We start from the raw sequence: 57,671 nt of genomic DNA on the forward strand, positions 1-57,671 counted from the left end.
CTTTGGATTCTGGGGCGTTCTCGTAGCGCTGTAACCAGCATGGCGAAGAATAGCCAGCAGCGCTTGAGAAGTCCTTTGGAATGGCACTGCAGGCGATGATTTTGATAGTTTATTTGGCCGCTATCGGAGAAGTAACGGGTATAGTATTGATAGTCCGCATTACGCTGCAAAACCGTCCCGCGCTTCAATTCGCGACTAATTGTACTAACTGCCCGGTGTAGATGATTGGCGATCACATGAGCAGACTTTCCCTGCTCGTAGAGCACTTGAATTTCACCCCGTTCCTCGGGTTGAAGTTGTTGGTAGTGGCGTTGAGTAGTATGCTTGATCTGGGTCATAGAGAAGTCCTTTCTTGAGTTGTTTAGTCACTATCAAGCGTAGGTCTCTATGGCCTATTTGTATACCTGGCTCAGCGTTGCAGTTCAATTTTAAATCCGGGAAGACGATTTTTTGAAAAGCATGCTTAACAAAGGATGTGTTAACAACCATTTATATGTTAAAATTAATGAAATATAATAAATAAGGAGAATTTTATGGCTGACAAAATGATGGACATTGCGGCACAACTTCAAAGCGAGTTAAAAACGTCGGATCAGTTTACTGATTTAAAGGCGGCTTTTGACGCAATTAAAGCCGATCCGGAAACGTTTAAATTATTCACCGAATTCCAAAAGTTGCAATTGCAAATACAACAGCAACAAATGCAAGGCCAAGAACCTGCTGAAACAGATATTAAGCGGGCACAAAATATGGCTAACCAAGTCAAAGAGAATGATGCAATTTCACATTTGATGACTAAAGAAAAGGCACTTAATGACCTCCTGAACGACATTAACCGGGTTGTTACCCGGCCAATTATTGACTTGTATCGTAACTAATAAAATGCCGAATTTAGTGATTAAAAACTAAATTCGGCATTTTTAACGTACATATCTCTATAGAGGGAAGGAATGAGTGTAGTTGAAATTTATTCATGCAGCAGATCTGCATTTAGATAGCCCATTTTTAGGATTACAAAATCATATCATTCCGTCAAAACTCTGGTCACTGATTCGTGAGTCGACCTTTACTTCCTTTAAAAAAATGGTTGATGATGCCATTCGGCAAAATGTTGATTTCGTCCTATTAGTAGGTGATTTATTTGATCGAAATGACCATAGTGTTAGGGTAGAAACCCGTTTTTTTGAAGAATTAAATCGTTTAGCTGATCACCAGATCCCAGTTTTGATTTCATTTGGAAATCACGATTACTTTAATGGTGATCCCAGTCAATTAGGATATCCTGCTAATACGACTGTCTTCCCAAACAAAGTGACGACGACCAACGTAGTACTAAGAAGCGGCCAGCGAGTTGCTGTGACGGGCTTTAGCTTTGGGAGTCAATGGGTTAAGCGGCCAGTAATCGAGGATTACCCACAAGCAACAGGTAAGGCGGAGTGGCACATTGGCATGCTGCACGGAAGTCTTGAGTCGCTTCATTCACCGGCAGCCCATTATGCACCATTTACCTTGAAGCAATTACAGGAAAAAAATTATGATTACTGGGCATTGGGGCATATCCATAAACGGCAGTCGTTGGATGAACGCGGGACAATTAATTACTCTGGTAATATTCAGGGAAGACACATCAACGAACCTGGTGAAAAAGGTTATTTATTAGTTAAGTCAGATCAACAATCTTTAAAAACATCATTTGTTGCGACAGCCCCAATCGTTTGGGAGGAGCTTCGATTACCATTGGGAAAAGAGACAGTTGGTGCGCTCGCTAATACTTTGGTTAAAAAACTTGAAGCATCCCAATTCAACAAAATGCACTTTTTACGAATTATTTTGACAAATCGATCACAGGCGCCAATTAATGTATTAAAAGCGATTTCTGACGGGACACTTTTAGCGGCAGTCCAAGATCTTAACAGTCAGATTTGGGAGCAACTCAATTGCTGGGTAACCTCAGTTAAACTGGCTCAGGAACGACCAACGATTGTTAGCCAATTAGACCAAACTTATTTTGATCAGGCTAGAGATGACCTGTTTACAGCTGATGAATTAAGAGCTTTAGCCGGGTCATTAAAAAGAGTGGCTTTTATTAATCAAGATTTGACAGCAGATGATAGTTTTGATGATATTTTTAATCGCGCAACGACACTTCTTCAAGAAAACATTGACGATCAGGGAGGTGGAGTAGAGTGATTATTAAGCAATTGAAAATTGATGGTTATGGCAAGTGGCTTGATACCCAGATTAATTTTAAAGGCCCGCTATCAACTGTTTATGGCCCTAATGAAGCTGGGAAAAGTACGATTATTGATTTTATCGTTTCAATGTTATTTGGATTTCAGACAAAACGTCAAGCTATTCATGGACAATATATTCCCAAAAATCATCAATCTAAATATGGTGGTGAAATCATATTTGAACACCAAGGTCATCAGTATCGATTAATTCGAACCAAGGGACCAAAGGGGGGAACGGTTAAATTTTTTGATGAAGATCATCACCAGCAGCTTTCTGAAAGTGATTATCAACAGTTAATTTCACCGCTTGACCGTGACACCTATCAACAACTCTTTTATTTCAACGGTGAGGATCAAAAAACTGCCTATCAAATGAGTGAAGATGAACTTCGACTCAGAATTCAACAGGTTGGCGTTGCCAATGCCGATCAGTGGTTTGATCTTCAAAAAGAATTAAATAAACAGGCCAAAGCGCTGTACACAGTTAGGGGTCGCAAGCCTGAATTAAATGCACAGTTACATCAGTATCAAACACTAATGGAACGTCTTCAAACGGCTGAAAAGGACTATCCAAAGTATCAAGCCCTTAAGAAGTCTCGGGACGCTTTGGACAGGCAATTAACAACGGCACAGGCCAATCGTGAGCAGCTGCAAAAATGGCTCCAGGAGAATCAGAAAAGGGCAACGATTGTTCCGCTATTGACAACCTATCGTGAGCTGGCGGCAACTAATGAAGCTCAATTAAAGAAGGGATTTGCCAACGCTGATGAGTCAGCTTTTCAAATGTTGAATTCGCGAATCTTATCACTTCAAGACCAGTTAAAAACGGCTCAACGCCAATTAGAAGACCAAAAATCAAAAATCGGCCAATCACACTTTCAAACATTTTATAACCAACATCGTTCTCAAATTGACTCACTTAAGGCGCGATTACCGAAAATCAAGGACCAACTACCCCAATTCCGGTTTTTAACCAATCAGACAGCTGAAATCCAGCAACAACTAACAGCTTACCGCAATGACATCCCCAAAAACGGGAACGGCGAATTACCACTTCCTTTTGAGGAAACTGATTTGATGACTGTAACCGAAATTTTGAATCAGTCATCGGTTGCATCCCGGCAGACAAGGCGGCAACAACCATCATCGGCTAACCATTTGGGACAAGGGCGACTGTTTTATGGGCTTGCCGGTATCTTGGTGCTGTTGACACTAGTACTTCATCATTTGCCCTTAAGTTGGTTAGGCTACTTGGCAGCTGGCTGGCTTGCTTGGTATGGATTCCGTCAACAAACATCGGTGTCGGAAGTAAAAACTGAGGCATCAAACCAATCGGATCGAGAGGCCACCACTTTACTGGCCGATTTAGCTGATAAATATCATTTAATTGGGATTCCTCACGAGAAGTGGCTGTCTATACAACCGAAGTTAAAGCAACTTGTCGTGTTAGCTGATCAGGCAAGTCGCTTAACCAGCCAAAAAGATCGTATAGAAAAAGGGTTGGTCGAGTATGTAGAAAAATGGCGGTTTGCCAGTGAATGGCTGCCTTTAACAGGTGATGTGATGGCTAACATTGAGTTAATCGATCAAACGCTCACCAAATGGCTCAATCAAGCCAATGATTATCACAATCAAACGGCTGGGTTAACGTTCTACCAACAATCTGTTGACCAACTAGAAGGTCAGTTAAGGGCTGAACAAGCTAAGCTAGCCGCGTTCCTTGAAGAACGACACGTGACTTCAGGGGATGGGTTTACTGAAATGAGGCGACAGCAGCAAGTCATTCAGGCTAAATTAACCCGAAAAAAAGAAATTTTAACCCAATTGAATTCGGTAGGAGTTTCTCCTGACCAACCAGCCATTTCTGGGTTGGTGAGTGATCAAGAACATCAGATAACGGCTCAATTGGCGCAAATTCAAACGAAAATTAATCAATTAACGCGACAGAAAATGGAATTGACGGTTCAAATAACCGATCTTGTAAATAATGGTCGTTATGATGATTTGAAGCAGACATTGGCCAATCAAAAATCGGAAATTCTAGATAATGTTCATCGTTATTTAGCACTTCTGCTTAGCCTACGCTGGGTACAACGGGTCTTGGACATTGCAACTAAGGATCGACTGCCCAAAGCCATTAAAACGGCTAAAAAGTATTTTAAAATTTTGACTCGGCAACGTTATCAAGATATCCAGTTTGGTGATCAAATTTCGGTGATTCGGATGGATGGTGAACGGTTCTTGGTCAATGAATTATCTAAGGGGACCCTGGAACAACTTTATTTATCGCTGATTTTTTCAATTGCGGTTGGTTTTAGTGACGACTATCCAATGCCGATTATTATTGACGATGGCTTTATGAGCTTTGACGAGCAAAGAAGGCAGGCAGCTTTTGAGATTATGACTGAAATTAGTCAGCAGACACAGGTCCTTTATTTTTCGGCTCATCAGGATCTGCCGAAAGCCGCAAAGATAGTCGATTTGACACAGATTTAGGAGGTGGATAGGATGGTCAAACATTTAACTGATTTTTCGATGGACGAGGAATTTGAAACATACGTCTTAATTAAAAGTGCCGATAAACGGGTTGCTAAAAACGGCAAATCCTTTCTATCAATCGTTTTTCAAGATCGGTCGGGCCAGATTCCAGGGATGTTTTGGGATGTCAGTGAACAGGATGCCCAGCAGTTTATACCTGGCAGGGTAGTCTATTTGAAAGGTAAACGAGAAAGTTATAAAGAAATGCCCCAGATTAAAATCTATGAAATGCGTTTGGCAAGGACTGACGAACCTCATGATCCGTTAATGTTTGTCAAGCGGGCCCCCATGACGAGTCAAGAAATGAAGGATTATATTAACCAAACGATTTTCGAAATTACCAATGCGACTTACAATCGAATTGTTCGAGCATTGCTTAATCGACATGCAAAGTCGTTTTTTAGTTATCCGGCAGCCAAAAGTAATCATCATGATTTTGCTGGTGGCTTGGCATTTCACACAATTTCGATTTTACGGTTGGCTCATTCGGTTGTTCAGCAGTATTCAGGAATTAACGCGCCGTTGTTATATGCCGGAGCCTTATTACATGATCTTGGCAAAACGGTTGAGTTATCCGGCCCGGTCGGAACCGAGTATACGTTGGCTGGCAACTTATTGGGACATTTAAGTATTATCGACGCTGAAATTGTTGAAGCGGCGGATAAGCTGGGAATCGATGGCCAAAATGAAGATCTGCTATTATTGCGTCACATGGTATTATCACACCATGGATTGTTGGAATATGGCTCACCTGAACGACCAAAATTGTTGGAGGCTGAAATTTTGCATGAACTTGACGAAATGGACGCTTCCATTATGATGATTCAAAATGCACTGGCTAAGGTCAAGCCGGGTGAATACTCAGATCGGATTTTTGGCTTGGATAATCGCCGGTTTTATAAACCGCATTCTGTTGATCAATCACACGATGATGGTCAAGATCCAAGCAGATTATTTTAAAATCCACATAAAAAACGGCTGGAATTGGGTTTCCAACCGTTTTTAAAATTTCAAAATTGTTAAGAATTACTTCTTCTTTGATGAACTGGAGAGGTAATCAGATAGCACGTTTTGAAGGTCCTTGTCTTGAATTGTAACGTTCCCTTTTTTAAGCACTTTAGAAACAACTGAGTGAAGTGTATCGCTATCAGCCAAACGCTTATCAACAAGTTGCGTCTTCAATTCACTTTCGTGGTCTTTATAAGTGCCCTTTGCAGGATGGTTGACCATTTGAATAACTTGGTAACCATACTGAGTTTTAACAGGTGTCTTTGTATATTCACCGTTCTTCAACTTGAAAGCAGCCTTTTTAAAGTTGGAATCAAGAGAAGTATTGGTGTTGTCAAATGGTGAAATTCGGCCACCCTTATTCTTAGTAGCAGTATCAGTCGAGTACTTCTTAGCTAAGCTAGAGAAGCTCTTACCAGCCTTAAGTTCTTTAATCACTTTTTCGGCGGTTGACTTCTTGGAAACAAGAATTTGGTTAACCGTTACTTTTGGCTGATACGACTTAAACTGCTTCTTCAGTTGAGCGTCGGTAAACTTGGTGTTATCCCGAACAGCTTGTTGAAGTAAGAGGTTTGAACGAATCGAATCCTTTAGTTGCGAAGCAGTCATGCCGTTTTGCTGAAGAACAGCGTTAAATGATGAGCCGTATTGCTTTTTATATTTATTGAAAGCCTTATTAACTTGTGAGTCCTTAACTTTTTTACCATATTGTTTTTCCAAAACCTTGTTAAGGATCATTTGTTGTAATACCTGCTTACCACTTGAGGTACTCTTCAAGCTGCTATAATAGGCACTTTCAGTGATCTTGCCGCCATTGGTTGTTGCAACCGATTTACTGCCGCAAGCTGCAAGTGTAAAACTCATGAGTACTCCGGCTAAAACGATTAGCCATTTTTTCATACAAAAACACATCCATTTCTACAATTTAGTATTCGTTTGTTAAGCAAACGTTCCGTACAATAATAACATATTATGAGCAACGTACAAAAGTTGTCATTGAACTTAAACAAAAATTCATAAAATTGAGGTTATGATCACTTCATTTTTGAACTGAACTTGTTAATTTCTTCAATTCTGGGCTGAATTTGAAATTGAGCCTCTTCGATCTCACGTTGAAGCGCAGTTAAAGCCTTTTCAAGCTCTGGTACTTGCTGCTTTAATCGGTCAAGTGCGAGCTTAAAATCATGGTATGCTGTTTTAAGATCGGTGTAAGCCTGCTTTTTTTCTTCAAACGTTTCTTTGAGTCGTTTAGCAAAAGCCACCGGTGTCTCTTGTCGACTATAAAGATAAGCGCCAAAGATAAAAGTCACTGCTCCCAACCATTTGAACCCGGTCTTCATTGATCAATCTCCTATATGAGCCATGATAGTCGTTTGGATTTTCTTTAAATCATCCGGTGTATACTTGTTTGAATTATCCTTAAAAATCATGGCAAAATCGTCGTGGGTCGTGTATCGGGGAACCAAGTGGAAGTGTGAATGAAAAACGGATTGATAAGCAATCTGGCCATTATTATTCACAATGTTCATCCCCTTAATTTCAGGATTGGACGCTTTAATGGCGCGGGCGATTTTGGGAATTCTTGAAAACACAGCTGCAGCTAATTCAGGATCATACTCAAAAATGTTGGCAATGTGTTTCTTTGGAATAACCAATGTATGGCCCGGGGTCCCTTGAGAAATGTCAAGGAAGGCTTTGACGACGTCATCTTCATAAATCGTATAACTCGGGATCTCATTTCTGACAATTTTGCAAAAAATACAATCTTTCAATAGGGTTACCTTCTTTCTGCGAATACTATGAGTTATTATAACATCAATGTTGCTTTGAACTAATTCAAAGACTAATTTTCTATGTTATAATTTGTTCTGTATCGATTTTTAAATTTAACAAAGTTATCTAACTTATTAGAATTGTGGAGTGAAAAAATGACCTTACAAGTAACCAATCTTGTTGGCGGATATTCCCAAGTGCCGGTTTTAAAAGACGTCAGTTTTGATGTTAAAGACGGCGAGCTGGTTGGGCTAATCGGCCTGAATGGTGCCGGTAAATCAACGACGATTAATCACATCATTGGGCTGTTGACACCGTTCAAGGGCACCATTAAAATTAACGGAATTGCGCTTAATGAAGATGTTAAAAAATATAAGGAGCAGATTGCTTATATTCCTGAACAACCAATTGTTTATAAAGAATTAACGTTAAAAGAACATCTGGAAATGACCATGTTGGCTTATCATCTCGACCAAAAGACGGCTTGGCAGCGAGCAGATAAGCTGTTGAAAACGTTTCGACTTGATAATAAATTAAACTGGTTCCCAGATAACTTTTCTAAGGGAATGCGACAAAAGGTCATGATTGTTTGTGCCTTTTTAACCGATGCCAATTTATTCATCATTGACGAGCCTTTTTTGGGATTGGATCCGTTAGCGGTTAATGATTTATTGAATTTGATTTCTGAAAGGAAAAAACAGGGCGCCAGTATTTTGATGTCCACACACGTTTTGGATACGGCTGAACGTTATTGTGATCGTTTTGTTTTACTGCACGATGGTCAGGTCAGGACGGAGGGGACTTTGTCACAATTACGGACACTTTTCCCAGAAGCTGGCAAATCGCTTAATGATATTTACCTCACATTAGCAAGGGAAGGCGAAACCTCATGAAATCGCTTTTTAAAAAACGTTTGGGTACGCACCTGACCGAACTGATGAAGTACTTGCGTCTCGTATTTAACGATTATTTTGTACTGGCACTGGTTTTTATGATTGGCGGGTTGGGGTATTATTACTCAAACGCCTTAAAAAGGCTGACTACCGGTCTTTGGTGGGCGCCGTTGTTAATTATTGGCGTTCTCTTAGTTGGACTTCAAATGGGTCGGTTGGCAACACTAATTGAAGCGCCGGATTACGTTTTTCTTTTGCCAAAAGAGTCGGCGTTAATCAATTATCTAAGGCCGGCTTTTTGGTATAGTGCAACTTTGGCCATTTTAATCGAGATTGTTTTTTGGATTGTTTTAATGCCGTTTACCCAAGTGACCGTTTCAACGTCGGCCTCTCAATTATTTGCGTTATTGGGGACCATCATTTTCTTAAAAATTGCCTGGTTAAATGCCGATTTGGCGCGAAAGTATCATTTACCAAATGTTTGGCTTGGCAACCGGTTGCTTTTTCGACTCATTATTCCTTTAATTGTCTTGGAAATTTCAGTTTACGGAAATTACTTTGTTGGAACGGCGTTGGCAGGCATTGTCATGCTTGTTGGTCTGATGACTCGAAGACTGTGGACGGATCGGTCCGTTGATTGGCAAACATTAATTGCAGATGAAAATAGCCGGATGCATTCAATTTACCAATTCTTTAACCTCTTTACCGATGTGCCATCATTGACAGGAGCGGTTAAACGGCGACGTTATTTGGATTGGCTGTTAAAGCGAATTAAACTACTGCCAAATAATACTTATTTGTACCTGTATGCTCACGGCATTATTCGGGATAACGAAATGAGTGGGTTGTATGGCCGCTTAACAGTAATCGGAACATTATTATTGATATTTGTAAAGGGTGAAATCCTGCCGATTATCTTGTGCTTATTATTTATTTATCTAATTGGTTTTCAAATGATTCCATTTTATTTTCACTTTGATGACAATGCCTTTGTCCATATTTATCCAGTGACGACTGCCTTTCAATTAAAGAACTTTCAACGAGTACTCTTGATAATGATGGGCACGGTCGCTGTGATTTTTGCCATCACTGTGATCGTGGTGAATATGACGACACCGGTCGCAATTATCGGCACATTGGTTGGCGAAATTTTGGAAATTATCGGCTTGATTTATTTTTATGTGCCAAGTCGACTTAAAAAGAGCGAATTTAGTCGGTAATGATTTTAAAGCAATCAGTAAACAGTAAGAGGTGACAAAATTGCGCGTTAGAAATAAACCTTGGGCAGATGGTTATATTAAAGCCCATTCGGATTACATCGTAACAGACCCCAAAGCTTGGCTTGGTAAATGGCAGACCAGGTTTGAAAAAAATCAACCATTGGATGTTGAGGTTGGCACCGGAAAAGGGCAATTTATTATTCAAAATGCGAAAGCTCATCCAGACATTAATTATATCGGCGTTGAGCTTCAAAAATCAGTCATTGCAACGGCACTTAGAAAATTTATGGCAGATCCGTTGCCCAATTTACAATTTGTGTTAACGGATGGGGCTAACTTGGATGAAATTTTTCTAGCTAACGAAATCCAAAAAATATTTTTGAATTTTTCAGATCCGTGGCCTAAAAAGAGGCATGCTAAAAGACGGTTGACCTCACCCAACTTTTTAAAAACGTATCAGAAAGTACTTGACCCACAGGGAAAAATTGAATTTAAAACGGATAATCGAGGATTGTTTGAGTATACACTCGTGACAATGAATCAATTTCCAATGGTTTTTGATGATGTGTCGCTTGATTTGCATCATTCACCTGAAAATGATACTAATATTGAAACTGAGTATGAAGAAAAATTCAGTCCAAACGGGCCGATTTACAAGTTAATTGCTCATTTTAAGTCGTAGGCGAGCAAAGAACCTGACAATTTGGAAAATTGCGATATAATTTAGTCACTTACTAATTAAAAGTAAGAATGAAAGGACGATTAAACATGAAAGATTTACCTAAGACGAATTTAGCGACCTTGGAAAACCAAATTCCGAAGGGAAAGTATATGCTGTTTTTTACAGCTGGCTGGTGCCCAGATTGCCGGTTTATTAAGCCTGCTATGCCGGAAATTGAGCAAAAGTACAGTGATTACACATTTCTAAAAGTTGATCGTGATGAAAACATTGATTTGGCTGGCGAAATGGGTATCATGGGTATTCCAAGCTTTGTGGCCTACAGCGATGGGCACGAGATTGGTCGTTTCTCTAACCCCGATCGGAAAACCAAACAGGAAGTTGAAAGCTTTATTGACTCATTAAATAAATAAATTTAAAGGAATTGGGAAGGATTGAATTATGTTAATTGCAAGTTATAACCCTAAAAACACAGGTGACACGATGGTGATCATCTTGAATCAAAATGTTAAAGATCAAAAAACTGTCATTCATGATGACATTGTCCGAATCTATGATCCAAAAAACAATCAGACGTTAGGGTACAACTTTTTACATGCAAGCCAGGTCCTTCCTGAAATTACCCGTCAAAATGGCCAAGTTGATTTATCAGCAACTCAAGTGAAAAAATTAAATCAAACGCTGGCTGCTGCCGATTTTCCAACCGACTTGCAGCAGGACAAAACGGCAAGGTTTGTAGTGGGTTACGTAAAATCAATGACCGATCATCCGCATTCCAACCACTTAAAAATTACCCAAACAACGGTTGACCATCAACAAGATCTTCAAATCGTGAGTGGATCACCCAACATGCGGGCCGGTATTAAAGTGGTTGTGGCCAAAGTTGGTGCAATGATGCCAAATGGGTTGATCATTTGGCCTGGTAAGCTTCGGGGCGTTGAAAGCGATGGCATGATTTGTTCTGGTAGAGAGTTGCAGATTCCAAATGCACCACAAGTTCCCGGCGCCTTAGTTTTGCCGGATGATTATCAAAACGTTGGTGAGCCGTTTGATTTTAAAAAAGCTCAACATTTGTTTAGCTAATAATATAAAAAAACAAAGGTGAGAAAGTATGAAGTATGACGGACCCGCCTTTTTTCGTCGCCGTGACTTAATTAAAGCACGGACACCTAAAAAGGAAAAACGAGATAATGCATCAACAACTAATCGACAGCAAAGCGCTCCCAGGGACTTAATGAATCAGCAAACTCGTTTCTCAGATGCGAGAAAAAGTGACGATCAAACGCCAGCTTTTCTTAAAGAAATTCGAAATTTTGTGCCAAGCCATCCAGAAGTAAATGCCAAGCAGCGAAAACGCCAAAAGCAAATCGAAACAAACTATTTTGTTAGTCAAAAAAAGCGTCGCTCGTCGCATTACACAAAATTGATCGCGCTTTTAAAGATTCCAGATGATGACTTGATTCTTTTGGATAATGAAGCTGAGAAATCCCAAACTGTTGAAGCTTCCCATTTGGCTTCGCCAACGGCAGCGTCACCATCCCAAATATCATCTGTATCGGTTAATAAGTCGGCTCACGGTATTCAAGAAACGGCTGATGCACAGCAGTCACAACTCCAGGAGTCAAAAAAGCCGATCTTAAAATCGACTAAGTCAGAAGTTAAGCAACCATCATCGACTGACGCTGCTAACGACGAGGTAACTTCAGACAATCATTCAGCTGAAGCACGGCCAATTCATCATGGACTTGGTCAGTCACTGTCCACAATCGTTCGGCGTGAACAGCCTGGGAAAGTTGCTTTACCACTATTTCATGAAAATGATCATCAGCTATCCTCAGCGTCAGCCGAGAAGTCATCATCAAGACCGCAAAGCGCTGCCGCACATCAGTCGTCTCAAACTACCAGTTCACAAATGATTGACCAACAATCGCAGTTAAAAGTAACGCCCACCGCTGGGGATGCTTCTGTTGGTCACAATTCGGGCTATCGCTTTCCACCTTTAAGCTTATTGAAGGCGCCACAAATAACTGATGAGGAAGAGATGGATGAGTGGATTGAGCGACAAATTGAAACGCTGGACAAAACTTTCCAAGCATTCAAAGTAAATGCTCAAGTTGCTGATTGGACGGATGGACCAACGGTAACTCAATTCCAGGTTAAATTAGCTTTAGGCGTCAAAGTTAGTCGGATTACCAATTTAACGGATGATTTAAAATTGGCACTGGCTGCAAAAGATATCCGGATTGAAGCGCCGATCCCGGGTAAATCCACCGTTGGGATTGAAATTCCAAATCCTAAGCCAAGACCGGTAGTGCTATCCGAAATTATTTCAGCTAAGGGGTTCAAAAACAGTCGATCACCATTGACGACTGCGATGGGCGTTGATCTTTCGGGAGCGCCAAGAATTGCTGACATTCGAAAAATGCCACACGGCTTAATTGCCGGTGCGACTGGTTCTGGAAAGAGCGTTTTTATTAATAGTTTATTGGTATCATTGCTATACAAAGCAACGCCTGCTGATTTAAAATTATTATTAATTGACCCCAAAGCAGTTGAACTAGCACCCTATGATGGCATCCCGCATTTGTTATCCCCAGTAATTTCAGATCCTAAATCAGCGGCTGCCGCTCTTCACTGGGTGACAAAGGAAATGGATGATCGATATGAGAAATTATCGGCTGCCGGTGTTCGAAACATTGAACAATTTAATAAAAAAGCAGTTGACTCAAAAGAATATGGGTTAAAGATGCCGTACATTCTGGTCATTATCGATGAGCTGGCCGATTTAATGATAGCCGCTTCCGGCGAGGTTGAAGATTATATTGTGAGAATTACACAAAAAGCACGGGCTGCTGGGATCCACCTAATAGTGGCGACACAGCGGCCAAGTGTTGATATTGTGACTGGAACCATCAAGAATAATATTCCATCCAGAATTGCCTTTATGGTTTCAAGTCAGGTTGATTCGCGCACAATTTTAGATACCGCTGGTGCTGAACGTTTATTAGGGCGCGGTGATATGCTATATCTCGGAAACGGTGCCAGCCAGCCGATTCGACTACAAGGTGCTTTTGTCAACAATGGTGAACTGGAAAAGGTCATTGACTTTGTCCGCCAAGAAGGCCAACCCCATTATTTATTTACACCGGACTCGCTAAAAGAATCGGTTGATCATCAAGCGTCTCAGGATGAATTGATGCCAAAAGTAATGACTTTTATTGCTCAAGAAGAAACAATTTCGACTTCAAAGCTTCAACGAGTATTTTCAATCGGGTATAATAGAGCTGCGAACATAATTGATAGTTTGCAAGAGCGAAATTTGATTTCCGAACAGCGCGGATCAAAGCCACGGACAGTCTATTATCATCCAGGCGATGACGCTAGTGATGAATCAGAAGAGAAAGAGTAACTCTAATTTTGATGGGATAGGTAGGATGCAATATGAATTCAGATACGGTGTATCATTTTGTAGGTATTAAAGGAACAGGGATGAGCGCAATGGCCTTGATTCTTCATGATCGGGGAGAAAAGGTTCAGGGCTCTGATATTGAACAATATACATTTACGCAACGTGGATTGGAGAAAGCTGGTATTAAATTATTGCCGTTTGATGTTCATAATATCCACGAAGGTCTAACAGTGATTGCCGGCAATTCCTTTACCGATGATCATCCGGAAATAAAAAAGGCGCGTGAGATGGGTCTAACTGTTTATCGGTACCATGAATTTCTCGGTAAAATGATTAAGGGAAAGACCAGCATTGGTGTTTCTGGTGCTCACGGTAAAACCAGCACGACTGGATTGTTAGCCCACGTTCTTTCAGGTATTTCGCCAACCGACTACTTAATTGGTGACGGTTCCGGAAAGGGCGTCCCAAATGCCCGCTTTTTCGTTTATGAAGCGGACGAGTACCGGCGTCATTTTCTTGCTACCAAGCCTGATTATGCCATCATGACTAATATTGATTTTGATCATCCTGATTATTATAAGAGTATTGATGATGTTCAGGATGCCTTTCAAACGTTTGCTAATCAAACTCAAAAGGGCATTTTTGCCTGGGGTGATGATAAACGATTACGTGAATTAAAGGCTAAAGTGCCGATTTACTATTATGGATTAGGGGATAACGACGATTTTCAAGCTTTTGATGTCAAGCGGACTACCAAGGGTTCCAGCTTCCACGTCAGATTTAAGGGTCAAGACTTGGGAGAATTTTCGGTCCCGCTATTTGGCGAACACAATGTCTTTAACTCATTAGCAGTGATTGCGGTTGCCTATTCAGAAGATGTTGACCTGGCGGAAATTCGACGGGAATTAAAAACTTTCGATGGGGTTAAACGTCGATTCTCCGAGCGTAAAATTTCCGGCATGACCATCATTGATGATTATGCCCATCATCCAACGGAGATCAAAGCGACAATTGATGCTGCCCGCCAAGAGTACCCAAACAAAAAGATTGCAGTCGTTTTTCAGCCCCATACCTTTAGTCGGACCATTGCGTTAATGGATGATTTTGCTAAAAGTTTGAATTTAGCCGATGAAGTTTTTTTGACTAAGATTTATAGTTCTCCTCGTGAAAGTTCCGGGAAAGTTTCCAGTGAGGATCTCTCTAAAAAGATTACCAAGGGCGGTCGAATTTTGTCTGTTGATAATATGTCGCCATTACTCGATTATGATAATGATGTCATTATTTTTATGGGAGCGGGTGACATTCAAAAATACGAAAAGACTTATGAAGACCTACTAAGTCATTTAAGCAAACATAATAATTAATCGTTAAGAATTCTTAGAAAAGCTGTGAATGAAGATATTTTACTTGATTAATAGCTTTGGTTTGTTAAGATTGTTTAATAAGAGATGGGATCAATTCCGCAACCGTTTTAAATTAAAGTTGATTAATTTAAGACAGGGATTCGAAAGAAGGAGCGAAATTAATGGATAATTTTTCAAATGAACAAAATGAGCGTCGGGTGGTGAACAATGCCGCTGGTTTAAACGCTTTTTTGACAAAGATGTATGGTTGGATGAGTTTGGCTGTTTTGATATCTGCTGCAACCGCGTTTCTAACAGTTAACGCTGTTTCACCAGCAGTACTGACTGGTGGTACGATGTGGATTGCCATTGGCGTTTGGTTCGTCTTACCGTTTGTGGTGTCACTTCAAGCGTTAAAGCGACCAACACTAGCGATTGCTGCGCTGATCGGTTATTCGGCTCTTAGCGGGTTTGTTTTCGCAACCATTGCCTATCGCTACACGGGTGCGTCGATTGCTGCCGCATTTGTTTCCGCGTCGGCAATTTTCATTACGATGACGGTTTTTGGTTTGGTAACCCGCAAGAATTTAGATAAAGTTGGCCGCCAGGCAATTGCTGCTTTGATTGCGTTGATTGTGGCGATGCTTATCAATATCTTTTTGCGAAGTTCAATGATTGCTTTTGTTTTCTCGATTATTGCCGTGCTGATCTTCACAGCTTTAACGGCTTATGATACTCAGAAAATGAAGCAGATGTACAATCAAGCTGGAAGCACTGGTCAAATCTCAGTGAGTGGTTTGGCTGTATTTGGCGCTTTGCAGCTTTATATGGACTTTGTTAACTTGTTCTTACAATTACTACAGATTTTTGGGATGAGTGATGACCGTTAAACGATTTTCAGTCATCAGCCGGGGAATAATTCTCCGGTTTTTTTCTTGGATTAATTTTGTCTTCTTAAGTCTTATTAATGCCGGTGTCGAGTGGTAAAATTAACTAAGAGATTATTTTGCGAGGAGAATTTAATGACTACAAAAAAATTATTATTAATCGACGGTAATAGCATTGCGTTCAAAGCTTTTTATGCCCTCATCAATTCATTGGAGAAATTTAAAAACAATTCAGGGTTGCACACATCGGCTATCTATGGATTTAATCGGATGCTGGACAAGGTCTTGGAAGATGAAAAACCAACGGATGTTTTAGTTGCGTTTGATGCTGGTAAGACAACGTTTCGAACCAAGTTATTTCCAGAATATAAGGGGAATCGAGCTAAAACCCCTACTGAATTGTCGGAACAATTTCCCTTTATTAGAGAATTAGTAAAGGATCGTGGAATTAAGTCCTATGAGCTGCCAAATTACGAGGCCGATGATATTATTGGGACATTAGCTAAAAAGGCTGAAGCACATGGTGATTATCAAGTTGTTATTTTAACGGGTGATCGGGATCTAACCCAATTAACGTCGGATAAAACCACTGTTCAAGTTTCAAAAACCGGTACGACAGCACTAGAAAAATATACACCGCAATACGTTGAAGAAAAGTTAGGCGTTAAACCTTCTCAAATTGTTGATATTAAAGGACTAATGGGGGATAATTCGGATCATTATCCGGGTGTTGAAAAAGTTGGTAAAATCACTGCCAAGAAATTGATTCAACAATTTGGGTCAATTGAGGATGTCTATCAAAATATTGACAACATCTCGGGGAAAAAGCTCAAGGAACACTTGCTAAATGATCGTGATAAGGCTGAACGGGCCAAGGTTTTGGCTACTATTAAGCGGGATGCTCCTGTCGAGGTGGCACTTGATGATCTAGCTTATCAGGGGGATGACCTTGATCAGTTAACGAATTTTTATGAACAAATGGGCTTTAAGTCATTTTTATCAAAACTTGGTGTGAATAAAACAGCCACCGCGGAATTAACCTCAGTGAAGTATCAGAAATTAACGACTGCAAATCTAACTGAACTGGCACAATTTAAAGATGAAATTTCTTTCTACTTGGAAATGGATGACGATAATTATCATACTGCCAACCTGGTGGGATTTGCCATTGGCCATGGCGATCAGTGGTTTGTGACAAATGAAATGGCCCTTTTGACCTCAAAGCCGGTAGTGGACATTTTAAGCAGTTCAAAGATTCAAAAGAACGTTTTTGATGCAAAGCGAACCTATGTTGGCCTTCATCGAGTTGGTATTGAATTAGTTAATGTCGATTTTGACATGCTGCTGGTTTCCTACTTGCTTAATACAACTAATAACAGTAATGATGTCGGGACAGTTGCTAAATTGCACGGGTTTGATAACATTAAAACGGATGAAGAGGTTTATGGCAAAGGTGCTAAGAAATCGATAAAACCTGAAACACCTGAATTTTTAAGCCATATTGTGCATAAGGCTAAGGCAATTGACCAGTTGCATAACGAAATGTTTGAAGAACTTGATAAACATAATCAAACCAAATTATATCGTGATATCGAAATCAAGATTGCGTTTGTATTAGCCAAAATGGAAATTACCGGGATTAAAGTCAATCCCCAAACGCTCGAACAAATGGGAAGTAAGTTTAAAGAACGGTTAGCCGAAATTGAACAAACCATTTTTCAAGAGGCTGGCGAAACGTTTAATATCGGTTCTCCAAAACAATTAGGCCATATTTTGTTTGAAAAAATGCATTTACCGATTTTGAAAAAGACTAAAACCGGCTACTCAACTTCAGTTGATGTTTTGGAAAAACTGGCGCCGGATGCGCCAATTGTTCAAAATGTGCTCAACTACCGGCAGATTTCAAAGTTGCAGTCAACCTATATTGACGGTTTACTGAAAGTCATTCACCCAGATGATTCAAAGGTTCACACGCGATATCTGCAGACATTGACGCAAACTGGTCGTTTATCATCGGTAGATCCAAATCTGCAAAATATTCCGATTCGCTCTGAAGAAGGTCGGCTGATTCGGCAGGCTTTTGTACCATCACATAACGGTTGGCAAATTTGGTCGTCAGACTATTCTCAAATTGAATTGAGAGTTTTAGCTTCCATTACCGGTGATGCAAATATGCAGGAAGCCTTTCGTGAGGGCGAAGATATTCATGCCACGACGGCTCGGCGAATTTTTGGCTTAGCTTCCAATGATGAGGTGACACCTGAGTTACGACGTCAAGCAAAGGCGGTTAACTTTGGCATTGTTTACGGAATCAGTGACTATGGTCTGGCTAACAATACGGGGATCAGCCGGAAACAGGCTCATCAATTCATTAAACGTTATTTTGAAGAGTATCCAGGCGTTAAAAAATACACAGAAGATATTGTTGACTTTGCCAAAGATCATGGGTATGTTGAAACGATTGCACATCGACGGCGTTATTTGCCAGATATTCATTCCCGAAACTTTAACTTAAGGTCATTTGCTGAGCGAACAGCAATGAATACACCAATTCAGGGTAGTGCGGCCGATATTATCAAAATTGCCATGATCAACATGATGACAGCACTAAAACCATTAAAAACCCGAATGCTGCTTCAGGTTCATGATGAGTTAATTTTTGAAGTGCCTGAGGATGAGCTGGAAACTGTTAAGAAGCTGATTCCCCAAGTGATGGATTCAGCCGTTAAATTGGCGATTCCGTTAAAAGTAGAAAGTCATTGGGGAAAGACTTGGTATGACGCTAAGTAATTGGTGTTGTTTTTAGCGTACCCCCCCAATTAATTAACCAAACGATTGATATTTTAGATTCAAGGAGGCACTTCATGCCTGAATTACCAGAAGTTGAAACGGTTCGGCGCGGCTTAACAGAATTGGTAGCCGGTAGTCGGATTAAAACCGTGGACGTCCTATATCCCAAAATGATCAATTTGTCATCGTCTGATTTTGCTCATGCACTTCAGAATCAGACAATTGATGGAATTGATCGTCGGGGAAAATATTTATTTATAAGAATCGGCAATGGGCTAACAATTGTTTCTCATTTGAGAATGGAAGGCAAGTATGATGTTGAACCGGAGGGTGTGCCGCTAAGCAAGCATACCCATATTGTGTTTCATTTGGCAGATGGCCGCCAATTACGGTACAATGACACCCGAAAGTTCGGCCGGATGAATTTAGTCACTACTGGTCAAGAAATGACGGTAGCCGGTTTAAAAACAATTGGCCCGGAACCGACTGAAGAAACCTTAACACTTGATTACATGAGAAGAATTTTTGGCAAAAGTCGTAAGTTGATCAAACCTTTTTTATTGGATCAAAGTAACATTGCTGGATTAGGAAATATTTATGCTGATGAAGTTCTTTGGCTAAGTAAAATTCATCCCAAGCAGCCGGTTAATACACTGTCAGTAACCGAGCTAAAAGAGCTTCGCCAAAATATTATTGAAGAAATTAAACGAGCTATTGCCGGCCACGGGACTACTGTGCACTCTTATTCCACTGCTTACGGAGAAGCCGGTAGTTTTCAAAATAATTTGAATGTTTATGGTCGTGAAGGCCAGCCGTGCTTGCGTTGTGGCACGCCAATTGAAAAAATTAAGCTGGCACAGCGAGGGACCCATTTTTGCCCGACGTGCCAAGTGATTCACGGTGATCGCCATGGCTAAAGTTATTGGGTTGACTGGCGGAATTGCTACTGGAAAGTCAACGGTTAGTCACTATCTTCAAACGCAAGGGGTGCCAATTATTGATGCAGATATTATTGCCCATCAGGTGCAGGCTCCCGGAGAAGATGGATTAGCAGCAATTGTCAATGAATTTGGCCCGACTGTTTTAGATGCTGATCAAAAACTTGACCGAAAGTTGCTGGGAAAGCTGGTTTTTCACCAACCGTCACGTTTAAAACGCTTGGTTCAAGTAATGGATCCTTTTATAAGAAGAGAAATCGTGAGTCGGTTGTCAGAGTATCAATCAGAGAAAATAGTGATTTTAGATGCGCCAACACTTTTTGAAAATGGGTATACTTATTTGACAGATTCGATTCTTGTTGTATATTGTGAGCCAGTGGTCCAAATGAAGCGGCTGCGGCAACGAAATCATTTAACAATCAGTCAGGCATCGGCCAGAATTAAAAGTCAGTGGCCACTACAGACAAAATGCGAATTGGCTGATACAATTATTTATAATTCTGGTTCAGTCGCACAAACAAATAAACAAGTTGAAAAATGGTTACGAAATGAATTGAAATACTAGAGGTGAAAGCCATGCAATGTCCCCATTGTGGATATAACGGATCTAAGGTGATTGATAGTCGGCCAACTGATGATGGTCGGGTCATTCGACGTCGCCGAGAATGTGAACACTGTGGCTTTAGATTTACAACTTTTGAACGGGTTGAAGCAACGCCGTTATTGGTGATTAAGAAAAATGGCAACCGGGAAGAATTTAACCGGGAAAAAATTTTAAAGGGTGTCGTGAGATCGGCAGAAAAACGGCCGGTTTCAATGGATGCAATCACTGATTTGGTTGATCGGGTTGAAAATAAAGTCCGTTCATCAGGTGAAAACGAAGTAACAAGTCGTCAGATCGGCGAGTATGTTATGGAAGAATTGGTTAATCTGGACGAAATTGCTTATATCCGGTTTGCAAGTGTTTATCGGCAATTTAAAGATATGTCTGTTTTTTATAAAGAGTTAAAAGAAGTTATGGAAAAGGATAAGAAAAAGAATGCCGCTAAGGAGCATCCGGAGGAAAAATAATGTTAGATTCGGAAAATAAATTAACGCCGGACTCAAAATATATTATTCTGAATCCAAGTGCCAATCAAAATGTTAACCGAAGTGTGTTGACAAACTTGTATTTGCCAATCATCGGTCGCGGCGCGGTTGATTTGTATGATTTACTATGGTCACTAAGTATCAGTGATCATAACCAATTAAAGCTTCACAAGCACTTTGAGTTGCAGAGTATGTTGGATGTCGGGATTGATAAATTATTACAGTATCGACGCAAACTCGAAGCGGTTAATTTATTAACGACCTCGATTTCGCTGACTTCGGCGGATAGTTATGTTTATTCTTTGAAAAAACCTTCTTCGGCAACTGAATTCTTAAAGACGGATGTGTTATCCATTCTTTTATTGGGAAAAGTTGGCGAGGAAACGTACCGTCGAATTGTTGCAAGGTTGTTTATTCCGACGCCCAATGTTGGTAAGGTTAGAAATGTATCGGCTTCAATCCTGGACATTTTTCAAATCCCTAGAAAGTCATTTAAAAATATTCCAGGGCCAGTCAACACCGTAAAACGTACGATAACGGAAAATCGGGCTCAGATTGCTGCTCAAAATTTGATGCCTTCGAGTGATGAATTTGATTTTAATTTATTGTTGGATATTCTTCATAATTCTTATGTTGACTTAAATAGTGTCGAGAAAAACCGGTCCTTGATCTTGTCAGAATATGCGTTGTATGGAATGGATGAATTGAAAATGGGAGAATTGGTTGAGAAGGCAACTAATTTGAACACAAATAAACTCAATCCAAAGTCATTAAAGTTTATTATCAACCGTGAATATACCCAACCCGATATCAAGGGCCGGGCCATTCAGAATGTAACGGCTAAAAAGGAGTCGAAGCCCGATCCTCAAATAGCTGATTTGTTGAAGGATCCCGGTCTTCAGGCAGTCCTTCAAAGTGCTAAGGAGAATGCGCCGATTGCCTTTTTAAAAATGATTAAAGATCGACGTGGCGGCATAGTTTCCAGTAATGAAGCCTGGGCTGTCAGCAATCTTGTTTCCAAGGGGCTATTTTCCAAAGAAGTGATTAATACCTTAATTTATTATGTCTTGGTGGATTTGGGTAAAACAGCATTGAATCAAAATCTTTTTAATACAATTGCAGATCGGTGGGCTCAAAAAGGTGTTTCTGACGCCGAATCCGCTCTTTTAGAAATTAAGAAATATCAGGATGAAAGAGAACAAAAGTCGCAAAGTGTCCAGCAGTCGTCACCCAGAAAATACGGTAGTGGACCACGTCGACGGATGGTTGAAGAGTTACCGGATTGGGCCAAAAAGCAAAAACAGGAAGATGAACAGGCGGCCAAGGAAGCAGAAGAGGCAGCCAAGGAAACTAAGGCACCGGATGCTGCTGAGCGTAAGCGGGTTAATGAAGCACTTGCCAGGATTCGAAAGCGTAAACAGCAAGGGGGTGGCGCATAATGGAATCTGTTAGTAAATATATTCGACAATTTTTGAGAGAACGAACAATTAATGGTGAAGGTGCACGTAAAGGCTTTGAAGTCGCAAGCCAAAAAATAAAGGCTGATCCGGAAATTCGGAAATTTATTAATCAACATCAGTCTCAGCTGGCTGATGACGCTGCTGATCGATCAATTGCCAAATTAAGGGAATACGTCATGGTCCGGGATGCGGAAAAAAATAATCAAACTTCTTTTGTGCCAGGCTATACGCCTCAACTGATTGTCAGCGATCACTTAATTGATGTGACTTATAAGCCGTCTGAAGAATTATTGGCAAAACGAAAGGCTGTTAGAATGGCTCGGCGGGTGACGACACTGTCAATGCCAAAAGATATTCTCAATGCCTCACTTGATGATTTTGAACAAAGTGACGGTCGGTTTGCGGCCCTTACAATGGCCGTTAATTTTTCCGATCAATACCCGTCGCGAAAACAGTTTATGCCTGGCTGTTATTTATATGGCCCCTTTGGTGTCGGCAAAACTTACTTACTGGGTGCGGTCGCCAATGATTTGGCAAAAAGCGGTGTTTTAACAACACTTATTCATTTCCCGAGTTTTGAAAGTGAAATGAAAGCTTCCATCGGTGACAATAGTTACTTAAAGAAAATCGACTCAGTGAAAAAGTCCCAAGTTTTAATGTTGGATGATATTGGCGCCAACACATTGTCGACATGGGTGCGTGACGAAGTATTGGGCGTTATTTTGGAGTATCGAATGCAACAACAATTACCGATGTTTTTTAGTTCCAACATTTCGATGGAAAAACTGGCTGATAGTTGGCTGACGTTTACTAATCGTGGTGAAGGGGAACCACTAAAGGCACAAAGGTTAATGCAACGGATTCGGTTTCTTTCCCGTGAAGTTAAGTTAACCGGTAGTGATCGTCGTCCAAAAAAATAATCGTTATTTTTAATTGAGTGATTGACAACCACGAAAAGGCATTCTATACTTGAAAACAATGAATCAGGAAGACAAGATGATTATTTTTTGATCACAGGGAGAGTGGCACTTGACTGGAAGGCTGCTTGTTTCAAAGATGATCATTACCACTTCTTGAAAATCGGATTGCGGAAAATGCTATCCCGGATGGTTCCCGTTAGCAACCACTTGAGTGTTTTTTAAGGGTGGACTCTTGTCTACTTCTTTAAAATTCAAAAGGGTGGAACCGCGCTAAATAACGTCCCTGATGCATCAGTTAATAGACTGACGCATCAGGGACGTTTTTTGTGGTTTCAGAAAATAAAAAAGGAGCGAAAAGTTAATGTCAAAACTTTCATTTGAATTTCCAGATAGTAGTGTTAAAACTTTTGATGATGGCGTTACGGCTGAAGATATTGCTAAATCAATTTCAATTAGTTTAGGGAAAAAAGCAGTCGCCGGCAAAGTGGATGGTCAGTTTGTTAATAGTAACGAACCTTTACATAAAGGGGGCAAGGTTGAAATTGTCACTGGCGATACCAAAGATGGTTTGGCTGTTTTACGTGAAACAGCTGCTCAAGTTTTAAAAGCCGCAATTGCTGCCAGTTTTAAAGACGTGCGATTTGGTGAAAGTGCTGCGGATGACGATGGCTTCTTTGTAGATACTGATAAGCCGGAATCTCAAATCAGTGTTGATCAGCTGGATGGGTTAACCAAAACAATGCAAAAGCTCATCAGTCAAGATTTGCCGATTAAGGTGACATTTTTAAACCGTGAAGATGCTTTAAAACAAGTGCAAGGCGATCCTTATCAAACCGAATTGGTTAAGGAATCGGTTAAAAATGATCAAGTTAAATTCTTTGAAATTGGCGATTTTAAATCAGTTGCTGAAGGAGCTGTTCTTCCATCAACTGGTAAAGTCAAAATCTTCAAATTGCTTTCAGTAGCGGGTGCCTATTGGCAAGGCAAATCATCTAATCCGATGCTTCAAAGAATTTATGCAACGGCTTTTAACAAACAGTCGGAGTTAGACGAAGATCTCAAGAAACGCCAAGAAGCTCACGAACGGGATCATCGAGTAATTGGAAACCAATTGGATTTGTTCTTTGTTGATCCAAAGGTTGGTGCCGGATTGCCTTACTGGATGCCAAATGGCGCTACTATTCGGCGGACAATTGAACGTTACATTGTTGACAAAGAAGTAGATAATGGCTATGAACATGTTTACACACCGGTTTTGGCCAACCTTGATCTATATAAACAATCAGGACACTGGGATCACTATCGAGAGGATATGTTCCCACCAATGGATATGGGTGATGGTGAAGAACTTGAATTACGGCCAATGAATTGTCCAAGTCATATTCAAATTTATAATCACCATATTCGCTCATATCGTGAATTGCCATTGCGAATTGCTGAATTAGGGATGATGCATCGGTACGAAAAATCAGGTGCTTTGAGTGGTTTACAGCGGGTTCGTGAAATGACTTTAAATGATGGTCATACGTTTGTCGCACTTGATCAAATTCAAGAAGAATTCCAAAAGATCTTGAAGTTGATGGTAGAGGTTTACCATGACTTTGATATTAATGATTACACATTCCGTCTGAGTTACCGTGATCCGGAAAATACGGAAAAATATTTTGATGATGACAAAATGTGGAACCGTGCTCAAAGCATGTTAAAGGGTGCGATGGATGAACTTGGGTTGGACTACGTTGAAGCCGAAGGTGAAGCCGCATTCTATGGACCAAAATTAGATGTTCAGACTAAGACTGCTTTAGGCAATGAAGAAACTTTGTCGACGATTCAACTGGACTTTATGCTACCGGAACGCTTTGATCTACATTACATCGGTGAAGATGGCAAACAACATCGACCAGTGATGATTCACCGTGGATTAGTTTCAACGATGGAACGTTTTGTTGCTTATCTAACTGAAATTTACAAAGGCGCCTTTCCAACATGGTTGGCACCACACCAAGTTAAGATTATTCCGGTTTCTCAAGACAAACATGGTGACTATGCTAAACAGGTTAATGATCAGTTGCGCAAGTTGAAAATTCGTTCCTCAGTTGATAATCGAGCTGAAAAGATGGGCTATTTGATTCGAGATGCTCAGACTCACAAGATCCCTTATACGTTAGTGGTTGGTGACGATGAAGTAAATAGTCAGAGTGTGTCAGTCCGTCGTTATGGTGAAAAGAACACCCAGTCCGAGTCACTAGAAACTTTTGTCAATGAGATTCAAAAAGACATCGCATCATATTCGCGAAACGATTAATTGGATCAAGCTTGACAACTGGGTAGTGGTTAAGTTTGACACAAAGATTAATCGATGATATGATATTGAAGTTGACATGAAAGCAGAGGCAACCCGCTTCTCGCCTTAGTAAATAAATTTGCTGGGCATGATATCGAGTAAGAACCGTTGTTAAGTCGGTTCTATAATGATGGCGGGTGCGTTGTGTGCCCGCCATTTTTCTGCTTTTTAAAATATTTGGAGGTGAAGCACCATAGCTAGAGATATGATGGTGAATGAAGGAATCCGCGCCCGTGAGGTTCGGTTGATTGGTCCAAATGGTGATCAATTAGGAGTTAAATCAAAGTCCGAAGCGCTCAGATTAGCTGAGAATGCTGAGTTGGACTTAGTATTGGTTGCTCCGAAAGCAAAGCCACCGGTCGCTAAGATTCTTGATTATGGGAAGTACCGCTTTGAGCTTCAAAAGAAAGCGCGTGAGTCCCGTAAGAAGCAAAAAGTCATCAGTGTCAAAGAAGTTCGCTTAAGTCCAACGATTGATCTGAACGATTTCAACACTAAGTTAAAAAATGCTAAGAAGTTCTTAGCAAAGGGTGAAAAAGTTCGGGTTTCAATTCGCTTCAAGGGCCGTGCCATTACACATAAGGAAATTGGTCGAAACGTTCTTGAAAGAATGGCTAAGGAAACAGCTGAGGTTGCAACTGTTACCCAACGGCCAAAAATGGATGGTCGGAGTATGTTCTTAATGCTTTCGCCCAAGGAACCAGATCATAAATAAATAGTTAAATTTTGAGGAGGATTTTTTTCAATGCCTAAACAAAAAACTAACCGTGCTGCAGCAAAACGTTTCAAAAAAACTGCTAACGGTGGAATCAAGAGTGCCCATGCGTACACCAGTCACCGTTTTCACGGTAAGACGAAGAAACAACGTCGCCAACTTCGTGGTACACATATGATGGATCACACTAATCTTAAGACTTACAAGAAGTTACTTGCTAAGTAATTTTCGTAAGTTCATGCGACTAGATTAATTATACTGATAGTTATCATAGGAGGAAATCAAAATGCCACGAGTAAAAGGTGGAACAGTTACACATGCACGTCGTAAACGCGTATTAAAATTAGCAAAGGGTTATCGCGGCGGTAAATCACGCCTGTTTAAAACAGCCAAAGACCAAGTAATGAAGTCACAAGTTTATGCTTTTCGTGACCGTCGTGCCAACAAGGGTAATTTCCGGAAACTTTGGATTGCTCGAATCAACGCTGCAGCTCGATTAAACGATCTTAGTTACAGTAAGTTGATGCATGGACTTAAGCTTGCTAATATTGACATGAATCGTAAGATGCTTGCCGATTTGGCAGTTAATGATGCCGATGCCTTTAAAGCACTGACTGAAGAAGCCAAAAAAGCGCTTAAGTAATTTCGATATGCTAAATTAACTTTCACCGATGCGTTTGGTGGAAGTTTTTTTAAATCAAACCCATTAAAATAAAGGAGGAGCATATGTTGTCGAAATTTAGACCAACTTGGATGGTTGAGAGCATTTTTCGTGTCTCGCCCCAATTCTTGTTGGATAATAATATCAACTGTGTTCTAACCGATCTTGATAATACCTTGGTTCCTTGGAATTCTAAACGCGGATCAGAGGAACTGAGAGCTTGGCTTCACGAAACTAAAAAATATGGTATTGAAGTGATCGTTGTGTCTAACAATAGTCATCGACGGATTAAAGCAGCTGTTCAAGATTATGAATTACCATTTGTCCCGAGGGCAATGAAGCCGTTAACAATTGGAATTCGGCACGCGTTGAAGCAATTTAATTTGAATCGTAAAAAAACGGTCATGATTGGGGACCAACTGCTAACGGATGTCTTGGCTGCCAATAGTTGCCACGTGAAAAGTATTTTAGTGAAACCGTTAGTCAATAATGATGCTTGGAATACAAAGTTCAATCGATGGCTTGAAAAGATTATTTGGAATAAACTGATTAAGAAATATCCTAATTTACATTGGGAATAGGAGGAACGGATGTCAGAGAACGAAGTAATTGTTGATGGTGAAGTTGTTCACTGTATCGGATGTGGCGCTAAAGTTCAAACAAATGACAAGAATGCGTTGGGATATACTCCCCAATCTGCATTGGAAAAGGGTTTAAAAAGCGGTGAGGTCTATTGTCAGCGCTGTTTTCGCCTACGTCACTACAATGAAATTGCCCCAGTCAGCTTATCTGATGATGATTTTCTAAAGTTATTAACCAGTATTTCCGAAACGGATTCGTTGATTGTTTATGTTATTGATATTTTTGATGTCAATGGCAGTTTGATTCCAGGATTACACCGATTTGTAGGTCACAATCCAGTTTTACTTGTTGGTAACAAGATGGATGTATTGCCGGCTTCAATTAAGAAGACCAAGGTTCGCGATTGGTTGCGCCAGCGGGCTAACGCTGCCGGAATTCGACCGGTTGATGTTGAATTAATTTCAGCTAAAACCAATTTTGATGTTGATCGATTACTGGATCAAATCGAAAAATATCGTCATGGTAAAGATGTTTATGTTGTTGGTGTCACTAACGTAGGCAAATCGACTTTAATTAATTCGGTAATTCGTCGCTCAACTGGGATTAAGGAACTCATTACAACATCAAGATTTCCTGGAACCACGTTGGATCGGATTGATATTCCGTTGGATGATGGTCATTCAATCGTTGATACACCGGGAATTATTCAGCCCGAACAAATGGCGCATCACTTGGTTGGTAAAGAATTAAATTTGGTAACTCCTCAAAAAACCATCAAACCAAAAGTTTATCAGTTAAATCCTGAACAAACGCTTTTCTTTGGCGGAGTTGCTAGGTTTGACTATGAGACTGGTGATCGAAAGCACGGCTTCACGGTTTACGCGGAAAATAATTTATACATTCATCGAACTAAATTAATTAATGCGGATGCATTTTATGATAAACAACTGGGTCATTTACTGACACCGCCAAGTGATGAGTCAAGAGTTGCTGATTTTCCAGCATTGGAACGGCATGAATTTAAAACCACTCAAAAAAGTGATGTCGTCATTGAAGGCCTTGGTTGGGTAACGGTTCCAAGTGGGGTCGTTGTTTCCGGCTGGGCGCCAAAGGGTGTCTCAGTGTTAATTCGACCGGCAATGATTTAAAATTAAGAGGAATTATAAATGAAACTAACAGGAAAACAAAAGCGCTATTTACGAGCCAGCGCCAATCGCATGCGTCCTATTTTTGAAGTTGGTAAAAATGGGTTGTCAAAAGTTTGGTTGGAAGAGGTCATCAAGGCGCTTGATACACGTGAATTAATTAAAATTAATTTATTACAAAATACGACTCTGACAACATCAGATGTACAGGATTTTATTGAGAAAAACAGTGATGTGACCGTGGTCCAAAAATTAGGGAAGACGTTAGTTTTATTTAAACCATCGGCCAATGAATCACATCGTGAACTATCAAGCGAGGTATTTTCAATCTAAAAAATTGAGGGAATTGAATTATGGTTAACGTCAGTCAAACAGTCCAAGTTTTGCCGAAAACAAAAATAATCACTCAAAGCAATCGAAAGCGAATCGGCATTTTAGGTGGCACTTTTAATCCAATTCATAATGGCCATTTGATCATTGCTGAACAGGTTCGCGATCAGTTGGGATTGGATCGAGTTTACTTTATGCCAGATGCCAATCCACCCCACGTTGATCAGAAATTTGCGATTGATGCCAAGGATCGGGTAGCAATGATTAACTTGGCTATCACTGGAAATCCAGCCTTTGCAATTGAAATGACCGAAATTCTTCGGGGTGGTGTCAGCTACTCATATGAAACGATGGTGGAATTAACCCGGCGACATCCGGAAAACCAGTATTATTTCATTATTGGTGGCGACATGGTAAGTTACTTACCCAAGTGGCACCGAATTGACGACTTGGTTAAATTGGTTTCATTTGTCGGGGTTAAACGGGATGGCTACACGCCGGCTTCTAAGTACCCAATTATTTGGGTAGACGTTCCATACATTGACATTTCATCAACACTGATCAGGTCTAAAATTCGTCAACACCAATCGATTCGGTATCTTGTACCAGATGCTGTGTTGAAATATATAAAGGAGCATCAGTTATATGGAAAATAGTCAAATGACGTATCATGAGCAAATTGTGCCATATTCACGAGAAAAATTAGTTGAGAAGTTAAAAGCAGCGTTAACTGATAGTCGATTCCAGCATGTCCTAAGGGTTGAACAGACGGCCATTAAATTGGCTGAAAAAAACCAAGTTGATCCTGAACGAGCCAGCATCGCCGGTTTGGTTCACGACTATGCAAAGCAACGACCGGATCAGGATTTTATTTCAGCGATTAATCATTATCAGTTGCCGCCGATTTTACTGAATTATGGTAATGCGATTTGGCATGGTATGGTTGGCTGGCTATTTGTCAAAAATGAACTTCAAATTAATGATATTGAAGTTTTAAATGCTGTTAAATACCACACGGTTGGCCACCAGTATATGACACCACTGGAACAAATTGTTTATATGGCGGATTATATTGAACCCGGTCGTGATTTTTCGGGGGTGGATGAAGCCAGAAAAATCACATTTGATAATTTGCAGGAAGGCGTTGCTTATCAAACTAAGCAAACATTAAGTTACTTGATTGCTCATAATAAGCCGGTATTTCCGCAAACCATCAATACTTACAACAGTTGGGTGCCAAAGTTTGATTTGAATTAAGGAGAATTTTATGGATAGTAAAGAAGTTTCACAAATTGTTGTTCGAGCTGCTGATAGTAAACGAGCTCATGATATCGTTGTTTTGGATATGGAAAAAGTTAGTCTAATGGCTGATTATTTTGTGATTGCTGATGCTAATTCCAATCGACAGGTTAAAGCAATTGCGGAAGAAGTAGTGGATCAGGTAGAAGCAAACGATGTTCATGTCTACAGTGTCTCCGGCAAAGAGACAGCCAATTGGATTTTAATTGATTTAGGGGATGTGATCGTCCACGTCTTTCAAAAAGATACGCGAGATTTCTACAATTTGGAAAAGCTTTGGTCAGATGCACCATTGGTCAATATTGATTCATGGGTTGAGGTATGATTTATCAAGAATTTGCCAAGTTTTATGACGATCTGTTTGATGAAACGTTATATGATAAATGGTTTAATTACACGTCGAAGCGTGTTAAGCAAAGCGAGCGACTTTTAGATCTTGCGTGTGGTACGGGACGTTTAGCGGTTAAACTTGCGAAAGCCGGCTATCAAGTTAATGGTGCCGACTTATCTGAAGATATGTTGACAATGGCTGATCAGCGGGCGAGGCAAGCTGGTTTATCAATTCCTTTTTTTCAATTGGATATGCGAAATTTGGAAGAATTGCCAATGTATGGGGCAGTTACGTGTTTTGACGATTCACTCTGTTATTTAACGACCTGTTCTGATCTGAAGCAAACATTTTTCGAAGTTTACCAACATTTAGTTGAAGGTGGTCGATTTTTATTTGATGTCATCACACCTTATCAAACGGATCAGGTATATCCTGGATATATGTATAATTTCCAAGATAACGAGCGGGCGTTTATGTGGACAAGCTACGCTGCTGAAGATGTCTTACACGGCGTTGAACATGATTTGTCGTTCTTTCTTTATAATCCTAAAAAAGATGCCTATGATGTTTATCAAGAGTTGCATAAAGAACGGACATATCCGGTTGATGATTACCGAAAACTGTTGACTGAGATTGGTTTTTCAAAAATTCAAGTGACGACAAATTTTGGCACAGCGCCATTTAAAAATAAGGTTAAACGATGGTTATTTGATTGCAGAAAGGAAATTATCAGTGCTTAAAGCAGTTGGAATTATTTCTGAATATAATCCCTTTCACAATGGACATGCCTATCAACTAGCGCAGGCTAAAAAGAAAACCGGGGCCGATGTTACAATTGCCATTATGAGTGGCAATTGGCTTCAGCGTGGTGAGCCGGCAATCTATGATAAATGGTTACGGGCTAATGCAGCTTTAAAAAGTGGCGTTGACGTGGTGATCGAACTGCCGGTTTATTCGGCGGTTCAACCATCACATATTTTTTCGATGGGAGCTGTTAAACTCGCGGCAGCTATTAAATGTCAGTGGTTAGCTTTTGGTGCCGAGACACCGGGAATTGATTACCAATTATTGATCAAAAACCAGCCGCGAAAGGATCGTTCCTTTAAGCGATTTGATCGACCGTACGCGTCAATGTTTCAAGATTATCTGTATCAAAAAACCGGGATTCGATTAAACCAGCCTAATGATGTCTTAGCCTTTGGTTATGCCAACGCGAATGCAAAATTAGGATTCCCCTTAGAGCTGATCCCAATTAAACGAATTGGCAGTGATCATAATGCTTCCCAATTAACGTCTGGTGAAATTGCCAGTGCATCTGCTATTCGAAACGAACTTTACAGGGGACGGTTCGAGGCTGTTCAACGGGTTGTCCCGGAAGCAACTCAACAATTAATTTCATCTGGGACCAGGATTTCCTGGGGACAGTTTTGGCCACTCTTGCGATTTGAATTAATTGAAGCACCAATTAATCAGCTTCAAACGGTTTATCAAATGACGGAAGGCATTGAATACCGACTGAAACAAGCGGCCATTGAAGCTGAAACTTTTTCCAAATTCTTACATTTAGTGAAAACAAAGCGTTATACTTACACTAGGATCCAGCGATTATGTTGCTACGTCCTGTTACATGCGACTACCGCAAATATGTTAACGGATCCCAAGTATATACGCTTGTTAGGGTGTACCTCACAGGGTAGGCAATATTTGAATCAAGTTAAAGCCGACTTGCCTTTGCCAATGATTTCCAAAGTTAATCAAGATGTCGTTAAAGATTTTATTGAATTAGATTTCAAAGCCGGGATGTTAATCGAGATGATGACAGGTGCCCATCAGGATTTTTATAAGCACCCAATTATTCTCAAGTGATTTTAAAGTTGAATGAGGGCTTGAATTAGTTTGAAAAATTCGTTTAATCTTTAAATGAATCGACTTTACGATACTATCAAGCAAAACACCTTGACAAGCATTTTTGTTGCCGGTATAATGAATTTTGTTGCATTGGAGGAATTACATTGAAATGGTTTTTTAAGGATTTGCAAAAGTACTCCGATACAGATCCATTTACGTTCGATGAGACCCTTGATATTAAAAGTGAGTTATTAACTCGTTACGCTGATGAAGTAATTGATGCAACGACTTTTAAGATTAATGGGACAGCGTTCGCCGATCGCGGCGACGTGATTGTTGATACGCATATCGTTGGGAAATTGGTGGTACCTTCATCCAGGTCATTAACACCGGTTGATTTACCCCTTGATTTTACGGTTGAGGAGTATTACGTTCCATCCAAGGCAGCTGAATCAAGGTATGATAAAGATGATGTTGTCTTTATTCTTGGCGAAGAGGATGAGATTGATATCCGTTCAGCAGTCATTGATAACGTTATTTTGCATATTCCGATGCACATCCTGTCTCCTGAAGAAAAAGCTGGCAAGGTAGCAATGCCAAGCGGCAATGACTGGAAAGTCCTTTCAGTTGACGATTATGAGAATCAGAAGGCAGAATTAAAAACAGTTGATCCACGTCTGGCTAAGTTAAAAAACTTTTTTAATGATCAAAAATCTAATTAGTCAGACTTAAAAATTCACTAGTGGATAGTTTAATTACGAGGAGGGAAAGAATATGGCAACACCTGCACGTCGAACTTCAAAAGCTAGAAAGCGGATGCGTCGCGGTCACATTAAGTTGAAGACGCCTAACCTGAGCCTTGACCCACGAACCGGCGAATACACATTACCACACCATGTTTCATTGTCTGGTATGTATAAAGGTCGCAAGGTTATAAAGAACGGTAAGTAAAATAAAAAAAGCAGTTTAGAACGCCATGGATTCTAAATTGCTTTTTTTCTGTCTAAAAAATTTGAAAGTAATGATGATCACGTTAAACCTATGTGTAAATTTAACGGGTTATTCTCAGTGACTAGTCATTGAGTGGTCGAGCGGTTTATTTAGTAAAGTCGACAACCATCCGGCCAACAATTTTATTTTGCTTCATTTCATCGATAATGTCATTAACTTCATCCAGTCGCCTTGTTTTAACAATCGGTTTAACTTTTCCTTCTGCACCGAATTGGAATGTTTCCGCTAAGTCTTGGCGGGTCCCAACTAGTGAACCAGCGACCTGAATGCCGTCCAGAACGGTTTTATCGATGTTAAGGGCCATATCCCCTTTTGGTAGTGCGACAGCCACCAATCGACCGTCTGGCCGCAATGCATTCACTGAGGTTGTGAAGGCTTCAGTGGTCACAGCCGTGATTTGGGCATTATGGACACCGCCAACCTTTTTTTGGATTTGTTCGGCCACGTCCGGGTCATGTCGATTAATTGTGATATCAGCGCCATTTTCCTTAGCGGCATTTAATTTATCTTCGTTACCATCAACTGCCACTACGTGCGCGCCAAAAACGTTGTGAGCAAATTGAACTGCCAAGTTACCGAGACCACCAGCGCCAACAACTTCGACCCATTGACCAGGGCGGGTTTGACCAACTTTGAGGGCCTTATACATGGTCACACCGGCACAGGTTAAAGAAGTCGCTTGAACGGGATCTAGACCATCCGGAACTTTGACAGCATAATCTGCTGGTACAATCACTTGTTCAGCCATCGCACCATCTACCGAGAAGCCGGAGTTTTGAACATTTCGGCAAAGTGTTTCGCGACCAGTTGTACAATATTCACAGTGGCCACAACCACGATAGAACCAAGCAATAGATACACGATCACCAATTTTAAGATTGTCAACATCGTCGGCAACTTGAATTACTTTACCGACACCTTCATGACCAATAATTCGGCCGGGAACTTCACCAAAATCACCGGCGGCGACATGAAGATCTGTGTGACATAATCCACAATATTCAACTTTTACTAGGGCTTCACCCTGATGAATTGGTCGTAATTGAACGTCTTTAATGTCAACGTAACCGTCGACGGGATCTCTAACAACTGCTGCTTTCATTTAAAAGTCATCCTTTTTGTAATTTATTTTCAAACAAGTTCATTATAAGCAAGAAGGTGACCAGTTTCAAGTGAAAAAATGCACATGTGAGGATAAAAAGGAAATTTTTTTCAAAGTTTAAGATTCTTTCGAATTATTGAACTCATTCACTAATTTTCTCATAACTATGTTAAAATGAGAATTATGTTAAAATGTTTTGGAGCACAATAATAAATAAATTAGGATATTTTAGGAGAGCTGATTACTTATGAGTCGAATTTTGATAATTGAGGATGAAAAGAATTTGGCGCGTTTCGTCGAACTGGAATTAAAGCATGAGGGTTATGACACCCAGGTTGAGTTAAATGGCCGGACTGGTTTACAGGCGGCATTAGATGAAAATTTTGATGTGATTTTACTTGACCTGATGTTGCCGGAACTAAACGGGATGGAGGTTGCCCGCCGGCTTCGTGAAAAGAAGAATACGCCCATCATTATGATGACCGCCAGAGACTCTGTTATCGATCGGGTTTCCGGATTTGATCATGGTGCCGACGATTACATTGTGAAGCCTTTTGCAATTGAAGAGTTACTTGCCAGAATCCGGGCACTGTTACGGCGCATTCAAATTGAAAATGATCAACAAAAGAGTAGCAAAAAATCGGTGACATTTAAAGACCTTACTATCGAAAAGGAGAGTCGAATTGTTCGCCGAGGAGACGAAGTCATTAACTTAACCAAGCGTGAATATGAGTTGTTGTTAACATTAATGGAAAATGTGGATGTTGTTTTAGCACGAGATGTTTTATTAACCAAAGTTTGGGGATATGATTCAGAAGTTGAAACCAATGTGGTGGATGTTTACATCCGGTATCTTCGTAATAAAATTGACCGGCCGGGCGAAAACAGCTATATCCAAACTGTGAGAGGAACCGGGTATGTGATGAGGTCATGACCCAAACTGACCGTAAGTTCAAGGATCGTAAAATTTCATTAAAGTGGAAATGGGCTTTTTTTACGTCAATTGGTGTTTTAGCAATTGTGATTGCCTTTTCAGTACTGATTTTCAATCGGTTTACGAATGTTTTACTTGAACAAGAACGCGTTCATATTGGCACAACACTTTCGACGGTCTCATCCAGGTTGTCTGACTATACGTCACCACTGGCCAAGGGAGACGTTGAAAAATATTTACGACCGCCACTTGAGGACGATGATGCCTCGAATAGCGATAATAATATTTATTCTGATTCATTAATTGTCAATTTTTCTCGTGACAATATTCTTGTGAATGTTTACAACGTTAATGGCAAACGATTATTTGAATCAAAAAAGAACGTTGCTGAATTCACATCTTCATCAAAACGGAAAATTCAGACCGATAGACGAGAGGGCCACGCTGTTTTGGTAGGAACAGAACCGCTGCATTCGAAAAAGAACGGCTCGTTGATCGGTTATGCTGAAGTGGTTGATGAATTAACTAATTATCATAAGACGGCGCACAAATTGGCAGCCATTTTAGCCATTTTAGTCTTGATTTCTGTTTTAATTTCAATGATTCTTGCCTATTTACTGGTTGCTGAATTATTACGACCAATTAATCAAATTCAAGAAACCATTAATAAGGTTAAATCTGATCCTGATTCAGATGCTCGCGTGCCTGACTTAAAGTCCCATGACGAATTAGCTGACTTGGCTGACTTACTCAACAGTATGTTGGATCAAACTCGTCGTTACATTGACCAGCAACAACAATTTGTTGAAGATGTCTCGCACGAATTAAGAACGCCGGTTGCCGTTATTCAGGGTCACATTGACATGTTGTTACGCTGGGGAAAAGATGATCCGGAAGTACTTGAAGAATCTTTAAAAGCGTCACTTCAAGAGACTAAACGTATGAAAAGTTTGGTCTCGGAAATGTTGGACTTGTCTCGAGCTGAGCAGGTTGAATTAAACTATAGTGAAGAGATTACAAATGTGAATGAAGTCTTTGCCCAGGTTTATAATGATTTTAAAATGATTCACCCTGATTTTACCTTTACGTTTGATGATGATACTCACGAAAATGTGTATGTTCAAATTTATCGAAATCACTTAGAACAAGTATTGGTCATTTTATTGGACAATGCGATTAAGTATTCAGAAAAGAGAAAGGAAGTCCACATGTCCCTGTCGACTTCACTATCGATGGTGAACATTGCGATTCAAGACTTCGGTGAAGGAATTTCTCAAGAAGATATTAGTAAAGTGTTTAATCGTTTTTATCGAGTAGATAAAGCACGAAGTCGGGATAAGGGCGGTAATGGTTTGGGACTATCAATTGCCCACCGGTTAGTGGAAGCCTACCATGGAAACATTTCAATTGAAAGTTCTCTAGGCTATGGCTCCATTTTTCAAATTAACTTACCCATTTTGAAAAATATGCCGAAGGAAGATGAAAAAAATGAGACTGCCACTTCTTCGGATTCAAGTCAGGCAGCAATTCCTGATAAGCACGATGATCAACCAGATCCAAACCAAAAAGACCAACCACATTAGTTCAACTAGTGCTGATTAAGCGACGGCTACTTAACAATTAGCTTTAAAAACTGAATCATTTAAAAAGATCCGCTTTCTATAATCACGACGATTAATGAAAGCGGATCTTTTTATGAGATGAATTAGATAATTCCTAATTGTCAGGAAAAATGTGAGTAGTAAACTGATCAATTATTTTCGGTGATGACGTTGCTGCTTACCAGCGTTTCGTGGTCGCTTATTTTGTGCCTGGTGACCGTTGATCTTACGTTGATCGGGCTGTTGAGGTGTCTGATCGGTTGGTCGTTGATTGAACGTTTGCTGTTTACCGGCGTTTCGTTGACGATTTCGATGATGGACAGTTTCCTCCGGAGCAGCCGAGGTGGCCTTTTTAATTGATGATTGCGGCATTAAATCTTCAACGGTTACCGGTTTTTTACCTGCCATTTCTTGAGCAATCCGTTTACGAATGCCTGGTCGATATAAATTCATAATCAAAGTCTGAAGACAAGCAAATAATCCACCAATGAAGAAGTAAATCCCTAGACCAGCAGGTGCCGAAAGGGTAAACAGCAGGATCATAATCGGGCTCATTAACATCATTGCCCCCATCTGCTTTTTCTGAGCTTTTGGCGTCCCCAGCATCATCAGATAACCTTGAAGCAAGTAGGAAAGAAAAGACAACGCGGCTAACAGCCAACTTGATTGCCCTAAACGAATTCCCATAAAAACGGTATGGGATAGCTCAGGCGAATAACGAATAGCAGCATATAGTGCTGCAAAAATCGGCATTTGAATTAATAATGGCAGGCACCCAATGCCACCCGTCATTGAGATGTTATTTTGACGGTAAAGGGCCATCATTGCCTGGCTGACAGCAGCTTGTTCTTCTGAGGTTTTGGCCGCTTTTTGACGCTTTTGCAGTTCACGCATTTGTGGCCGAATCATTTGCATTCGTTCCTGCTGAATAGTGGAACTTTTCATTTGTCGAATCATCAAGGGCAGTAGAAACATTCTTACAATAACGGTCAGAGCAACAATTGCCCACCCATAGCTGCCAACAATTTGGGCGATGGCTTCCATGACTGATTGAGCAGGCCGGGCCAGATAATCATAAACCACACCATAGGGTTTGCCTGATTTGGTGGTCTGAACACAACCACTGAGTAATAACGCCAATCCGGAAAGAGTTCCGAATGTCGTGATGCGCTTTAATGTTTTCATCGATTAAGACCTTTCTTTATTTTTACATAGACAAATTAAATCTTACTCGATACGGACAAAGTTTTCAATTCAAATCTGGTTAAATTCGACAATCTTAAGGGAGTATCAAACTTTTTGACTAATTAGGCAGTTAAGTTTTTTATTAATATTTGACATTGAAGCCGACGAGAGGTGTTTTCGTTATATAATTAATGGTGACGAAATGGATTTTGGCATAAGGGGTTGGCGAAGCCTTAATTCGTTTGATAAATCGGTTCAGTGTCTCCATTGGACCCTGAGCAACTATTTTAACAGAACCATCCGATTGGTTTTGAACCCAACCGGAGACCCCAAGTCGATTGGCAGCTTGAATCGTTGCCCAACGAAAGCCAACCCCCTGAACAATTCCAAAAACATTCATTTCAACTGTTTTCATTTTTTTATTCAAAAATTTTCACCTCTTAAGTTAAACATTAAATTTATGATAAAAGGAAGAGTTAGATGCAATCAATTACTTCTAATCAAAATAAACGGGTTAAAGAATGGCGTAAAATGCAGTCTAAAAAAGGTCGATTAGCCTCAGGGCAATATTTAATTGAAGGTTGGCACATTGTGAATGAAGCTATTAAGCATGGTAAGCAGCTTAAAGCATTGATTGTTACCGACGCTACTTTTTTAACTCAATTATCGATTGATGAGGGTGAGGTTGATACCTACCTTATCACACCGGAAGTTGCCAAACATATTTCAACGACTGAAACACCTCAAGGCATTTTTGCTGTATTAGAAACCGCTGACTATCATGAGTCAATCCCAGAAAAACTAGGGGGCTCCTGGTTAATGTTAGATAATGTTCAGGATCCCGGAAATATTGGCACCATGGTTCGCACAGCTGATGCCGCTGGCATGAATGGGATCGTTTTTGGTGAAGGGACGGTTGATATTTACAATCCTAAAGTTGTGAGGTCAATGCAGGGCAGCCAATTCCACATTCGATTATACACCGGTAATTTAAATGACTGGTTGACAGCTTTTAAGAAGCATAATGTGCCAACTTATGGAACTGAATTAAATGAACGCGCCTTATCCTATGATGAGATAGCATCCACAAAACAATTTGCACTTATAATGGGGAATGAAGGCAACGGTGTCTCCAAGGAGTTGCTTGACAAAACGGATCAAAATTTGTATATTCCAATGAACGGCGAAGCCGAATCGCTTAATGTAGCCGTTGCGACGGGTATCTTGATTTTTCATTTTATTAAGTAAGCGTCGTTTTGGTTGATATTTTTCACAATATCTAGTATCATGGCTTGTAATAAAGGGCAAAGGGGTATAATATGCGTAAAGATGAATGGAAAAATGATTCTGAATATGTTCAAATTGTTGGTGATCTGATTAAGAATCCAATGGTTCGAAAGTTGGCCAACTATAAACAACATCATCATTCAACCAGATTGGAGCACTCTTTGGCCGTTTCGTTTGACAGTTACCGAATTGCAAAAAAGCGGAACTTGGATTATCGGGCAGTGGCTCGAGCAGGCCTGCTTCATGATTTGTTCTTTTATGACTGGCGAACTACCAAATTTGATTTGGGATCACATGCGTTTGTCCATCCAAGAGTAGCATTACGAAATGCCGAAAGAATTACAACGCTTTCACCAGTTGAAAAGGATATTATCTTAAAACACATGTGGGGCCTTACCCTTGCCCGTCCGAAATACGAAGAAAGTGTCATTGTGTCGTTGGTTGATGACTATGAAGCGGTTCGAGAATTTATGAATCCGGTTAGAACCAAGGTTAAAAATAAGCTTAATCGGATTGCAACTATTAAATAATAATGGTGATTAAAAATGAGATATCGGTTTTAGGAGGGGAAACTTATGAAAGAAAATGTTGCATTGCGTGAACCAATTGATTATTTTCTCTGTCCGAAATTTGAAAAAACATTTTCATTCCTGGGGAAGAAATGGAATGGTTTGATCATTGATGTTTTATTGCAAGAGGGTGCTTTGAGATTTAGAGAAGTTGCCAAGCAAATTCCGAAGTGCAGTGATCGGGTTTTAGTTGAGCGTTTGCGAGAATTAGAAGAAGACGGGGTCGTCATTCGTAAAGAGTACCCACATTCGTCATTGATTGAATATTCTTTGACTGAACAGGGGAAAGAATTGGCACCAATTATGCATGCCATTCACTCGTGGTCTGAAAAATGGTATCCAAGTACTGAAAAGTAACTTGACCATTTTTTTATTTTAGATTATGATTCATTAAGTAAATGCGTTGGAGAAAAAAGTAGTAGGCAGTTAATTCTTTCAGAGACTCTGTGGTGGGTGTGAACAGAGAAATTAGGTGTCCGAATTCATTTTTCGAGCAGAAAATGGGCGTTATGATAACAAAAATTTTCCGGTAATCACCGTTAAAGATTGTTGAGTGTGTCATTTTTTAATGACAAATTAGGGTGGTACCGCGAAGCTTCGTCCCTGGATGGGCGAGGCTTTTTTTGTGTGTTAAATTTGTCCAGATAATGTCGAATTAATTTTTAACGCAATCAAAAAATACTGGAGGGAAATCATGTCGTTACGCGATAAATTAACAGAGATTAAGCAGAACGGGTTGGCAGATATTGAAGCAACCGATGATTTAAAAAAGCTAAACGAGATTCGAGTTCACTTACTTGGGAAAAAAGGCCCGATTACCGCCACTTTGCGTGGCATAAAGGATTTACCGGTTGAAGAACGACCAGAAGTGGGGAGTTACGCTAATAAGGTCCGCGATGCCATTACGGAAGCAGTTGCCAGCCAGCGGCAAAGTCTTGAAGATGCGGCTCTGAACAAACAATTGGCTACCGAGACGATTGACGTGACATTACCTGGCAAGCCGGTTGCTCAAGGGCAACCTCACGTTATTCAACAAATTATGGATGAGTTCATTGATTTGTTTTTAGGAATGGGATACCAGGTCTTACAAGGTCCGGAAGTCGAATCTGATAAATACAATTTTGAAATGATGAACTTACCTAAGAATCATCCTGCTCGTGATATGCAGGATACTTTTTACTTAAGTCAGGAATTTTTAATGCGTTCACAGACCTCCCCGATGCAAGCGCGGGCACTTGAGAAGCACGATTTTTCAAAGGGACCTTTAAAAATGATTTCTCCTGGCATCGTCTATCGTCGTGATACAGATGATCCGACCCACTCCCATCAATTCCACCAAGTAGAAGGGTTAGTTGTGGATCGTCATGTGACCATGGCTGATCTAAAGGGAACCTTATTGACAATGGCCCAAGAAATATTCGGTGATAAGTTTGATATTCGTCTGCGGCCAAGTTATTTTCCATTTACAGAGCCGTCAGTTGAAGTTGATATTACCTGCTTTAACTGTGCTGGAAAAGGCTGCGATGTCTGCAAACACACTGGCTGGATTGAAGTCTTAGGTGCCGGCATGGTTCATCCAAATGTTCTAGAGATGGCTGGCGTTGATTCCAAGATTTATGGTGGTTTTGCATTTGGTGTTGGCCCTGATCGATTCGCGATGCTGAAATATGGTGTTGACGATATTCGAGACTTCTACCTTGATGATGTTCGATTCTTAGATCAATTTGATAAGAGGGGTAACTAAAATATGAAAGTATCGTATAATTGGCTAAAAAAATATTTGAATTTAACCATTCCAGCAGACGAATTAGCTGAAAAAATTGAACGAACGGCGGTTGAAGTTGATTCCGTTGAGCTTGCCGAAAAGGGCCTTAAAAAGCTGGTTATTGGTCATATCTTGTCAATGACAGCGCATCCTAATTCAGATCATCTACATATTTGTTCAGTCGATGTAGGTGAAGAGTCGCCACTACAAATCGTTTGTGGTGCGCCCAATGTAGCTGCTGGGCAAAAAGTCATTGTCGCGTTACCGGGTTCGAGAATTGGCGGCAATGTCAAAATTAAGCGATCCAAGATGCGGGGAGTCGAATCTGAAGGGATGATTTGTGCCTTGGATGAAATTGGGTTTGATAAAGATGTCATCCCCAAGGAATGGGCCGACGGAATTTACGTTTTTGATGATCAAGTTCCGGTTGGTGAACCCATTTACCATTATTTAGGAATGGACGATCCAATTATTGATTTGGATGTGACACCTAATCGTGGTGATATGTTGAGCATTTTGGGAACGGTTCACGAGTTGGCAGCAATTTACGATCAGCAACCAGAGATCAAAACGCCGGTTGTCAAGGAAGCGTCCGAATTAAATGCTAATGACGAGATCAAGGCAACAGCAAATTCTCAACTTGCTAAAACTTATAAGCTGAGAGTCATCAAAGGCGTTAAAATCGCGCCCAGTCCGGCTTGGCTTCAAATAACTCTTTGGAATGCCGGAGTTCGGCCAATTAACAATGTTGTCGATGTGACTAATTACATTCTCATGAAGTATGGCCAGCCGCTCCATTCATTTGATCAGGATAAGATCGATGGTGACATCCAAGTTCGGCTTGCCCACAAAGGTGAAAGGATCACAACTTTGGATGAAGAAGATCGCGAATTATCCACAGAAGATATTGTGATTGCTGACCCAAAACAGCCAATTGCAATTGCCGGGGTGATGGGTGGCTACAACAGCCAGATTGATGATCAAACGACCAATGTGATTTTAGAAGCTGCTATTTTTGATTCAATTCGAATTCGAAAAACGGCTCAGCGGCATGTATTGCACTCAGAGGCCTCTCAACGATTCGAACGGGGAATCAATCCAGACGGGGTTGAAGACGCGCTTAATGAGGCTACAAATTTGATACAGACACTAGCTGGCGGTAAGATCACTCAGGGAATTGTGACAGCTGCTGATTATCACCCGGAACTTCCCACCATTTTTATAACGGCAGAAAGAACTAATCACGTGCTGGGTACTGATTTATCTCTTGATGATATTAAAACGATTTTTGATCGATTGGGTTTTACCAGCACTTCAAAGAAAAATGGATTGGATGTGACGATTCCGGCCCGTCGTTGGGATATTCACATTGAAGCCGATCTATTTGAAGAAGTTGCCCGAATTTATGGATATGATCGACTACCGGCAACGTTGCCGAACGGCCGACAAACAATTGGTGCGTTGACATCGGCTCAAAAGATTCAGCGGGCAACTCGTCATTCATTGGAGGGACTGGGACTTACTCAGGCAATCTCCTATTCACTGACAACTGAAAATAAAGCCGGTTTGTTTATGATGCGGCAAAGCTACCCAACTAAATTATTATCACCAATGACGCAGGATCATTCAGTTCTTAGAATGAATTTATTAAGTGGGTTGCTGGACGATGTCGCTTATAATCACGCGCATAAAGTAAACGACGTTGCCCTCTATGAAACCGGCCGGGTTTTTTATAAGGATACGAAAGATCAGGTTCGACCAGAAGAAGTTGAACACGTTGCCGGTGTTGTTACCGGTAATTTAACCAGTTCTTCATGGAACAATCATGTCCATCCAGCTGATTTTTATGATTTAAAGGGGATGGTCAACCAATTGATTGAAAACTTGGGGATTAATGGTGATGTAACATACACTGCCACGGATCATTATCCAGAAATGCATCCCGGCAGAACGGCTGAAATTGCGATTCATGGCCATAATGTCGGTTTTATTGGTCAGGTTCATCCAAAAATTGCCAAACAGTTTAAGATTAAGGAAACCTATGCCTTTGAATTGAATCTACAAACCTTAATCGAGTTGCCAAAGAGTGACGATCAATATCAACCAATTTCTAAATACCCATCGGTTGAACGTGACATCTCGTTCTTAGTGGATCGTGATGTTACCAATGATCAGGTGGTTAACTTAATGAAAAAGCGGGGTGGCGCCTTTCTTCACAAGATTCGCTTGTTTGATATTTACGAAGGCAAGAATGTTCCTGAAGGTAAAAAGTCAATGGCCTATTCACTTCAGTACGTTGACCCTCGGGAGACCTTAAAGGATGAAGTTGTGACGGCGGCTTTTGAAAAGATTAAAAAACGGTTAACAGATGAATTAAATGCGGAAATTCGGTAGTTTCAAACTTATAATGGAAACTGAGAATGTAGGAGGAGCAACTAATGAGTAATAACTCAAATCAACGGGCCCCTAAGCCCAACCGCAGTTTAGGGCGAAAAATCATTATTTCCGTAATTGCGATTTTAATCGTCTTGGCGGTTTCCATTAGTTTCTTGGGATATCGATATTTTCAAGAAGCGTTGAAACCATTAAATCCACAGAATACTCGAGTCACCCAAGTGCATATTCCATTGGGTGCTTCGAATAAACAAATTGGCTCAATTTTGCAAAATAAAAAAATTGTTAAAAGCGGAATGGTTTTTGACTATTACGTTAAGTCCAATAATATGAATGATTTTCGAGCCGGCTACTATCAATTAAAACCGTCAATGAGTTTAAAAATGATTGCTAAACAGTTGCAAAAGGGTGGCAGTGATCAACCAATCCAAAGTACTAAAGGAAAGGTTCTGGTCCGTGAAGGTGCTAACATTGATCAAATCGCGGAACAAGTTGCTTTAACAACTGATTTTTCCAAGCAAAATTTCTTAAGTGTGATGAAAGATCAGCAATTTATGAAGCAACTCGAAAAAAGTTTTCCTCAATTGTTAACTTCAGCAATGCATGCTAAGCATGTTCGGTATCGACTTGAAGGGTATTTGTATCCGGCAACTTATGAAGTTAAGAAGAATACATCCTTGAAAAGTTTGGTCATTCAGATGGTTGCTAAGGCCAATCAGGTATTGGCACCACACTACCGTCAAATTAAAAAGACAAAAATGTCATTGCAGGAGTTTATGACTTTGGCTTCTTTGATTGAACGGGAAGGGGTTAATCAAACCGACCGGCGAAAAATGGCTGGGGTTTTGCTAAATCGAATTAAAATTGATATGCCGCTTCAATCCGATGTTGCAGTGCTTTATGCAATCCATCGAAACAGCAAACAATTAACCAATAAAGATTTGCAAAATAGCTCACCATATAATCTGTACAAATATGCCGGCTTTGGCCCAGGACCTTTTGATAGTCCAAGTATCAGCTCAATTCAGGCAATCCTTCATCCACTTGATCGCTCGAAAAACTATTTGTATTTTGTTGCGAATACCAAAACTAAAAAAGTTTATTATTCGAAAACTTATGAAGAACATCAGTTGCAGATTGCCAAGCATGCCTCAAACAACTAACAGGGCGTATGTGGAAGGAATTTAATATATGACAGCATTAAAAAAGCGACCGGTTGTAATTGGCGTTACTGGTGGATCGGGAAGCGGTAAGACAACGGTCAGCCGAAAAATCTTTTCAGAACTGTCAAATTATTCAATTATGATTTTGCAGCAAGATTCCTACTACAAAGATCAATCGGAAATGACCATGGCTCAACGTAAAAGGGTGAATTATGATCACCCAATGGCTTTTGATTATGATTTACTGGTGACTCAACTAAAGCAACTTTTGAATTATCAAGCAATTGAAAAGCCGGTCTATGACTACAGTCAATTCACTCGTAGTAGTCGGACAATTCATCAGGAACCGCGTGAAGTGATCATTCTTGATGGCATTTTAATACTTGACGATGAGCGATTACGTGATTTAATGGATATTAAAGTCTTCGTGGATACGGATGATGATATTCGGTTGATTCGGCGAATCGAAAGGGATACCCATGAGCGTGGTCGTTCATTGGAGAGCATTATCAAACAGTATTTAACAACTGTTAAACCGATGTATCATCAGTTTGTGGAACCTACCAAGCGGTACGCAGACATTATCGTACCGGAAGGCGGAGAGAATCAAGTTGCAATTGATCTGTTGACGACTAAGATGCGTTCAATTTTAAAAAGTCGTGGTAATCGACAGATTAAAGAAAATTTTGATTCGACAATTTAAATTTTTTAATAAAGGGGAATTTTTAGATGGCTGAACAAGAATCTTATCCAATGACCGAAGAGGGTCGAGATAAATTAAAAAAAGAATTGGAAGACTTGAAAGTTAACCAGCGACCAAAGGTAGTTGAAAGAATTAAAGTTGCCAGAAGCTATGGTGATTTGTCGGAAAATTCCGAGTACGAATCGGCTAAAGACGAGCAAAGCATGTTGGAAAGTCGAATTACAACGATTGAACACATGCTTCAGTATGCGCAAATCATTGATTCTAATGCCAGTGACAAGGATGAAGTGACAGTAGGTAAAGCGGTCACATTTAAAGAGTTGCCGGATGAGGATCCGGAAACCTACACTATTGTGGGCGCTGCCGAAGCTGATCCGATGTCTGGCAAGATTTCGAATGACTCCCCAATTGCTAAGGGACTTTTAGGTCATCGATTGAATGAAGAAGTCACCATTCACATTCCTGCTGGTGATATGAAAGTTAAAATTCTAGAAGTGAAGTAATGATTTAAAAGTGATTCGTCAGCATTAAAGATGTTAAATAGAGTCCGGAGGTTAATGCCGGACTCGAGAATAGGGTGGCCCGGTTAGTGATGTTTAAAACGGGCCACTTTTTCTCTTTCTTTGTTAATTTCACAAACGATGATATAATGTGTTGTAAGCGAATTCAGAGAATTTTAGAGGAGTGTGCGATTTAAATGAAAATTGAAATTACCGATGCTGCAAGTAAATGGTTCCATGATGAAATGGGATTATCTGATGGTAATGGGGTTCGGTTTTATGGAAAAGTTTATGGAAAGACCCCCGTACACAATGGCTTTTCATTAGCAATGACCCGGGATGACCATCCAGAAGAAGTATATTCAGAAACTGAAAAGGATGGCATTAAATATTTTGTTGATGCTGGGGATGAATGGTTCTTTAAGGGGTACGACCTTGGCGTTGATTTCGATCCTAAAAAAGACCCGGAAAATGTTTTCTACACGTATACTGAAAATGGTGAATTATAAAATTAACCTGTTGGTTTTGGCAAAAATCAAGAATCAAGTCAAAAAAGCTCTCCCAAAGTTGTGTTAATAAACAACTTTGAGGGAGCTTTAAATTAATGTTAACTTACCGAGAGGATCGTTTTCTCTTTTTGTAATAGAATTCACCGACAATTAGGATTAACCCAATCCCAGAAATAATTAGGCCAGTGCCCAAACCTTCAGGCCAGTAAGTAAAGGTAACGTGGTGACTTCCCTTTGAGATTGGGAGATAGATGAACATCTTAGCCCATTTCTTCGGTTTAACGGCATGATGATCGACTTGAACGTGCCAGCCCTTTGAATAAGGAATGGTGGTAGTTAACGACTGATGGACCGATTTAACGTTAATGTTACCGCTGAGTTGATGATTGTTCCAGTGAGTCACTTTAAAAGGCGAACGGTTAAGCGTTTGTGAAAAATCGGTCATTTTGTCATCATTGACTTTATATAATTTAACATTTTGCAACCAAACATCGTTTGCGTTTGCATAGAATTTAACAGTAATTGTGTCATTAGCAGTTCCCCCAGTTGCAATATTGGCAACCACGGTCTTCTTAGCTGGCCTAAATTGAACTAAATTATTGCCGTTTACCAATACGGATAATTGGGTATTGGAAATATTTGGCCCCATCGTCATGTAGTACGACGTATTTTTTTCAATTGGCACTTTAATTGTGACGTAGGATTGAGCCATCATGTTTTTCTTTCGGAGAACGGCATTATCCAAGTTCATAACCGGGTAGATATTGTGATAAGAAATATCTTGATAGGACGCAGGTTCGAATAGCTGACCAATTTGTGGATCCAGCTGTTTGGCTAATTGATTTTGGTACGTTACCGGATTATTTGGAACGCCCGTTACCTTTAACGGTTTTTCCGGAGAAGCAAAACCAATTGGCAAGGCGTATGGATTTTGATAAGTGTTCGTTAATTTTGTCTGTGACAGTAATTGATACTTACTGAGATCAGGTTTACTAGTCAAGGTGCTCAAAAATTGGGGCATCGTTTTTTGATTGGTTTTAATTGTCACCGGTCGCTCATTTAACCAATATTTCATTGATAATAACGAATCAGTAAAGATAGTTCCGTTAGAATAAAAGACGTAAGCATCACCATTGGGCTGACCAATATTACCAAAAAAGTTTGAGGTAGCTGATTCAAGAGTGGAAGAAAAGATGGAACCACCGTTAAAATCAGCAGTTAAAGCGTCATTCTTGGTTCTGGAAAAAGTTTGGCCGGTACGATAAAAGCCATGATCGCGCTGCTTGATTTTATTAACAAGTGGCCTAGTAACGCCTGCAAATTTAGTATAATCACTATTATTCAAATAAGAAATATTATTTAACGAATTAACGAAATTCAAGCTCATTTCACCAGTCATCAAAATGGCAATGGCGATGGAAAGTAATTTGTTTTTGCGATAGAAGCCGTAGAAAAAGATTAATCCAATGCTAAGGAGTAAATAAACCCATCCCCAAACGTAATTTCCAGGATGCAGGTATTCCAGTTTTTTCATCCGAGATCCAATGTAAACCATGCCAATTATGACCACGGCTACACTGCCGAAAAGGCCCTTCCAATGTAATCGGTTAGACAGAATATCAAGTAAGGCTTCAAAAGCGGTTATCAGCATCCAAAATGAGAAAATGAAAGAGAATCGGTACGGATACCAAACTGGTAACTGCATTCCATGCCAAAGTAAGTCCAGTGGCTGAAAACACATTGATAACACAAAGAAGGCGGTTATAGTTAAATTTGCAATTCTGATCCGAGGTTTAATCGTTGCCGAAAAGTAATAATAAATGAATAACGTGATAACGATACTGGCAACAAAAACATTAGCAGTTCCGCTTGGCAATTGTTTAAAATCAAATGAACCATTAACAAACTTTCCCAAGATATCTAAAGGATTATATTCGAAACGAATTCGAAATTCGTTTTTGGAGTAGTGGGTTTTACTTGATAATAGTGAAAAGAAGGTTGGAATTAAGAGCCAGGCTGACAATATACCACTTAAAAGTGATGCTTTTAACCATTTAATAAGAATTGTTCCATAACTAATCTGTGACTCTGGTAATGATTTAAATAAGCTAAAAACAAGCATGTAAGCAACAATGAAAATTGCAATCATCCAGCCCATATAATAATTAATTAATAGCATGGCCGTGAAACTAACGGTGTATAATTTTGCTGATCGAGTTTTAATTAGCTGATCCAATCCCAGAAAAATTAGCGGCAATAAAATTGCAGCGTCAATCCAAAGTGTATTTAACTGGTTGGCAACCATCCACCCCATTAGTGCGTAGGAGACGGCAAAACCGATAATTGGCCAATCGCTGATTTGATATTTTTTTTCAAGGAAATAACCAAAACTTAAGCCGGCTAATCCATATTTTAAAATAGTGATGATGGCTAAAACGCTTGGCAACATTGAAACTGGGAAAAATAAAATAAGTAGGTTTAAAGGGCTCATTAAGTAATAACTCCAAGTACCAAACATGTCACCACCCAATCCCTTTGCGAATGAATATAGAAAGCCACTCGGATCGTGTAGAAGCGTATCATGGTAATGGGCAAAGAAATCGACATATTGTTGACCCATATCAACAGTTAAAATTGAAGAACTGCCAAAGGGGGCAAAGTGTCTGAAGATAAAGTATCCGGTCGTTATGATGACCGGTACCAAAAAGCAAAGTAATAATGCAGATCGCCTTGATTTCATCATTTCGAACTTCCTTTTCTCAAAAAAATAAATGTCAACGTTTAGAATATCATAAGAAGTTAAAGATTGGCCAACAATTCTAGTTTTTGTAAGGGAAATTTGATAGAATTGTATCCATGGGCAAGGAGTAATGACTTTGAAAATTTTTAGAAAAAGAAATAAAAAAAATCAAAAAAATAAGGTGGCTTCGCTGCCTTTTCGAATTAATATTATTTTTATCGTCGTAGGTGTGTTATTTATTGCGTTGTTGACGCAATTGGCTTATCTTCAGGTGATGTATGGCTCGAAGTTTAAGGCTGAAGTGAATCGATCTGATACTTCCGTGGTCACTGGAAATGTTCAGCGTGGTATGATTTATGATTCAACCGGGCAGGTGCTGGTTGGTAATTCAGCCCATCAGGCAATTATTTATACAAAAGGTGTCAATGAGTTGTCCGGTGACCTCTATAAGACGGCAACTAAGTTATCACAATTTGTTAAGGTAACAACCGGCAGCTTAACTAAACGTCAGTTGGCAGATTATTATTTAGCAAATTCTAAAAACTTAACAGCTGTTGAAAAAAAGCTTCCTGGTTTGGATGGCTATAGTGAAGATGCTAAATATAATAAAGCACTGAATTACGTTGAAAAAATGCCAAATTCGCATTTTAGCAAGTCAACTAAAAATGCAGCGGAGATTTTTGCCAAAATGAGTAGTGCCTATCAATTGTCAACGGTCAATATTAAAGATGAGCATGTTTCTGAAGCTGAAGTTGCTCAAGTTGGCGAACATTTATCAGAGATGCCCGGTGTCAACGTTGGGACCAGTTGGAGTCGTAATTATCCAAACGGAAAATCAATTCAGGGCGTTACCGGTACGGTTTCTAATGAAAAGACCGGTTTACCGAGTGATCGTGTAAATGAATTACTGGCGGAAGGTTATTCCAGAAATGACAGTGTCGGACAAAGTTATTTGGAAGAACAATACGAACCGGTTCTTCGCGGAACTAAATCTCAAACCCAGGTTGTCCTGAACAGTGATAACGAGATTAAAAAAGAGATTAAAAAATACGGTGGTCAAAAAGGGGATAACCTTCAACTGACAATTAATGCCAAATTTCAAAAGACCCTTCAGTCACTCGTCAAATCAGCTGAGCAAGGTGCCGGCGGTAATTCAACCGGTACTTATGCTGTTGTAATGAATCCTAATAATGGTGCAATTATTGGGATGGCTGGTGTTAATCGAAACCCCAAGACGTCTAAAATCACCGATAATGTGCTTGGAAATATTAATAGTTCAATTGTTATGGGATCAGTTGTTAAAGGTGCGATGGTTTCTGGCGCTTTAATGGACGGTGTCATTACGCCAACTAACAGTACCTTAACCGATCAACCAATTACGACTGGTGGTGTCAAAAAGTCTTCATGGTTTAACCATAATGGTGGTTCCAACATTTCGGTTGATGCCAGTGGGGCTTTGGAAGTCTCCTCAAACTCATATATGATGCAGTTGGCCATGAAGGAAGCCGGGTTTAAATACACTGAAGGTGGTGCTCTAACAATGAACCCATCGATCTTTAACAAGCTGCGTGGCTACTTCAACCAATTTGGCCTTGGTGTGCAAACCGGTATAGATATTCCGGGCGAATCAACTGGGTTAAAAGGGGCCACTGGACGTCGTCATATCGGAAGTGCCCTGGATGAATCGTTTGGGAACTATGATGCTTATACGACCATGCAGGTTGCTCAGTACATGTCAACTATTGCAAATGGTGGCTATCGAATTGCGCCACACATTGTCCAATCAATTAGAGGAACCAGTAAGAATGGAAAATTGGGTGCAGTAAAAGCGACAGTTATGCCTAAAGTTTTAAATCATATCGATATGACCAAAGCTCAGCGTGCGGTCGTTAAGCGTGGCCTTTATGACGTTGTTCACGGTACGAACACTTACAAGACCGGTGGTGAATTGGATACCATTAAGCCGGAAATTTCGGCTAAAACCGGGACTGCCCAAACCTTCTACAACGGTAATGAAACGGTTACTTTGAGTTTAGCCTCGTTTGCGCCTTCCACGCACCCACAAGTTGTGGTTGCTTTGGCAATGCCAAACCTTGGCGTTGATGCTGAAAGTAATAATATGCAACTAGCTAAGAGAATTTACGCTGCTTACTGGAAAGAGGTTCAGTCAACTTCAACTGTTAAGTAAAATCACTTAATAGTTATCAATTTAATCCTAGTAATTTTTAAAAATTGATGATAAACTATTCAGAGTTGACGCTATTAGACTGGCTTTATCAAGAAAAAATTTTAGAGGTTCCATTCCGTGCGTGCAGGCATGACATTAATGTACTGGATGTCACAAACGAACCTAACTGAGTGAACGTAAAGTGACATGACATCGAGAAACAAAATAATCACGTTTACTTGTAAACGACATTATGTGGAGTTTCGAATCAATTAATTTGAGTTAATTGTGTTAATGAAGGCCGCTTCACATGTGTCATGCAAAAACGCGGAACAAACCAAAAGAGGCCGGGGATAAACTGTCATCAGTTTTTCCAGTCTCTTTTTTCACGTATTACTAAAAATATTGGTTCAGTAAGAGTGGGTTGATTTATGCAAAATAGTGAAAAAGTGATGCTTCGCAAACAACAACTTCAAAAATTAAGCGTTTTTTTAGATCAAAACAAGGCTGGCAATGTTCTTCAGCGGCTATACCGGCAGCTTTTTTTGGATCCTCATTTTTTAAAGGCTAAAGTTATCGGGGTGACTTTAAGCATGGCAGGCGAGTTACCAACACAACCGATAATCGATAATGCAATGCTTCAGGAAAAACAAGTCGTTATTCCGCGAACGTTGCCACATCGACAAATGGAATTTGTTGTGTTAGACGAGGCAACCACATTTAAAACGACAAAATTTGGGACTCGAGAGCCGATTGGTGGTACGGTAGTGCCAAAGTCAGCCATTGATCTTTTAATTGTACCAGGATTGGCATTTTCTGAAAATAATGATCGCCTTGGTTTTGGTGGTGGGTATTATGATCGGTTCCTTGCGGATTTTAAAGGGTCTTCAATTGCAGTTGCTGCACCACCACAGTTCTTTAAAATGCCAATTTGGCCAATCGAGCAATTTGATATTAAAATAACTAAAGTGATTCACTAACAAGGAGAGTTTAATTGGTAAACAGATTAAAAAATCAACCCTACATGACCTATGGTCTATTGGGAATTATGGTCATCGTCTATTTATTGATGACGGTTTCTGGTGGCACTGAAAACACAGTGACATTGCTCAAATTCGGTGCAAAATTCAATCCACTGATTAGAGCTGGTGAATATTGGCGGTTGATAACCCCCATCTTTATTCATATTGGGTTTACTCATATTTTGATGAACGGGATTACCTTGTACTTTATTGGTCAATACGTTGAAAGCTTATTTGGCCACTGGCGATTTCTGGGGATCTTTTTAGTTTCTGGAATTGCAGGGAACTTGGCAAGCTTTGCGTTTAGCGCCAGTCTATCTGCTGGTGCCAGCACAGCAATTTTTGGCTTGTTTGGTGCCTTTATGATGCTTGGAGAAAGCTTTTCCCGAAACCAGGTAATTGTGTCGATGGCTCGGACTTTTCTATTGTTTATTGTACTAAATATTGCAACCGATATTTTTGTTTCCGGCATTGATATCGCAGGACACCTTGGCGGCTTGGTTGGTGGCTTCTTGGTTGCATACGTTGTAGGTGTTGAATTCGGTAAGGTGAGCGCTATAAAGCGACTCATTGCAGGCATTATGTTGATAGTGATCATGGTAGCGATGTTTATTTTTGGCATGCGCGGGAACTTTTAGGACAAATTTTTAAAATCAAAAGAAATTTAACTGAGGATGTGAGATAATGAAAACGCTATATGATGTTCAACAGTTACTAAAAAAGTTTAATATCTATGTCTATGTCGGTAAGCGACTTTGGGATATTGAAGTGATGGCATTGGAATTGGATCATTTGCATCAGGCGCATTTAGTCAGCCATGATGATTTTATCCACGCCAAACTTATTCTGACCCGCGAACACCGAATTGAAGAAAAACATGAAAGTAGGGGGATTAATCTTGGCAAGTAAGAAATTAATTGGTATCGATCTTGGTGGTACCACCACGAAGTTTGCGTTTATTGACGAAGACGGTACGATTTTAACGAAATGGAGTATTCCAACTGATATTAGTGATAGTGGCAGCCAAATTGTGCCAAATATGATTAAGTCAATCGCCACTCAAATGCGTCGGGAAGATTATAATAACAATGATTTCATCGGCATTGGCATGGGGACGCCGGGGGCCGTTGATCGTGAAAAAGGAACGGTTGTTGGTGCTTATAATCTTGGTTGGGATCAGGTTCAACAAGTTGGTCCGACAATCACTAAGGAATTGGGGTTACCGATTTCAATTGATAATGATGCCAATTCTGCCGCACTGGGTGAATACTGGAAAGGTGCTGGTGACAAAGCCAACGATGTTGTTTTCGTGACATTAGGCACTGGCGTTGGCGGTGGTGTGGTAACGAATGGTAAGCTTGTTCACGGGATCAACAATGGTGCTGGTGAGATCGGGCATATCTGCGTCCAAAAGAATGGCTTCCTATGCACTTGTGGTAAACGTGGTTGCTTGGAACAATATGCTTCTGCAACGGGCGTCGTTAAAGTTGCTAAGAGTTTGGCAAAGCGATTTACTGGTAAGTCACGAATTAAAGAACTCATTGAAGGTCATGAAGAATTAACCTCCAAAATGGTCTTCTTTTTGGCTGATAATGGGGATATTTTGGCCAACCAAATTGTTAACGAAGTTTGCTCGTACTTGGGGTTGGCTTTATCGCATGTTGGCAATACTCTTAACCCGGAGAATATCATTATTGGCGGTGGCGTTTCTAATGCCGGGAATACGTTGTTGCAACCAACAACCCGTTATTTCCAAGAAAATGCGTTTAAGTCAGTTCGTGACTCGACAAAGTTAAAATTAGCTCAATTGGGAAATGACGCAGGTGTGATTGGTGCCGCTTCATTGGCGCTGAAATTCAAAGAGAATCAGGCGTTATCATAATAAAATAAAAATAAAAGTTTGAAAGAGAGATGCTGAAATTGGTTGTTGGTGCATTGGGTGCAAATGGTTGGATGTCGATTATTTTAATTATTATTTTATTAGGTTGGCTTGGATACACGTTAGTTCAAAACTATCGGGTTAAACAAGTTGCTAAATATTTAACAAATGACGATTTTCAATCTGGTATGCGAAAAGCTCAGGTGGTGGATTTACGAGAACCTAAAACTTTCAAAGCTGGCCATATTCTTGGTGCTAGAAATGTTCCATATTCAACCATTCGAAATTTTTACCAGCAGATTCGGCCGGATTTGCCAGTTTATTTGTATGACCAAGGAAAAACTGTCAGTAAGCGGGCAGCTCTTTTCTTGAATAAAAAAGGCTACCAGGAACTCTTTATTTTAAAAACCGGTTATCAAAATTGGAACGGCAAAGAAAAAAAGAGTCAGTAACGCGACTAAGTGATAAAAAAGCTGGAAACAAAAGAATTTTGTTCCAGCTTTTTTAATCGTGATTGTTAAATTAAATAGAGGGTTATCCGTGGTGAGCTGCCCGGCTTTTACGCATTGCTCGTTTGCGATTCTCTTCAAATTTTTGTTCCTGATCCTCAATTGGATCAACAACGGATTTCTTAAAAGTCAGCAGTGCACCCAGACCAGCAGCAACTGTTCCGAGAACGCCAACAATTAACCCATTCGTGAAATGCTTCATGATAATCCCTCCTAAAAACATTTTATACTTTCATTATGCGTTATTTAGCTGAAGATATCTAGTCTCTTGATTACTTTAAATATAGTTTAAGGAGAGTTTATATGCAAATTGACACAAAAATCATTGCCCACCGAGGTAGTAGAGGAACTCGCCCAGAAAATACGTTAGTTGCTTTTCAAACAGCAATTAATGAAGGTGCTGAAGGAATTGAGACCGATGTTCATTTTTCAAAAGACCATCAATTTATTATCATGCATGATGAAACAGTCGATCGGACAACTGATGGCTCTGGATTAATAGTTGATAAGACGTTAGCTGAAATTAAACAATTGGATGCCGGGATAAAATTTAGTGAGGAGTTCAGAGGGACCAGGGTTCCAACACTTCAAGAAGTGGTTCAAATGTTGTTGAAAATTAAATTTACCGGTATTTTTAACTTGGAATTGAAAACCAACAAAATTCATTATCCTGGTTTAGAACGAGCGGTTTATGAATATTTTGCTTCTCAACAGTATCCATTTCAATTAATTTATTCTAGTTTTAACGGAAAATCATTGGAAATTTTGAACCGGATTGATCCCAAAGCTTATGAAGCCAGGCTTTTCAAGACGGCAGCTAAGCAAGCCAAAACTTTGAAACGCAGTAAAGTGGTTGAAGATTTTCATCCGGATATTAAATGGATTAAAAAACATCCTTTTTATGCTTCTTCTAGGCATCTACGTCCTTGGGTCGTTAATTCAACTGAGGACATGCAGTATTGCTTTGAACGTAATATGGCTGCTATTATTACTGATTACCCTGGCAGGGCAGTTCAATTGCGGACGGAAATGCGAGGCGATTTGATTTGAAAAAAGTTTTGGCGATTGTCGGTCCGACCGCGGTCGGTAAAACCGCCATGTCCATTAGATTGGCTAAACGTTTTAACGGTGAAATTATTTCTGGTGATTCAATGCAGGTATACCGTGGTCTGGATATTGGGACTGCCAAAATAACAGAAGCTGAGAAAGAAAACATTCCTCACCATTTGATTGATATTAGAGATATCAACCAGCGTTTTTCAGTTGCTGATTTTGTTAGAAGTGCTTCTCAAGCAATTAATCAAATTTCTGCTGCCAACAAATTACCGATGATTGTTGGCGGAACGGGATTTTATTTACAAGCATTATTGGACGGCCTTGAACTGGGCGGTGACCAATTTAAAAATGATGATCTTCGTCGACAATTATTGAAAGAAGCTAACCAATTTGGAACCCAAGCGCTTTATGATCGACTCAAACAAGTCGATCCACTTGCGGCTTCTAAAATTTCTTCTAAAAATCTCCGTCGTATTATTCGAGCATTGGAAGTGTATTTAAAAACGGGCCATCGGTTTTCAGATCAGGTTAATCAACCGCCTGAATTTGATGCGTTGATTATTGGGTTAACAACAGACAGGAAACGGTTATATGATCGAATTAATCAGCGGGTCGATTTAATGATGAATCAAGGGTTGTTAAAGGAAGCTCGTTTTCTTTACAATCATGGTGGTGTTAATCTTCAGGCGGGTAAAGGAATTGGCTATCATGAATTTGATGATTACTTTACCGGGAAAATTAATCTGGATCAGGCAGTTGAGCTTGTGAAAAAGGACTCCAGACACTATGCTAAACGTCAATTAACTTGGTTTCGAAATAAAACCAAGCCACTTTGGTTTGATGTTCTTGGCTTTCCTGACGATGTTAAGCGACTTGAAACAGCAGTTGAAGAATGGCTTAAAGCCGACCAGTAAAAAAATGATGTCATAAAATATAACATTTGCTCTTGACTTTGCTTGTGGGAATGGTATCATGATTACAAGAATTTAGGAGGTGAAACATGCGAGAGAAGGAACTACGGCGTTCAATGTCAGTTCTACCAATTGGAACGGTAATGAAACTTACCGACCTGACTGCTCGACAAATTCGCTATTATGAACAACAGGATTTAATTAAGCCCGTTCGTAATGAAGGTAACA

General features: G+C 40.1%; 61 protein-coding genes and 2 other annotated features (1 of these 63 running past the window's edge). Of the genes, 52 read left to right on the forward strand and 9 right to left on the reverse strand.

The annotated features are described in order from the left end of the window. Positions 1-338 (reverse strand): helix-turn-helix domain-containing protein (locus ED605_RS08460; RefSeq protein WP_162919783.1); only part of this gene is annotated, 338 nt, incomplete at its 3' end. A gap of 195 nt (positions 339-533) precedes the next feature. Here ED605_RS08460 and ED605_RS08465 point away from each other — a divergent pair. The 4 genes from ED605_RS08465 (at position 534) to ED605_RS08480 (ending at position 5,732) form a co-directional block, all read left to right on the forward strand. Further along, positions 534-878 (forward strand): YlbF family regulator, encoded by a 345-nt coding sequence (locus ED605_RS08465; RefSeq protein WP_121978475.1) that lies wholly within the window; start codon positions 534-536, stop codon positions 876-878. 82 nt (positions 879-960) lie between these two features. Further along, positions 961-2,190, forward strand: a complete 1,230-nt coding sequence (locus tag ED605_RS08470; protein WP_121978476.1) for a metallophosphoesterase family protein — start codon at positions 961-963, stop codon at positions 2,188-2,190. Continuing rightward, the gene (locus tag ED605_RS08475) at positions 2,187-4,730 is read left to right on the forward strand and encodes an ATP-binding protein (RefSeq protein WP_121978477.1); all 2,544 of its coding nucleotides are present in this window, start codon (positions 2,187-2,189) and stop codon (positions 4,728-4,730) included. The genes ED605_RS08470 and ED605_RS08475 overlap by 4 nt, the downstream gene beginning before the upstream one ends. Before the next feature lie 12 nt (positions 4,731-4,742). Then, the gene (locus ED605_RS08480; RefSeq protein ID WP_121978478.1) at positions 4,743-5,732 is read left to right on the forward strand and encodes a 3'-5' exoribonuclease YhaM family protein; all 990 of its coding nucleotides are present in this window, start codon (positions 4,743-4,745) and stop codon (positions 5,730-5,732) included. A 66-nt stretch (positions 5,733-5,798) separates the two neighbouring features. On the opposite strand, the gene ED605_RS08485 is transcribed toward ED605_RS08480, so the two are convergent. The 3 genes from ED605_RS08485 to ED605_RS08495 all read right to left on the reverse strand — a co-directional run bounded on the left by ED605_RS08485 (position 5,799) and on the right by ED605_RS08495 (position 7,552). Further along, complete coding sequence (locus ED605_RS08485) at positions 5,799-6,680, reverse strand: peptidylprolyl isomerase PrsA (protein WP_121978479.1); 882 nt, start codon at positions 6,678-6,680, stop codon at positions 5,799-5,801. A gap of 134 nt (positions 6,681-6,814) precedes the next feature. Further along, positions 6,815-7,120: a hypothetical protein gene (locus ED605_RS08490; RefSeq protein WP_121978480.1), complete on the reverse strand. Its 306-nt coding sequence runs from the start codon at positions 7,118-7,120 to the stop codon at positions 6,815-6,817. Positions 7,121-7,123: 3 nt separating this feature from the next. Beyond that, positions 7,124-7,552, reverse strand: coding sequence for an HIT family protein (locus ED605_RS08495; RefSeq protein WP_121978481.1), 429 nt, complete (start codon positions 7,550-7,552; stop codon positions 7,124-7,126). A 156-nt stretch (positions 7,553-7,708) separates the two neighbouring features. On the opposite strand from ED605_RS08495, the gene ED605_RS08500 reads away from it, so the two are divergent. The 28 genes from ED605_RS08500 (at position 7,709) to rpmF (ending at position 33,387) form a co-directional block, all read left to right on the forward strand. Next, positions 7,709-8,446 carry an ABC transporter ATP-binding protein gene (locus ED605_RS08500; RefSeq protein ID WP_121978482.1) on the forward strand — a complete coding sequence of 246 codons (738 nt, stop codon included), beginning with the start codon at positions 7,709-7,711 and terminating at the stop codon, positions 8,444-8,446. Continuing rightward, positions 8,443-9,666 (forward strand): ABC transporter permease, encoded by a 1,224-nt coding sequence (locus tag ED605_RS08505; protein WP_121978483.1) that lies wholly within the window; start codon positions 8,443-8,445, stop codon positions 9,664-9,666. Before ED605_RS08500 ends, ED605_RS08505 begins: the two co-directional genes overlap by 4 nt. A 40-nt stretch (positions 9,667-9,706) precedes the next feature. Beyond that, the gene (trmB, locus tag ED605_RS08510; RefSeq protein ID WP_121978484.1) at positions 9,707-10,348 is read left to right on the forward strand and encodes a tRNA (guanosine(46)-N7)-methyltransferase TrmB; all 642 of its coding nucleotides are present in this window, start codon (positions 9,707-9,709) and stop codon (positions 10,346-10,348) included. Between the two features lie 86 nt (positions 10,349-10,434). Further along, a complete protein-coding gene (locus ED605_RS08515) occupies positions 10,435-10,758 on the forward strand; it encodes a thioredoxin family protein (RefSeq protein ID WP_121978485.1) in 324 nt (107 codons plus the stop codon). A gap of 28 nt (positions 10,759-10,786) precedes the next feature. After that, positions 10,787-11,428: a YtpR family tRNA-binding protein gene (gene ytpR, locus ED605_RS08520; RefSeq protein WP_121978486.1), complete on the forward strand. Its 642-nt coding sequence runs from the start codon at positions 10,787-10,789 to the stop codon at positions 11,426-11,428. Between the two features lie 28 nt (positions 11,429-11,456). Further along, the gene (locus tag ED605_RS08525; RefSeq protein ID WP_121978487.1) at positions 11,457-13,754 is read left to right on the forward strand and encodes a DNA translocase FtsK; all 2,298 of its coding nucleotides are present in this window, start codon (positions 11,457-11,459) and stop codon (positions 13,752-13,754) included. A gap of 32 nt (positions 13,755-13,786) precedes the next feature. Further along, positions 13,787-15,118 carry a UDP-N-acetylmuramate--L-alanine ligase gene (gene murC, locus ED605_RS08530; RefSeq protein WP_121978488.1) on the forward strand — a complete coding sequence of 444 codons (1,332 nt, stop codon included), beginning with the start codon at positions 13,787-13,789 and terminating at the stop codon, positions 15,116-15,118. 161 nt (positions 15,119-15,279) lie between these two features. Continuing rightward, on the forward strand, positions 15,280-15,987 hold the full coding sequence (locus tag ED605_RS08535; protein WP_121978489.1) for a Bax inhibitor-1/YccA family protein: 708 nt from the start codon (positions 15,280-15,282) through the stop codon (positions 15,985-15,987). 132 nt (positions 15,988-16,119) lie between these two features. Further along, the gene (gene polA, locus ED605_RS08540; RefSeq protein WP_121978490.1) at positions 16,120-18,774 is read left to right on the forward strand and encodes a DNA polymerase I; all 2,655 of its coding nucleotides are present in this window, start codon (positions 16,120-16,122) and stop codon (positions 18,772-18,774) included. 74 nt (positions 18,775-18,848) lie between these two features. Beyond that, on the forward strand, positions 18,849-19,691 hold the full coding sequence (gene mutM / locus ED605_RS08545) for a DNA-formamidopyrimidine glycosylase (RefSeq protein WP_121978491.1): 843 nt from the start codon (positions 18,849-18,851) through the stop codon (positions 19,689-19,691). Next, positions 19,684-20,277, forward strand: coding sequence for a dephospho-CoA kinase (gene coaE / locus ED605_RS08550; protein ID WP_121978492.1), 594 nt, complete (start codon positions 19,684-19,686; stop codon positions 20,275-20,277). Before mutM ends, coaE begins: the two co-directional genes overlap by 8 nt. Positions 20,278-20,288: 11 nt before the next feature. Then, positions 20,289-20,783 (forward strand): transcriptional regulator NrdR, encoded by a 495-nt coding sequence (gene nrdR, locus ED605_RS08555; protein WP_121978493.1) that lies wholly within the window; start codon positions 20,289-20,291, stop codon positions 20,781-20,783. Then, a complete protein-coding gene (locus ED605_RS08560; protein WP_121978494.1) occupies positions 20,783-22,240 on the forward strand; it encodes a DnaD domain protein in 1,458 nt (485 codons plus the stop codon). The genes nrdR and ED605_RS08560 overlap by 1 nt, the downstream gene beginning before the upstream one ends. Continuing rightward, the gene (gene dnaI, locus ED605_RS08565) at positions 22,240-23,181 is read left to right on the forward strand and encodes a primosomal protein DnaI (protein ID WP_121978495.1); all 942 of its coding nucleotides are present in this window, start codon (positions 22,240-22,242) and stop codon (positions 23,179-23,181) included. The genes ED605_RS08560 and dnaI overlap by 1 nt, the downstream gene beginning before the upstream one ends. A 361-nt stretch (positions 23,182-23,542) precedes the next feature. Next, positions 23,543-25,486 (forward strand): threonine--tRNA ligase, encoded by a 1,944-nt coding sequence (thrS, locus tag ED605_RS08570; protein ID WP_121978496.1) that lies wholly within the window; start codon positions 23,543-23,545, stop codon positions 25,484-25,486. A 74-nt stretch (positions 25,487-25,560) separates the two neighbouring features. Next, positions 25,561-25,693: a sequence feature (ribosomal protein L20 leader region), on the forward strand. A 37-nt stretch (positions 25,694-25,730) separates the two neighbouring features. After that, positions 25,731-26,240: a translation initiation factor IF-3 gene (infC, locus tag ED605_RS08575; protein ID WP_121978497.1), complete on the forward strand. Its 510-nt coding sequence runs from the start codon at positions 25,731-25,733 to the stop codon at positions 26,238-26,240. 30 nt (positions 26,241-26,270) lie between these two features. Next, positions 26,271-26,465: a 50S ribosomal protein L35 gene (gene rpmI, locus ED605_RS08580; RefSeq protein ID WP_003554358.1), complete on the forward strand. Its 195-nt coding sequence runs from the start codon at positions 26,271-26,273 to the stop codon at positions 26,463-26,465. A gap of 61 nt (positions 26,466-26,526) precedes the next feature. Beyond that, positions 26,527-26,883: a 50S ribosomal protein L20 gene (gene rplT / locus ED605_RS08585; protein WP_121978498.1), complete on the forward strand. Its 357-nt coding sequence runs from the start codon at positions 26,527-26,529 to the stop codon at positions 26,881-26,883. A gap of 83 nt (positions 26,884-26,966) precedes the next feature. After that, positions 26,967-27,482 carry a YqeG family HAD IIIA-type phosphatase gene (locus ED605_RS08590; RefSeq protein ID WP_121978499.1) on the forward strand — a complete coding sequence of 172 codons (516 nt, stop codon included), beginning with the start codon at positions 26,967-26,969 and terminating at the stop codon, positions 27,480-27,482. 9 nt (positions 27,483-27,491) lie between these two features. Continuing rightward, complete coding sequence (yqeH, locus tag ED605_RS08595; RefSeq protein WP_121978500.1) at positions 27,492-28,631, forward strand: ribosome biogenesis GTPase YqeH; 1,140 nt, start codon at positions 27,492-27,494, stop codon at positions 28,629-28,631. Between the two features lie 18 nt (positions 28,632-28,649). Next, positions 28,650-28,961 (forward strand): ribosome assembly RNA-binding protein YhbY, encoded by a 312-nt coding sequence (gene yhbY, locus ED605_RS08600; RefSeq protein ID WP_121978501.1) that lies wholly within the window; start codon positions 28,650-28,652, stop codon positions 28,959-28,961. A 20-nt stretch (positions 28,962-28,981) separates the two neighbouring features. Then, positions 28,982-29,614, forward strand: a complete 633-nt coding sequence (locus ED605_RS08605) for a nicotinate-nucleotide adenylyltransferase (protein WP_121978502.1) — start codon at positions 28,982-28,984, stop codon at positions 29,612-29,614. Next, entirely contained in the window at positions 29,604-30,215 is a 612-nt protein-coding gene (yqeK, locus tag ED605_RS08610) for a bis(5'-nucleosyl)-tetraphosphatase (symmetrical) YqeK (protein WP_121978503.1), read from the forward strand. The genes ED605_RS08605 and yqeK overlap by 11 nt, the downstream gene beginning before the upstream one ends. 10 nt (positions 30,216-30,225) lie before the next feature. Then, positions 30,226-30,582 carry a ribosome silencing factor gene (rsfS, locus tag ED605_RS08615; RefSeq protein WP_121978504.1) on the forward strand — a complete coding sequence of 119 codons (357 nt, stop codon included), beginning with the start codon at positions 30,226-30,228 and terminating at the stop codon, positions 30,580-30,582. Next, a complete protein-coding gene (locus tag ED605_RS08620) occupies positions 30,579-31,328 on the forward strand; it encodes a class I SAM-dependent DNA methyltransferase (RefSeq protein WP_121978505.1) in 750 nt (249 codons plus the stop codon). Before rsfS ends, ED605_RS08620 begins: the two co-directional genes overlap by 4 nt. Beyond that, complete coding sequence (locus tag ED605_RS08625; protein WP_121978506.1) at positions 31,321-32,454, forward strand: nucleotidyltransferase; 1,134 nt, start codon at positions 31,321-31,323, stop codon at positions 32,452-32,454. Before ED605_RS08620 ends, ED605_RS08625 begins: the two co-directional genes overlap by 8 nt. 146 nt (positions 32,455-32,600) lie before the next feature. Then, positions 32,601-33,158, forward strand: a complete 558-nt coding sequence (locus ED605_RS08630; RefSeq protein WP_121978507.1) for a DUF177 domain-containing protein — start codon at positions 32,601-32,603, stop codon at positions 33,156-33,158. Positions 33,159-33,210: 52 nt separating this feature from the next. Next, positions 33,211-33,387, forward strand: a complete 177-nt coding sequence (gene rpmF, locus ED605_RS08635) for a 50S ribosomal protein L32 (protein ID WP_121978508.1) — start codon at positions 33,211-33,213, stop codon at positions 33,385-33,387. Between the two features lie 145 nt (positions 33,388-33,532). On the opposite strand, the gene adhP is transcribed toward rpmF, so the two are convergent. Beyond that, complete coding sequence (gene adhP / locus ED605_RS08640; RefSeq protein WP_121978509.1) at positions 33,533-34,549, reverse strand: alcohol dehydrogenase AdhP; 1,017 nt, start codon at positions 34,547-34,549, stop codon at positions 33,533-33,535. A gap of 247 nt (positions 34,550-34,796) precedes the next feature. Between adhP and ED605_RS08645 the strand changes: the two genes are divergently transcribed. Continuing rightward, positions 34,797-35,483 (forward strand): response regulator transcription factor, encoded by a 687-nt coding sequence (locus tag ED605_RS08645; RefSeq protein WP_003554332.1) that lies wholly within the window; start codon positions 34,797-34,799, stop codon positions 35,481-35,483. Beyond that, entirely contained in the window at positions 35,480-37,066 is a 1,587-nt protein-coding gene (locus ED605_RS08650; protein WP_121978510.1) for a HAMP domain-containing sensor histidine kinase, read from the forward strand. The genes ED605_RS08645 and ED605_RS08650 overlap by 4 nt, the downstream gene beginning before the upstream one ends. A gap of 171 nt (positions 37,067-37,237) precedes the next feature. Here the strand turns inward: ED605_RS08650 and yidC are convergent, their stop codons facing one another. Together yidC and ED605_RS08660 are read right to left on the reverse strand one after the other, a co-directional pair. Further along, the gene (gene yidC / locus ED605_RS08655; protein ID WP_121978511.1) at positions 37,238-38,269 is read right to left on the reverse strand and encodes a membrane protein insertase YidC; all 1,032 of its coding nucleotides are present in this window, start codon (positions 38,267-38,269) and stop codon (positions 37,238-37,240) included. Positions 38,270-38,411: 142 nt separating this feature from the next. Continuing rightward, positions 38,412-38,696: an acylphosphatase gene (locus ED605_RS08660; RefSeq protein WP_121978512.1), complete on the reverse strand. Its 285-nt coding sequence runs from the start codon at positions 38,694-38,696 to the stop codon at positions 38,412-38,414. 53 nt (positions 38,697-38,749) lie between these two features. Here ED605_RS08660 and ED605_RS08665 point away from each other — a divergent pair, with 53 nt between their 5' ends. The 9 genes from ED605_RS08665 to ED605_RS08705 all read left to right on the forward strand — a co-directional run bounded on the left by ED605_RS08665 (position 38,750) and on the right by ED605_RS08705 (position 47,159). Beyond that, positions 38,750-39,517 carry a TrmH family RNA methyltransferase gene (locus tag ED605_RS08665; RefSeq protein WP_121978513.1) on the forward strand — a complete coding sequence of 256 codons (768 nt, stop codon included), beginning with the start codon at positions 38,750-38,752 and terminating at the stop codon, positions 39,515-39,517. Positions 39,518-39,588: 71 nt separating this feature from the next. After that, on the forward strand, positions 39,589-40,086 hold the full coding sequence (locus ED605_RS08670; RefSeq protein ID WP_121978514.1) for an HD domain-containing protein: 498 nt from the start codon (positions 39,589-39,591) through the stop codon (positions 40,084-40,086). A 45-nt stretch (positions 40,087-40,131) separates the two neighbouring features. Then, the gene (locus tag ED605_RS08675; RefSeq protein WP_121978515.1) at positions 40,132-40,482 is read left to right on the forward strand and encodes a winged helix-turn-helix transcriptional regulator; all 351 of its coding nucleotides are present in this window, start codon (positions 40,132-40,134) and stop codon (positions 40,480-40,482) included. 37 nt (positions 40,483-40,519) lie between these two features. Continuing rightward, positions 40,520-40,733, forward strand: a binding site (T-box leader). A gap of 86 nt (positions 40,734-40,819) precedes the next feature. Next, complete coding sequence (gene pheS / locus ED605_RS08680) at positions 40,820-41,869, forward strand: phenylalanine--tRNA ligase subunit alpha (protein ID WP_121978516.1); 1,050 nt, start codon at positions 40,820-40,822, stop codon at positions 41,867-41,869. 3 nt (positions 41,870-41,872) lie between these two features. Next, positions 41,873-44,284, forward strand: a complete 2,412-nt coding sequence (gene pheT / locus ED605_RS08685; RefSeq protein ID WP_121978517.1) for a phenylalanine--tRNA ligase subunit beta — start codon at positions 41,873-41,875, stop codon at positions 44,282-44,284. 44 nt (positions 44,285-44,328) lie between these two features. Then, positions 44,329-45,447, forward strand: a complete 1,119-nt coding sequence (gene mltG / locus ED605_RS08690; protein ID WP_121978518.1) for an endolytic transglycosylase MltG — start codon at positions 44,329-44,331, stop codon at positions 45,445-45,447. Positions 45,448-45,475: 28 nt separating this feature from the next. Continuing rightward, the gene (gene udk, locus ED605_RS08695; protein ID WP_121978519.1) at positions 45,476-46,150 is read left to right on the forward strand and encodes a uridine kinase; all 675 of its coding nucleotides are present in this window, start codon (positions 45,476-45,478) and stop codon (positions 46,148-46,150) included. A 26-nt stretch (positions 46,151-46,176) separates the two neighbouring features. After that, positions 46,177-46,653 carry a transcription elongation factor GreA gene (greA, locus tag ED605_RS08700; RefSeq protein ID WP_121978520.1) on the forward strand — a complete coding sequence of 159 codons (477 nt, stop codon included), beginning with the start codon at positions 46,177-46,179 and terminating at the stop codon, positions 46,651-46,653. 194 nt (positions 46,654-46,847) lie between these two features. Continuing rightward, a complete protein-coding gene (locus tag ED605_RS08705) occupies positions 46,848-47,159 on the forward strand; it encodes a HesB/YadR/YfhF family protein (RefSeq protein WP_121978521.1) in 312 nt (103 codons plus the stop codon). Positions 47,160-47,262: 103 nt separating this feature from the next. Here ED605_RS08705 and ED605_RS08710 read toward each other — a convergent pair whose 3' ends face one another. Next, positions 47,263-49,902: a YfhO family protein gene (locus tag ED605_RS08710; RefSeq protein WP_225419095.1), complete on the reverse strand. Its 2,640-nt coding sequence runs from the start codon at positions 49,900-49,902 to the stop codon at positions 47,263-47,265. A 127-nt stretch (positions 49,903-50,029) separates the two neighbouring features. Between ED605_RS08710 and ED605_RS08715 the strand changes: the two genes are divergently transcribed. The 6 genes from ED605_RS08715 to ED605_RS08740 all read left to right on the forward strand — a co-directional run bounded on the left by ED605_RS08715 (position 50,030) and on the right by ED605_RS08740 (position 55,419). Then, positions 50,030-52,087, forward strand: coding sequence for a peptidoglycan D,D-transpeptidase FtsI family protein (locus tag ED605_RS08715; protein ID WP_121978523.1), 2,058 nt, complete (start codon positions 50,030-50,032; stop codon positions 52,085-52,087). A 410-nt stretch (positions 52,088-52,497) separates the two neighbouring features. Next, a complete protein-coding gene (locus ED605_RS08720; protein WP_121978524.1) occupies positions 52,498-53,046 on the forward strand; it encodes a 5-formyltetrahydrofolate cyclo-ligase in 549 nt (182 codons plus the stop codon). A gap of 44 nt (positions 53,047-53,090) precedes the next feature. Continuing rightward, positions 53,091-53,726 carry a rhomboid family intramembrane serine protease gene (locus tag ED605_RS08725; protein WP_121978598.1) on the forward strand — a complete coding sequence of 212 codons (636 nt, stop codon included), beginning with the start codon at positions 53,091-53,093 and terminating at the stop codon, positions 53,724-53,726. Between the two features lie 46 nt (positions 53,727-53,772). After that, positions 53,773-53,997 (forward strand): YqgQ family protein, encoded by a 225-nt coding sequence (locus tag ED605_RS08730; protein ID WP_121978525.1) that lies wholly within the window; start codon positions 53,773-53,775, stop codon positions 53,995-53,997. Next, entirely contained in the window at positions 53,966-54,970 is a 1,005-nt protein-coding gene (locus ED605_RS08735) for an ROK family glucokinase (RefSeq protein WP_121978526.1), read from the forward strand. Before ED605_RS08730 ends, ED605_RS08735 begins: the two co-directional genes overlap by 32 nt. A gap of 29 nt (positions 54,971-54,999) precedes the next feature. Next, entirely contained in the window at positions 55,000-55,419 is a 420-nt protein-coding gene (locus ED605_RS08740; protein ID WP_121978527.1) for a rhodanese-like domain-containing protein, read from the forward strand. Positions 55,420-55,501: 82 nt separating this feature from the next. Here ED605_RS08740 and ED605_RS08745 read toward each other — a convergent pair whose 3' ends face one another. Then, on the reverse strand, positions 55,502-55,678 hold the full coding sequence (locus ED605_RS08745) for a DUF3042 family protein (RefSeq protein ID WP_035178560.1): 177 nt from the start codon (positions 55,676-55,678) through the stop codon (positions 55,502-55,504). A 101-nt stretch (positions 55,679-55,779) separates the two neighbouring features. On the opposite strand from ED605_RS08745, the gene ED605_RS08750 reads away from it, so the two are divergent. The 3 genes from ED605_RS08750 to ED605_RS08760 form a co-directional block, all read left to right on the forward strand. Then, complete coding sequence (locus ED605_RS08750) at positions 55,780-56,526, forward strand: glycerophosphodiester phosphodiesterase (protein WP_121978528.1); 747 nt, start codon at positions 55,780-55,782, stop codon at positions 56,524-56,526. Further along, positions 56,523-57,446 (forward strand): tRNA (adenosine(37)-N6)-dimethylallyltransferase MiaA, encoded by a 924-nt coding sequence (miaA, locus tag ED605_RS08755; protein ID WP_121978529.1) that lies wholly within the window; start codon positions 56,523-56,525, stop codon positions 57,444-57,446. The genes ED605_RS08750 and miaA overlap by 4 nt, the downstream gene beginning before the upstream one ends. A gap of 86 nt (positions 57,447-57,532) precedes the next feature. Then, a protein-coding gene (locus ED605_RS08760) for a MerR family transcriptional regulator (RefSeq protein WP_003554282.1) crosses the window boundary here: on the forward strand, positions 57,533-57,671 show its start. Its footprint extends 263 nt past the window's final position; only the first 139 of its 402 coding nucleotides appear in the window; the start codon lies at positions 57,533-57,535; the stop codon falls past the right edge of the window.

The sequence above is a fragment of the Lentilactobacillus raoultii genome, assembly GCF_900411375.1.
GTDB classification, from domain to species: domain Bacteria; phylum Bacillota; class Bacilli; order Lactobacillales; family Lactobacillaceae; genus Lentilactobacillus; species Lentilactobacillus raoultii.

What these genes read in the sequence shown, in the direction of transcription:
- ED605_RS08465 (WP_121978475.1), top strand. Translation starts at nt 534, where the DNA reads ATGGCTGACAAAATGATGGACATTGCGGCACAACTTCAAAGCGAGTTA.
- ED605_RS08480 (WP_121978478.1), top strand. Translation starts at nt 4,743, where the DNA reads ATGGTCAAACATTTAACTGATTTTTCGATGGACGAGGAATTTGAAACA.
- ED605_RS08485 (WP_121978479.1), bottom strand. Translation starts at nt 6,680, where the DNA reads ATGAAAAAATGGCTAATCGTTTTAGCCGGAGTACTCATGAGTTTTACA.
- ED605_RS08490 (WP_121978480.1), bottom strand. Translation starts at nt 7,120, where the DNA reads ATGAAGACCGGGTTCAAATGGTTGGGAGCAGTGACTTTTATCTTTGGC.
- ED605_RS08500 (WP_121978482.1), top strand. Translation starts at nt 7,709, where the DNA reads ATGACCTTACAAGTAACCAATCTTGTTGGCGGATATTCCCAAGTGCCG.
- ED605_RS08505 (WP_121978483.1), top strand. Translation starts at nt 8,443, where the DNA reads ATGAAATCGCTTTTTAAAAAACGTTTGGGTACGCACCTGACCGAACTG.
- ED605_RS08515 (WP_121978485.1), top strand. Translation starts at nt 10,435, where the DNA reads ATGAAAGATTTACCTAAGACGAATTTAGCGACCTTGGAAAACCAAATT.
- ytpR (WP_121978486.1), top strand. Translation starts at nt 10,787, where the DNA reads ATGTTAATTGCAAGTTATAACCCTAAAAACACAGGTGACACGATGGTG.
- ED605_RS08525 (WP_121978487.1), top strand. Translation starts at nt 11,457, where the DNA reads ATGAAGTATGACGGACCCGCCTTTTTTCGTCGCCGTGACTTAATTAAA.
- murC (WP_121978488.1), top strand. Translation starts at nt 13,787, where the DNA reads ATGAATTCAGATACGGTGTATCATTTTGTAGGTATTAAAGGAACAGGG.
- ED605_RS08535 (WP_121978489.1), top strand. Translation starts at nt 15,280, where the DNA reads ATGGATAATTTTTCAAATGAACAAAATGAGCGTCGGGTGGTGAACAAT.
- polA (WP_121978490.1), top strand. Translation starts at nt 16,120, where the DNA reads ATGACTACAAAAAAATTATTATTAATCGACGGTAATAGCATTGCGTTC.
- mutM (WP_121978491.1), top strand. Translation starts at nt 18,849, where the DNA reads ATGCCTGAATTACCAGAAGTTGAAACGGTTCGGCGCGGCTTAACAGAA.
- coaE (WP_121978492.1), top strand. Translation starts at nt 19,684, where the DNA reads ATGGCTAAAGTTATTGGGTTGACTGGCGGAATTGCTACTGGAAAGTCA.
- nrdR (WP_121978493.1), top strand. Translation starts at nt 20,289, where the DNA reads ATGCAATGTCCCCATTGTGGATATAACGGATCTAAGGTGATTGATAGT.
- ED605_RS08560 (WP_121978494.1), top strand. Translation starts at nt 20,783, where the DNA reads ATGTTAGATTCGGAAAATAAATTAACGCCGGACTCAAAATATATTATT.
- dnaI (WP_121978495.1), top strand. Translation starts at nt 22,240, where the DNA reads ATGGAATCTGTTAGTAAATATATTCGACAATTTTTGAGAGAACGAACA.
- thrS (WP_121978496.1), top strand. Translation starts at nt 23,543, where the DNA reads ATGTCAAAACTTTCATTTGAATTTCCAGATAGTAGTGTTAAAACTTTT.
- infC (WP_121978497.1), top strand. Translation starts at nt 25,731, where the DNA reads ATGATGGTGAATGAAGGAATCCGCGCCCGTGAGGTTCGGTTGATTGGT.
- rpmI (WP_003554358.1), top strand. Translation starts at nt 26,271, where the DNA reads ATGCCTAAACAAAAAACTAACCGTGCTGCAGCAAAACGTTTCAAAAAA.
- rplT (WP_121978498.1), top strand. Translation starts at nt 26,527, where the DNA reads ATGCCACGAGTAAAAGGTGGAACAGTTACACATGCACGTCGTAAACGC.
- ED605_RS08590 (WP_121978499.1), top strand. Translation starts at nt 26,967, where the DNA reads ATGTTGTCGAAATTTAGACCAACTTGGATGGTTGAGAGCATTTTTCGT.
- yqeH (WP_121978500.1), top strand. Translation starts at nt 27,492, where the DNA reads ATGTCAGAGAACGAAGTAATTGTTGATGGTGAAGTTGTTCACTGTATC.
- yhbY (WP_121978501.1), top strand. Translation starts at nt 28,650, where the DNA reads ATGAAACTAACAGGAAAACAAAAGCGCTATTTACGAGCCAGCGCCAAT.
- ED605_RS08605 (WP_121978502.1), top strand. Translation starts at nt 28,982, where the DNA reads ATGGTTAACGTCAGTCAAACAGTCCAAGTTTTGCCGAAAACAAAAATA.
- yqeK (WP_121978503.1), top strand. Translation starts at nt 29,604, where the DNA reads ATGGAAAATAGTCAAATGACGTATCATGAGCAAATTGTGCCATATTCA.
- rsfS (WP_121978504.1), top strand. Translation starts at nt 30,226, where the DNA reads ATGGATAGTAAAGAAGTTTCACAAATTGTTGTTCGAGCTGCTGATAGT.
- ED605_RS08620 (WP_121978505.1), top strand. Translation starts at nt 30,579, where the DNA reads ATGATTTATCAAGAATTTGCCAAGTTTTATGACGATCTGTTTGATGAA.
- rpmF (WP_121978508.1), top strand. Translation starts at nt 33,211, where the DNA reads ATGGCAACACCTGCACGTCGAACTTCAAAAGCTAGAAAGCGGATGCGT.
- adhP (WP_121978509.1), bottom strand. Translation starts at nt 34,549, where the DNA reads ATGAAAGCAGCAGTTGTTAGAGATCCCGTCGACGGTTACGTTGACATT.
- ED605_RS08645 (WP_003554332.1), top strand. Translation starts at nt 34,797, where the DNA reads ATGAGTCGAATTTTGATAATTGAGGATGAAAAGAATTTGGCGCGTTTC.
- ED605_RS08650 (WP_121978510.1), top strand. Translation starts at nt 35,480, where the DNA reads ATGACCCAAACTGACCGTAAGTTCAAGGATCGTAAAATTTCATTAAAG.
- yidC (WP_121978511.1), bottom strand. Translation starts at nt 38,269, where the DNA reads ATGAAAACATTAAAGCGCATCACGACATTCGGAACTCTTTCCGGATTG.
- ED605_RS08665 (WP_121978513.1), top strand. Translation starts at nt 38,750, where the DNA reads ATGCAATCAATTACTTCTAATCAAAATAAACGGGTTAAAGAATGGCGT.
- ED605_RS08670 (WP_121978514.1), top strand. Translation starts at nt 39,589, where the DNA reads ATGCGTAAAGATGAATGGAAAAATGATTCTGAATATGTTCAAATTGTT.
- ED605_RS08675 (WP_121978515.1), top strand. Translation starts at nt 40,132, where the DNA reads ATGAAAGAAAATGTTGCATTGCGTGAACCAATTGATTATTTTCTCTGT.
- pheS (WP_121978516.1), top strand. Translation starts at nt 40,820, where the DNA reads ATGTCGTTACGCGATAAATTAACAGAGATTAAGCAGAACGGGTTGGCA.
- pheT (WP_121978517.1), top strand. Translation starts at nt 41,873, where the DNA reads ATGAAAGTATCGTATAATTGGCTAAAAAAATATTTGAATTTAACCATT.
- mltG (WP_121978518.1), top strand. Translation starts at nt 44,329, where the DNA reads ATGAGTAATAACTCAAATCAACGGGCCCCTAAGCCCAACCGCAGTTTA.
- udk (WP_121978519.1), top strand. Translation starts at nt 45,476, where the DNA reads ATGACAGCATTAAAAAAGCGACCGGTTGTAATTGGCGTTACTGGTGGA.
- greA (WP_121978520.1), top strand. Translation starts at nt 46,177, where the DNA reads ATGGCTGAACAAGAATCTTATCCAATGACCGAAGAGGGTCGAGATAAA.
- ED605_RS08705 (WP_121978521.1), top strand. Translation starts at nt 46,848, where the DNA reads ATGAAAATTGAAATTACCGATGCTGCAAGTAAATGGTTCCATGATGAA.
- ED605_RS08710 (WP_225419095.1), bottom strand. Translation starts at nt 49,902, where the DNA reads ATGATGAAATCAAGGCGATCTGCATTATTACTTTGCTTTTTGGTACCG.
- ED605_RS08715 (WP_121978523.1), top strand. Translation starts at nt 50,030, where the DNA reads ATGACTTTGAAAATTTTTAGAAAAAGAAATAAAAAAAATCAAAAAAAT.
- ED605_RS08720 (WP_121978524.1), top strand. Translation starts at nt 52,498, where the DNA reads ATGCAAAATAGTGAAAAAGTGATGCTTCGCAAACAACAACTTCAAAAA.
- ED605_RS08725 (WP_121978598.1), top strand. Translation starts at nt 53,091, where the DNA reads ATGACCTATGGTCTATTGGGAATTATGGTCATCGTCTATTTATTGATG.
- ED605_RS08730 (WP_121978525.1), top strand. Translation starts at nt 53,773, where the DNA reads ATGAAAACGCTATATGATGTTCAACAGTTACTAAAAAAGTTTAATATC.
- ED605_RS08735 (WP_121978526.1), top strand. Translation starts at nt 53,966, where the DNA reads ATGAAAGTAGGGGGATTAATCTTGGCAAGTAAGAAATTAATTGGTATC.
- ED605_RS08740 (WP_121978527.1), top strand. Translation starts at nt 55,000, where the DNA reads ATGCTGAAATTGGTTGTTGGTGCATTGGGTGCAAATGGTTGGATGTCG.
- ED605_RS08745 (WP_035178560.1), bottom strand. Translation starts at nt 55,678, where the DNA reads ATGAAGCATTTCACGAATGGGTTAATTGTTGGCGTTCTCGGAACAGTT.
- ED605_RS08750 (WP_121978528.1), top strand. Translation starts at nt 55,780, where the DNA reads ATGCAAATTGACACAAAAATCATTGCCCACCGAGGTAGTAGAGGAACT.